This window comes from Myxococcus sp. AB056 (assembly GCF_006547365.1).
GTDB lineage: Bacteria > Myxococcota > Myxococcia > Myxococcales > Myxococcaceae > Myxococcus > Myxococcus virescens.
Window position 1 is genome coordinate 1 of record NZ_VHLB01000066.1, and the last position, 49,726, is coordinate 49,726.

Genomic DNA, 49,726 nt, shown 5'->3' on the forward strand with positions numbered 1-49,726 from the left:
AGCCCCGACAACCCCCTGCCCCTCAACCGGAGAACCTCTTGTGCAAGGGCATTGCCAGACGCCGTGGCGGGGCGGCTCCCCTCTGGAGACGGACGGAACATTGCCCTCGGGGCAGAGGCGGGTGTCGGGTGCGCTGAAAAAACTCCCTGTCCGACAGGGAACGTCAGGGGAAAAACGACGGACTGCCCGGCCTTGGGGCAGGTGTGTGCCGGGTGCACCAACGCAAACGCCCGCCAGGTGGCCTGAGGGCCGCTGGCGGGCGCTGAGGTGCTTCCACCTGCTTCAGGGGCGAATCAGAGCACCTTGACCTGAATCTCCTTCAACACCTGGTCCCCGCGCAGCACCGACACCGTCCAGGCACCAGGCTTGTTCAGCCGCAGGCCCGTCCACTGCCGCGCGCGCCAGCCCTCGCCCTTGATCTTCACGTCCTTCGTCTCACGGACGACGGTGCCCTGCTTCGACTGCACCATGATGTCCTCGACGGAGTCGCCCTGCGGCACCAGGTAGGCCTGCCACAGCATCACGCTGGTGCCGGCCTTGATGCCTTCCGGGCCGACTTCCGCGGTGCACTCGTACTTGTTGGGGCCTTCCTTGGCGACCTCGGTGCAGACCTTGGCCTCCACCAGCACGGGGCCCTGGCCCTGGCCCTTGTAGAAGTAGTTCCAGGTGTCACGCACCGCGTTCGCGTCCGGCGCCTTCACCTGTGCGGCGGCGGGCTCCGCGTCCTGCGCCATGGCCACCGGCGACATTCCCAGCACCGCGCACAGCAGGCCCCGTGTCAGCATCTTCGCCATCTCAAGTCCCCTCGTTCTCGTGATGTGACAGGCCCCCAGGCCCGCCTTGCCATGCTGGGTCTACCACAGCCCGCGTCGCCGCTCAGCCGAAGAGGAAGAAGGCCAGCGTCACCAGCGGCAGGTACACGAGGAAGGCCACCAGCAGGAATCCCAGGAGCTCTTTGAACTCCAAGCGCGCCACGGCCAGCAGCGGCAGCGCCCAGAAGGGTTGGATGAGGTCGGTGGCCATGTCGCCCCACGCATACGCCAGCACCACCTTCTCTGGCGCCACGCCCAGCCGCGTCGCGGCGTCCAGGAGGTAGGGCGCTTCAATGGCCCACTTCGAGCCGCCGGAGGGGACGAAGTAGTTCACCACGCCGCTGTACAGGTAGACGATGGCGGGGAACGTCTCGCGCGTGGACAGCGACACGAACAGCTCGCCGATGCGCTCCGTCAGGCCGGTGGCCTTGAAGATGCCGTAGATGCCCGCGTACAGCGGGAACTGGAGGACGATGCCGTGCAGCACGGTGCCGGCCTCCTCGCTGGCCTTGAGCAGCCGCGCGGGGGTGCCGTGCAGCAGCACCGCCAGCACCAGGAAGGTGAAGTTCACCACGTTGAGGTTGAGCGCGCGCCAGCCGCCATTCATCCACAGGTGCCGCGCCAGCCACACGAGCCCCAGGATGCCGATGACGGTGTTGAGCAGCCGCGAGTGGTCCAGCCACGAGGCGAAGCTGCGCTCGGCGGAGCGCGGGGGCGGGGTGAAGTCACCCAGGGACTCCAGCACCGCCGGGTCCACGCGGACGGTGTTCTCCGGCTTCGGATGCAGCACCCACGCCAGCAGCGTCAGCCCCGCCACCACGGCCAGCGTGAGGCCGATGTTGAAGGGCGAGAAGAGCGTCCTGTCGATGGGCAGCACGCCCAGGCTCTTCTCCAGGAAGTGGCCCGGCGTGGCCACCAGCAGCGGCGCGGAGGCGGACAGGCCCGAGTGCCAGGTGGCGCCCAGGCCGAAGTACGCGCACGCCACCAGCAGCCGGTAGTCCACGTCCGGCCGGCGCTTCACCATGAAGCGCACGAGCATGGCGCTGGCCACCAGGGACAGCCCCCAGTTGACGTAGGCCAGGGCCATGGAGACGAAGGCCATCCACGCCGCCGCGCCCCGGGGCGTGCGTGGCACCCGCGCCGCGCGCTCCAGCAAGGCGCGCACGGGGCCGGTGAGGGCCAGCAGGTAGCCGGTGAACATCACCAGCGCCATCTGCATGGAGAAGCCGAGCAGCTCCCAGAAACCGCCGCCCCAGGCGTCCAGCACGGCGGGCGGCGCGGCGCCGGCCCAGCCGGTGGCCAGCGCCATGGTGAGCAGCGTGAGCAGGACGGCGATGGCGAACGCGCTGGGGACGAAGCGCGAAGAGAAGTGGCCGAGGCTCTCCGCGATTCGGACAAGGGTCTCCACGAGGTGTCGCTCCTTGGCAGGGCCGGCACGTTACGGCATGTGCGGCGCGCCGGCGGCGCAATCCCGTCGCGGGCCCTGTCCGCACGAGCCCGGGCACGCAGGCTCCCCTGGCCGCAGGGGTGCCCGGAGAGGGAGGGCGGAGGTTCCTTCCGCGCCGCACGGTGTCAACGCTCCAGGATGCGCCGACTGCTGAGACACCTGCGCTCCGTCCTCCGCGTCCGGCCAGGAAAGCCCGCCATTGGCGCGGGCTTGCGGACCGCGCTGGCCACCTCCGTCCCCCTGGTCCTCGCGTTCCTGCTGGGTGTGAAGGACGCGGGCTGGGGGGGCTTGACCGGTCTCCTGGTGTCATTGGCCGACAAGGGCGGCTCGTACCGGACGCGTGCGAAGGAGCTGGGCGCGGTGACGCTGCTGGGGGCCCTGGTGGGCGCGCTGGGCGCGCCGGGTGGGTCCATGCCGTGGCTGGACGTATCCCTGATGTGGCTGGGGGTGACGGCGGCGGCCTTCGCGCGGAGCTACGGAGAGACGGCGGGCTCTGTCGGCGGGCAGCTCGCGGTCATCTTCGTCGTATCGCTGGGCGCGCCCGCGGTGGGGATGGATGCCGCGCTGGCCCGTGCCTTCTGGCTGCTCTTCGGCGGCCTGTGGGCCATGACGCTGTCCCTGGTGCTGTGGCCCTTGCGGCCCTACCGCCCGGCGCGGAGGGCCATCGCGCGCGTGTACGGGGAGCTGGCGGAGGCGTGCTGGGATTTGGGGCGCCTGTCGCGCGAGGGCGCCAGCTCCCAGGAGTGGGTGGAGGCCGCGGAGCGGCACATGAGCGTGCGGCCCCTCATGGAGCAGGCGCGCGCCACGCTGGGGGCCATGCGCGGCACCCACCTGGGCAGGTCCCGGCGCGGCGAGCACCTGCTCGTGTTGCTCGAGACGTGCGAGCCGATGTCCTCCCAGCTCATCGCCCTGGCCGAGGCCATGGAGGCGGCCGTGCGCGAGCCCCGCTTCCTGCCGCTGCGCGCGCGCGTGGACTCGCTGTGTGACGCCTACGCGGCCATGGCGAGCTGGGTGGAGCAGGTGCTGGTGCGCGAGCGAAATGAAGGCGTCCCGCGCGCGCCCCGGCTGGTGCCTCGCTCGCGCAGGCGGCGCTACCGGCCCGCTCCAGACATCCGGAACCGCGAGGACCCGCTGTCCCTCCATGTGGAGGCGCTCTTCGGGAAGCTTCGGGAGTTGGCAGGAGTGGCGCACGAGACGGCCGCGGGCCTGCTCCATGGCGACCCGGTGTCCGACCGGGGGCGGAGCGTGGTGGGCCAGGAGCCGCGGCACGCGCGCTCGTGGCTGGCCCCGCTTCGCGACCACCTCCGCTCCGACTCGCTCGTCTTCCGGCACGCGCTGCGCGTGGGGCTGGTGGCGACGGCGGCGCTGGTGGTGACGCGGGCGCTGGGCATCCGCGACGCCCACTGGGTGAGCCTCACCGTCATCGCCATCCTCCAACCGTATTCGGCCATCACCGAGGAGCGCGCGCTCCAGCGCGTCGGCGGGACGCTGCTGGGCGCATGTCTGGCGGCGGTGATTGCCACGCGCGTGCATTCTCCCTCCGCGCTGCTCGCCGTCATCGTCCTGCTCACGGCGGTGTCGGTGTCCCTCCTGCCCATCAACTTCGGTGCCTTCCAGGTCCTGCTCACGCCGGACTACCTGCTGCTGGCCACGTTGGGCTCGGGGGACTGGAGCCTCGCCGGCCAGCGCGCGCTGGGCGTGCTGGTGGCCTGCGCGCTGGCGCTGACGGGCGCGTGGCTGCTGTGGCCCATGCCGGAGCGCCGCCGCTTCCCGGAAGCCGCGGCGACCGCGTTACGCGCGGATGGTGAATACCTGCGCGAGGTCATCTCCCGGCGCAGCGGCACCCGGCCCGAGGTGGGCGCCGCGCGGCGCACCTTCAGTCTGGCGCTGCTGGACGCGGAGGCCTCCTTCGAGCGGCTCACCGCCGAGTACCACGGCCCGCCCCAGCAGCTCGAGTCAGGCATGGCCGTCATCACCTATGCGCGCCGCTTCGCCACCGTGGTGACGGCCCTGGGCATGGAGCGGCCGGAGGCGGAGGTTCCCGACCAGTTGAAGCAGTTGGCGCACCAGGCGGGGCGCGCGCTCGATGAGCTCGCGGACGCGCTCAGGGACCGGCGCGTGCCGCCGCCCCTGCCGCCGTTGAAGGTGTCGTGCAAGACGGATGACCCCGTCTTCGGCGCGTTGCTCGAACGGGTGCCCCGCCAGCTGGGCATGTTGCACGGCGCCGTGTCGCGGCTCAGCAGTGGCTCGGTCCTGCGGTGAGCCGCGTCAGGGCCGGGCCTCCCGTTGCGCCGTCGCGGCCAGCAGGGGCAGCGAGACATGGAACGTGGAGCCTCGGCCCAGCTCGCTGTCCACCCAGATGTGACCGCCGTGCCGTTCGATGATGTCCCGGCAGATGTAGAGCCCCAGGCCCAGGCCCCCGAAGCCGGATACGGGCGCGTTGCTCGCGCGGAAGAAGCGGCCGAAGAGGTGCGCCTGCTCCTCCCGGGAGATGCCGATGCCACCGTCCGCCACGCTGAGCACGGCGTTGCCGTCCACGTGAGACAGGGAGACGCGCACGGTGCCGCCCAGCGGGCTGTATTTGACGGCGTTCTCCAGGAGGTTGGCCAGCACCTGCGACAGCCGGCCCCGGTCGCCCATGACCAGGAGGTCCTCCTGGGGGAACTCGCACATGAAGGCATGCTCCGCGCTGATGCCGCGGAACTCCGAGCACGCCTCGTTCGCCACCTCCAGGAGCGACACGGGCTTGCGATGCAGCTTCAGCCGGCCTGCCTCCACGTTGGTGGCATCCACCAAATCATTGACCAGCGCGGACAGGCGGTCCACTTGCGCCATGGCCTTGTCCACGCGCTCGGGCGCGATGGGCTCCCTGGCCGCCAGCGTCCGCTTCAGCAGCTCCAGGTGGAGGCGCAGCGGCGTCAGGGGCGTCTTGAGCTCGTGGGCGGCGATGGAGAGGAAGTCGTCGCGCACGCGAATGGCCTCGTGCGCCTCGGCCAGCAGCCGCTCCTGCGTGCGCTGTGCGTGCACGCGCTCGGTGATGTCGCGGAAGCTCCAGACGCGGCCGGTGATGAGCCCGCGCCGCCGCTGGGGCAGGGAGTAGCGCTCCAGGATGCGGCCGTCGCGCAGCTCGATGATGTCGAAGCTCTCCCGGCCTGGCTCCTCGTACAGGGACTGGACCCGCGAGAAGAAGGCGTCCGGGGTCTTCAACTTCTCGCGCACGGCCGCGAGCAGCGTCGCGTCGTGCGTACAGGCCGCCAGTCCCGACAGCCCCCAGAGCTGCTCGAACTGGCGGTTGCAAGCGGTGATGTGTCCGTCCCGGTCGACCACCAGCAGTCCGTCCGCCGTCGAGTCGAGCGTGGCCTCCAGCAGGGACACCGTCTGCTCCAGCCGCTCCTGGGCCTGATGCTGCTCGGTGACGTCCACCATGACGCCTTGAAGCCGGTGAGCGCGGCCGTTCTTGGACAGCACGGTGACGATGTCACGCAGCCAGACGACGCGGCCGTCCGCGGCCAGCATCCGGTATTCGAATTCGTGGGGAAGGCACTGCTCCACCGCGGAGTGGCAGTAGGTGGAGGCCCAGTCCCGGTCGTCTGGATGCAGGTGCTCTATCCAGAAGTGAGGCTCCGTGAGCCACTGCTCCACCGGATAGCCGAGCAGCCGCTCCGCCTGCTTGCTCACGAAGATGAAGCGGACGCAGGGGTCTGCCTCCCAGACGATGCCGTCGACATTGTCGACCAGCGCGTCATGTCCACCCCGGGCAGGCGGGCTGATGTCCCCGGCTGCGTCGAGGCCCGGCTCCCTCTCCTCCATGGCGCGCTCCCTCCCCTGGAGCGGGGGCTCTCCCGTGTCTCGGACCTTCTTCAATCAATACACCCGGGAAGCCGGGCGCCACCGGCCCCTTACGGCCAGGGGTGCATCGTCCGCCGAATCTCCGGAACCGGGCAGGCCGGGGCGCCCCGGGGCAGGGCCTTGCTTCCTCGCGGGGAATGCGCAGGCGGAGACATGCGAGGATGGCGCACCGAGCCCGCCCCATGACGCCTCCTCGCCCCGCCCGCGCCCGTGTGCCGTCTTTCCGTGAGGACCGGTGGCTGGGGCGCGTCTTCTTCGGCCCCCGGCGCTTGATGTACGTGGGGCCGCTCGCTCCAACGGACCCGCACGCCCACCCCACCTTTCAGGTCCTGCTGTCCCTGGACGCGCCGGTGCGTCTGCGCGACGCCCGTCAGCAGGAGGTCGAATGTCAGGCGGCCGTCGTTCCTCCGGACGCCGAGCACGCCATCGTTGAAGGCGCCCTGGCCACGGTGCTGCTCCACGTCCCCGCGGAGGACCTGGTGGGCCGCCGGCTGGCGACGCTGGGCATTGGCGCGGACGCGGCCGCGTGGGGCGCAGCGGGCGAGCGTTTGAGGGCCTGTGGCATCGACCGGTTGCCGGTGCGCTGGGCGGAGGCCGAGGCGCAGACGCAGCTCCTGCTGCGTGAGCTCCAAGCCGAAGCGGGCGTCGCGAAGCCCACCCACCCCGCGGTGAAGAAGCTGCTGCGGCTGCTGCCAGAGTCGCTGGAGGAAGACGTGCGTCTGGCCACGCTCGCTCCGCGCGTGGGCTTGTCGGTGGGCCGGCTGTCGCATCTGTTCAGCGCGCAGGTGGGCTTCCCCTTGCGGCCCTACATCCTCTGGCTGCGCCTGCACCGGGCCGCCGAGCACCTGCAACAAGGCGCGTCCCTCACCGAGGCCGCGCACGCCGCGGGCTTCACCGACAGCGCGCACCTGAACCACGCCTTCCGCCGCACCTTCGGCCTCAAGCCCTCGGAGATTGCCGGGGTGGTGGAGTGGGTGCGCCCGCCCTCGCGATAGCGCGTTCTTACAAGCCGGCGGGAGCTTCGTGGCGCGAAGGTGGCGACATGACCGGGGAGAAACCATGTCGATGAAGGCGAAGCTGCGCGCCGCTTTCGAAGCGGAGCTGCGCGAGGCCCATGCAGCGGAGTCGCGTGCGGAGCATGTGCGTGCCTGGCGGCACCTCGAGCGGGCCCACGTCCTCAGCCAGGCCCACGCGGGCCCTCACGTGCGGGTGCACTGGCGCATGCTGGGGTTCGGGTGGCGCCGGCGGAACGCCGCGGAGTGGGTGGGGCAGGTGGTGCGGCTGTTGGTCGCCGCGCCAGGCTCATGGCTCGGGCGGGCACCACTGGGAAACACCGGCGGCGCGAACGTGGGCATCCTCACGCCCATGCCCATTCCCGACGACCTGCGCGCCCTGCTGGACGCCGACCGCTGAGGCCCTTTCGCTGTTCACGGCTCGCGCGGTTCTCTTCTCACATTCCGAGGCGCGCGCTGGGGCGAATTACGGTATGGAATGGACATCATGTCCTCTTCCGAGCAACCGGCGCGGCAGGACGCACGCGTATCGACTGGCGTGCCTGGGCTTGACGCCGTGCTGGGCGGCGGTCTCGTGTCGTCGGGTGTCTACATCTTCGTGGGGGAGCCGGGCGCGGGGAAGACCCTCTTCGCCAACCAGCTCTGCTACCACCAGGGGCGCGCCGGCGCGCGGTGCCTGTATGTCACGCTGCTGGCGGAGTCCCACGCTCGCATGCTGGCCAACATGCGGGACATGGCCTTCTTCGACTCGGCGCTGCTGCCCGAGGGCGTCTACTACGTCAGCGGCTTCCGCACGCTGGAGGAGCACGGGCTGCCGGGGTTGCTGGAGCTCTTGCGGCGCGAGGTGCGCAACCACAACGCCAGCATCCTGGTGCTGGATGGCCTGGTGCAGGCGCAGGAGGCGGCCGGCAGCAGCCGCGACTTCAAGAAGTTCATCCACGAGCTCCAGGTCGCCGCCGGGCTGACGCGCTTCACGGCGCTGCTGCTCACCAGCGCCAACGGCCCCGCCGTCCATCCGGAATACACCATGGTGGATGGCATCCTGGAGCTGCGCGAGCGCACCCAGGGCGTGCGCTCCTGGCGCGAGCTGCAAGTGCGCAAGTTCCGGGGGAGCCCCACGCTGCACGGCGTCCACGCCTTCCGCATCACCAGCGACGGGTTGGAGGTCTTCCCCCGGTTGGAGTCGCGGGTGCAGCGCACGCCGCCGCCGGACCCGGGCGCCCATCGCCTCCACTTCGGCGTTCCGTCCCTGGACGCGCTCTTCCCGGAGGGGCTGGCGGCGGGGTCCACCTCCCTGCTGCTCGGTCCGCCTGGCGCGGGCAAGACGCTGCTGGGCAGCAGCTTTCTGGCGGAGGGCCTGAAGCAGGGCGAGCACTGCCTGTACATGGGCTTCTACGAGCCGCCCAACCGGCTGTTGGGCAAGGTGGCATCCGCGGGCATCGACCTGGGCGGCGCCATGGCGGATGGACGGCTCAACCTCATCTGGCAGCCGCCTTCCGAATGCATTCTCGACGTGCTGGCGGACCAGCTCTTGTCGGACGTGCGGCGGCGCAACGTGAAGCGCGTGTTCGTAGACGGGCTCAGCGCCATGCAACAGTCCTCGCCCGAGCCCGCGCGCATCAATTCGTTCTTCGCGGCCCTCACCCAGGAGCTGCGTTGCACGGGGACCACCACTCTCTTCGGCATGGAGACACCGCGGCTCTTCGGTCCGGTGCTGGACGTCCCGATGGAGGTCGGTCCTTCCGCTGTGGCGGAGAACCTCTTTTTCTTGAGACATGTCGAGCTCGAAGGCCGCCTGCGCAGGCTGCTGAGCATCTTCAAGATGCGTGACACCCACTATGACCCCACCCTGAGGGAGTTCGTCATCACCCCCCAGGGAATCGAGGTGCTGCCCCCCTTCAGTGTCGCTGTGGATACCCTGCTCACGGGACTTGCCCGGCACCCGGGCACTGGCCATTTCTGAACGAACCTCGAGGAGTAGTACCACCCGTATGGAGACAGTCCTGGTGGTGGATGACGAGCAGGGCATCCTGGAAGCCCTGGCGGACCTCCTTCGAGAGGAGGGCTACCGCGTTCTGACGGCCTCTCACGGCCGTGAGGCGCTGGAGCGGATGGCGGAGCTCCGGCCGGACCTGGTCCTCACTGACTGGATGATGCCCGTCCTGGACGGACCGGCACTCATCGAGCGCATCCGGGCTGAGCCGGCCTACAAGGATGTGTCACTCATGGGGATGAGCGCAGTGGACGTGTCCGCGCTGCGGCATCGGTATCCTGGCATGCCGTTCCTCCAGAAGCCCTTCGACATCCACGCGCTGATGCGACAGGTCCGCAAGGCCCTCGACGGAAAGCAAGGCTGAGCCCCATGTTCTACCTGCTCAAGCTGGGCCCCGTGCCACTCAGTCAGGGCAACACGCAGGTCCAGGTGTATCTGCGTATCTCCGACGCCGGAGAGCCCGCCGCGCCCGTCTTCGAATCGGACGACGGAGCGGGGCTGCGGGCCCTGCTGGAAGGGGTGGACGCGGCGGAGGTGCGCTGCGTGCCGGCGCTGGCCGCCGCGGGCGCGGAGCTGGGGCTCGCCGTGGCGGAGCCTTCACCGCAAGCGCTGTCTTCCTGCGCGGCCATCGCGACCTTCGTGGCGTGGGGGCAGCGAGGCTTGTCCGGGCTTGGCTCGGACAAGGCGCTGCTCTTCGTGCAGGCGTCGACGGAGTACTGGGATGCGCGGCCCTGGACGCATTGGGATGACAGCCAGCCCTTCGAGGTGGCCGTCACCGGGCCGATGAACCACACCTTCGAGGGGTGCGTCTTCCACATGGGGGACGGGCGCGCGGGGCTGGCGCTGTACTTCAAGCCGGGCGCGCTGCAGATGCTGATGGAGATGCAGGCGCGTGGCCAGGGTGACGCCGCCACCAGCCTGCCCGCGATTGCCGTCACGCTGGACACGTCCCCTTCGTATGCCGTGGATGCGCTCACCGCCGCGGGGCGCGCGCCGCGCCTGCCGCTGCCCCTGAAGACGGGGCCGGACGGCATCAGCGTGCCGTCTCCGCTGGAGTCCCTGGTGCTGGTGGCGTCGTTGCGCGCGGTGGCCCGGCTGTCACCGGAGCAGCGCGAGGTGCTCAGCAGCGTCGTGGCCGGAGACGAGCAGATGCAGGTGCGCGTCCGCGCGCCCGCGCCCCGCGTCCGGCACTGAGCCCGCCTGCTCCGTCAGCGAGCGCACCGGCTTTCACACCGAGTAGCGCCGCGTCCGAGCCAGTGTTGGCTGCCGGACGAAGTCCTCCTGGAATGTCGCCTGATGGCCAGCCGGGCGTCCCGGGGGGACTGGTCCAAGTATGCGAAAGCGCGAGAAAACACGCTCCAGCTGCGAGATTCCCGCAGGACGGCAGCCCGTGCTTCGCCGTCCCGGGACCGACCAGGAACTCATATGGCCACGAAGAAGGTTTCCTCCCGCCGTGCAGTTGTCGCGGCTCCCCCTCCATCGCGAATCCGGGAGGATGATTCGCAGTCGCTCGACTCGCGCCAGTTGCTGCGGGTCCTCACCGCCGTCCGCAAGGGCGACTTCTCCGTGCGCATGCCGGTGGACAAGGTGGGCAGCGCCGGCAAGGTGGCGGACACGCTGAACGAAATCATCGAACTCAGCGAGCGCATGGCCCGTGAGTTCGAGCGCATCGGCAACGTGGTGGGCAAGGAAGGCCGCATCACCCAGCGCGGCAACGTGGTGGGCGCGCTGGGCTCGTGGGGCGACTGCGTCGAGTCGGTGAACACACTGGTGGCCGACTTGGTGCAACCGACGACGGAGATGGGCCGCGTCATCGGCGCCGTGGCCAAGGGTGACCTGTCGCAGACCATGGCCCTGGAAGTGGATGGACGTCCCCTCCGAGGCGAGTTCCTTCGCACCGCCCGGCTGGTGAACGGGATGGTGGAGCAGCTCGGCGCCTTCGCTTCCGAGGTGACGCGCGTGGCCCGCGAGGTGGGCACCGACGGAAAGCTGGGCGGTCAGGCCAAGGTGAAGGGCGTGGCCGGCACGTGGAAGGACCTCACGGACAACGTGAACTCCATGGCCTCCAACCTCACCGCGCAGGTGCGCAGCATCGCCGAGGTGACGACGGCCGTCGCCAAGGGCGACCTCTCCAAGAAAATCACCGTCGATGTGCGCGGCGAAATCCTGGAGCTGAAGAACACCATCAACACGATGGTGGACCAGCTGTCGTCCTTCGCTTCGGAAGTGACGCGCGTGGCCCGCGAGGTGGGCACCGAGGGCAAGCTGGGTGGTCAGGCCGAAGTGAAGGGCGTGGCCGGCACGTGGAAGGACCTCACGGACAACGTGAACTCCATGGCCTCCAACCTGACGTCCCAGGTGCGAAACATCGCCGAGGTGACGACGGCCGTCGCCAAGGGCGACCTGTCCAAGAAGATTACGGTTGATGCCAAGGGCGAGGTGTTGGAGCTGAAGAACACCATCAACACGATGGTGGACCAGCTCAACTCGTTCGCGTCGGAAGTGACGCGCGTGGCCCGTGAGGTGGGCACGGAGGGCAAGCTGGGTGGTCAGGCCGAAGTGAAGGGCGTGGCCGGCACGTGGAAGGACCTCACGGACAACGTGAACTCCATGGCCTCCAACCTCACGTCGCAGGTGCGAAACATCGCGGATGTCACCACCGCCGTGGCCAACGGTGACCTGTCGAAGAAAATCACCGTCGATGTGCGCGGCGAAATTCTGGAGCTGAAGAACACCATCAACACGATGGTGGACCAGTTGTCGTCGTTCGCCTCGGAAGTGACGCGCGTGGCCCGCGAGGTGGGCACCGAAGGCAAGTTGGGCGGTCAGGCCGTGGTGAAGGGCGTGGGCGGCACGTGGAAGGACCTCACGGACAACGTGAACTCCATGGCGTCCAACCTCACGTCCCAGGTGCGCAACATCGCCGAGGTGACGACGGCCGTCGCCAAGGGCGACCTGTCCAAGAAGATTACGGTCGATGCCAAGGGCGAGGTGCTGGAGCTGAAGAACACCATCAACACGATGGTGGACCAGCTCAACTCGTTCGCGTCGGAAGTGACGCGTGTGGCGCGCGAGGTGGGCACCGACGGCAAGCTGGGCGGTCAGGCCGATGTGAAGGGCGTGGCCGGCGTGTGGAAGGACCTCACGGACAACGTGAACAGCATGGCGTCCAACCTCACGTCGCAGGTGCGAAACATCGCCGAGGTGACGACGGCCGTGGCGAACGGCGACCTGTCGAAGAAAATCACCGTCGACGTGCAGGGCGAAATCCTGGAGCTGAAGAACACCATCAACACGATGGTGGACCAGCTCAACTCGTTCGCCTCGGAAGTGACGCGCGTGGCGCGTGAGGTGGGTACGGAGGGCAAGCTGGGCGGACAGGCCGTCGTGCGCGGTGTCGGTGGCACGTGGAAGGACCTCACCGACAACGTGAACTCCATGGCCTCCAACCTGACGTCCCAGGTGCGCAACATCGCCGAGGTGACGACGGCCGTCGCCAAGGGCGACCTGTCGAAGAAAATCACGGTCGACGCCAAGGGCGAGGTGCTGGAGCTGAAGAACACCATCAACACGATGGTGGACCAGTTGTCGTCCTTCGCCTCGGAAGTGACGCGCGTTGCGAAGGAAGTCGGTACAGAAGGAAAGCTCGGTGGTCAGGCCATCGTGCGCGGCGTCGGTGGCACGTGGAAGGACCTCACCGACAACGTGAACAGCATGGCGTCCAACCTGACGTCCCAGGTGCGAAACATCGCCGAGGTGACGATGGCGGTGGCGCGCGGTGACCTCTCCAAGAAGATCACCGTGGACGTGCGCGGCGAGATTCTGGAGCTGAAGAACACCATCAACACGATGGTGGACCAGTTGTCGTCCTTCGCCTCGGAAGTGACGCGCGTGGCGCGCGAAGTGGGTACGGAAGGAAAGCTCGGTGGTCAGGCCATCGTGCGCGGCGTCGGTGGCACGTGGAAGGACCTCACCGACAACGTGAACTCCATGGCGTCGAACCTGACGTCTCAGGTGCGAAACATCGCGGAAGTCACCACGGCTGTGGCCAACGGTGACCTCTCCAAGAAGATCACCGTGGACGTGCGCGGCGAAATCCTGGAGCTGAAGAACACCATCAACACGATGGTGGACCAGCTCAACTCGTTCGCCTCGGAAGTGACGCGTGTGGCGCGTGAGGTGGGCACCGAAGGCAAGCTGGGCGGCCAGGCCGTGGTGAAGGGCGTGGCCGGCACGTGGAAGGACCTCACGGACAACGTGAACTCCATGGCGTCGAACCTGACGTCCCAGGTGCGCAACATCGCGGAAGTCACCACGGCCGTCGCCAAGGGCGACCTGTCGAAGAAAATCACCGTCGACGTGCAGGGCGAAATCCTGGAGCTGAAGAACACCATCAACACGATGGTGGACCAGCTCAACTCGTTCGCGTCGGAAGTGACGCGCGTGGCGCGTGAAGTGGGCACGGAGGGCAAGCTGGGCGGTCAGGCCGAGGTGAAGGGCGTGGCCGGCACGTGGAAGGACCTCACGGACAACGTGAACTCCATGGCCTCCAACCTCACCACGCAGGTGCGCGGCATCGCCAAGGTCGTGACGTCGGTGGCCAACGGTGACCTGAAGCGCAAGCTGGTGGTGGACGCGAAGGGCGAAATCGCGGAGCTGGCGGACACCATCAACGGCATGATTGACACCCTAGCGGTGTTCGCAGACCAGGTGACGACGGTGGCCCGCGAGGTGGGCATCGAAGGGAAGCTGGGCGGTCAGGCCCGTGTGCCCGGTACGGCGGGCATCTGGCGCGACCTCACGGACAACGTGAACCAGCTGGCCGCCAACCTCACCACGCAGGTGCGCGCCATCGCCGAGGTGGCCACCGCCGTGACGAAGGGTGACCTCACGCGGTTCATCACCGTGTCCGCGCAGGGCGAAGTGGCCGCCCTGAAGGACAACATCAATGAGATGATCCGCAACCTGAAGGACACCACGCGGAAGAACACGGAGCAGGACTGGCTCAAGACGAACCTGGCCAAGTTCACTCGCGTCCTCCAGGGGCAGCGGGATTTGCTCACGGTGTCCAAGGTCATCCTGTCGGAGCTGGCGCCGCTGGTGGATGCCCAGCACGGCGTCTTCTACATCTCCGAGCGCGCCGACGGCGGCGACCAGATGCTCAAGCTGCTGGCGTCCTACGCGTACCGCCAGCGCAAGGGACTGGCGAACACCTTCAAGTACGGCGAGGGACTGGTGGGCCAGTGCGCCCTGGAGAAGGAGCCCATCCTCCTGTCGGACGTGCCGGACAGCTACATCCGCATCGCGTCCGGCCTGGGCGAAGAGGTGCCACGCAACATCGTGGTGCTGCCGGTGCTCTTCGAAGGGGAAGTCAAAGCCGTCATCGAGCTGGCCTCCTTCCACACCTTCAGTGAGGTCCACATGGGCTTCCTGGAGCAGCTCACGGAGTCCATCGGCATCGTGCTCAACACGATTGCCGCCAACATGCGCACCGAGGCGCTGCTGAAGCAGTCGCAGGCGCTGACGGACGAGCTCCGCAAGCAGCAGGAGGAGCTGACGGAGACGAACAAGCGCCTGGAGCAGCAGGCCACCTCGCTCCAGCAGTCGGAGGAGCTGCTCAAGCGTCAGCAGGAGGAGCTGCGCAGCACCAACGAGGAGCTCCAGGAGAAGGCGAAGCTGCTCTCCGAGCAGAAGACGGAGGTGGAGCGCAAGAATGGCGAGGTGGAGCAGGCCAAGCTCGCCCTGGAGGAGAAGGCCGAACAGCTCAGCCTCACGTCCAAGTACAAGTCCGAGTTCCTGGCCAACATGAGCCACGAGCTGCGTACGCCGCTCAACTCGCTGCTCATCCTCAGCCAGACGCTCAGTGACAACGTGGATGGCAACCTCACGTCGCGGCAGGTGGAGTTCGCCAAGACGATTCACGCGTCCGGCGCGGACCTGCTGGAGCTCATCAACGACATCCTCGACCTGTCGAAGATTGAATCCGGCACCATGGCCGTGGACGTGGGGCCGCTGCGCTTCGGCGACCTGCGCGAGTTCGTGGACCGCACCTTCCGGCAGGTGGCGGACAAGAAGGGGTTGGAGTTCCACATCGGCCTGGGGGATTCGCTGCCCGGCGAGCTGGAGACGGACGCGAAGCGCCTGCAACAGGTGCTCAAGAACCTGCTGTCCAACGCCTTCAAGTTCACCGAGTCCGGCTCGGTGTCGCTGCACATCGGTCTGGCGAAGGGCGGCTGGTCTCCGGACCACGCCATGTTGTCCTCCGCGCCCTCGGTGGTCGCCTTCACCGTGGTGGACACGGGCATCGGCATCCCGAAGGACAAGCATCAAATCATCTTCGAGGCCTTCCAGCAGGCGGATGGCTCCACCGCCCGCAAGTACGGGGGCACCGGCCTGGGCCTGTCCATCAGCCGTGAAATCGCGCGACTGCTCGGCGGCGAAATCCGGCTGGAGAGCGACGTGGGCAGGGGCAGCGCCTTCACCCTCTACCTGCCGCTGGCCTTCATGGCGGAGCGTCCGCAGGAGGAGCACGCGCGCTGGGACTACCACGCGCTGGCCACCACGGTGCTCCCCGTGCCCATCGCGGAGCCAGTCTCCGAGTCGCGGGTGTCTTCGCTGAGCCGGATGGACATCGATGATGACCGGAACTCCATCCTGCCTGGAGACAAGGTGCTGCTGGCCGTGACGCACCTGGCGGACCATGCCGCGCGCCTTCGGGCCGCGGCGCAGGACACGGGCTTCAAGGTGCTGGTGTCCACCGAGGTGGAGGACGCGCTGGACGCTGTCCGCAACACGCGGCCAGCGGCCGTGGCGGTGGACCTGGACCTGCCGGAGATGGCGGGCTGGGTGGTGCTGGACCGGCTGAAGCACGACGCGTCCACGCGCGCGCTGCCGGTGTACACGGTGTCGGTGGAGGACCACCGCGAGCGCTCGCTCAACCTGGGCGCCATTGGCCACCTGCGCGCGGCGGCCGACCCGGAGGCGGCGGTGGCCGCGCTGGAGTCCCTCAAGCGCTTCGTGGAGCGCAAGGGCCGCGGACTGCTCGTGGTGGAGGACGACCCCGTCCACCGCCAGACGCTGACGGAGCTCCTGGGCAGTGATGACGTGCAGACGGTGGCGGTGGGGACCGCGGCGGAGGCCCTGGCCGCGCTGGCCGAGCGCCGCTTCGACTGCATGGTGCTGGACCTGGGCCTGCCGGACATGCCCGGCACGGAGCTCATCCGCCGCATCCATGAGGCGCACGGCGCGGGCGGGCCGCCGCTCATCGTCTACACGGGCCGCGAGCTGACGCGCGCCCAGGAGACGGAGCTGCGGCGCGTGGCCGAGGCCATTGTGGTGAAGGATGCGCAGAGCCCGGAGCGGCTGCTGGAGGAGACGAGCCTGTTCCTCCACCGCTCACCCTCGGAGCTGACCGAGCCCAAGCGCCGCATGCTGGAGAAGGCGCGCGAGAAGGACCCCTTGCTGGTGAACCGCAAGGTGCTGGTGGTGGACGACGACGTGCGCAACATCTTCGCCCTCAACACCGTGCTGGAGCGCTACGGCATGAAGGTGGCCTTCGCGGAGAGCGCGCGCGAGGGCCTGGACCAACTGGAGAAGGACGCCGACATCGAGCTGGTGCTGATGGACGTGATGATGCCGGAGATGGACGGCTACCAGGCCATGCGCGCCATCCGCCGCATGGAGCGCTTCGTCCATCTGCCCATCCTGGCCCTCACCGCCAAGGCCATGAAGGGGGACCGGGAGAAGTGCCTGGAGGCCGGTGCGTCCGACTACATCACCAAGCCGGTGGACATCGAGAAGCTGCTCAGCCTGCTGCGCGTGTGGCTGCACGCGCCGCGGGGCATGCCGCCGCGCGGTTCACGCACGGAGGTCTCCGGATGACGGGGCCCGGCGCGCGCGGCGCGGAGCTGGAGGCGCTGGAGGTGGACCTGCTGCTGGAGGGCGTGGCCCGGCAATGGGGCTTCGACCTGCGCAACCGCTCCCGGCCGCAGCTCTTGCGGCGGCTGCGGCACCACCTCCGCGAGGAGCGGCTGGACAGCTTCTCCGCACTCCAGGCCCGCGTGCTGCACGACGCCGAGGCGCTGGACGCGCTGCTGCGCACGCTGTCCTGCACACCGCCCGCCCTGTTCGCGGAGGCCGCCTTCTTCCGCGACTTCCGCACCCGGGTGGTGCCGGTGCTTCGCACGTGGCCCTCCGTGCGTGTGTGGCACGCGGGCTGTGGCACCGGCGAGGACACATACGCGCTGGCCATCCTCCTCCACGAGGAAGGGCTGTGGGGCAAGTGCCGGCTGTATGCGTCCGACGCGAGTGAAGGGCTGCTGGCGGACGCGCGCACCGGCGTGCTGCCGCTGCCCACGCAGGAGGACGCGCAGCGCTACCTGGAGGCGGGAGGGAAGGGCGCGCTCTCCGACTACTACACGCGCGACGGCAACTGGGCGCTGCTCCAGCCCCGGCTGCGCGACGGCATCTTCTTCACCCAGCACCACCTGGCCACGGATGGCTCGTTCAACGAGTTCCACGTCATCGTGTGCCGGGACACGTTGCTGACCTTCAACCGGGCACTGCACGACCACATCCACGGCCTCCTCTTCGAGAGCCTCGCCCGCTTCGGCTTCTTGTGCCTGGGGCGCAAGGAGTCGCTGGCGCGCACGCCGCACGCGGGGGCCTACGAGATGCTGGAGGACTGCGGTCGCATCTTCAGGAGGGTGGCATGAATCCCTTGGGCCTGCTGGTGGTGGGGGCGCCGCGCAGCGCGGCGGCGGACGTGGAGTCGGTGCTGGCGCTGTTGCCTCCGCACCTGCCCGTGCCGGTGGTGTTGGCGCTGCACCGGGGCCCTCTGGACGCGCTGGCCGCGCCGCTGGGCCGCCGCTGCGCGCTGCCGGTGGTGGAGCCGGACGACAAGGACCCGCTGCTGCCCGGCGCCGTGTACCTGGCGCCCGCGGGCTACCACTTGCTGGTGGACCGGGGCTGCGTGTCCCTGTCCGTGGAGCCGCCCGAGCATGGGCAGCGGCCCGGCCTGGACGCGCTCTTCGAATCTGCGGCGGACAGCCATGGCCCCAGGGCCGCGGGGCTGCTCTTCGCGGGGCACGAGGATGGGGGGGCGGGCTTGCAGGTGCTCCATGCGAGAGGCGCCCGGGTGGCCGTGGTGAGCCCGCTCCAGACGGGCGGAGATGGTGGTGAGGAGGGAGAGATGGCGCAATTGACGTTGGGTTCCGTGGGAGGGTGGCTCGCGCGGCTGGCCTATGTGCCGCGTTCCAAGGTGCTGCCTTGAGCGGCGCGCCCACGCGCGAGCGCCTGCCGGCGATTCCGGCGGAGCCCGTCTGCCTGCTGCTGGTGGATGACCAGCCGGAGAACCTGCTGGCGCTGGAGGCGACGCTTGCGCCCTTGGGGCAGCGGCTGGTCACCGCGAGCAGCGGCCGCGAGGCGCTGCGTCACCTGCTGACGCAGGACTTCGCCGTCATCCTCCTGGACGTCGTCATGCCGGACATGGACGGCTTCGAGACGGCCCAGCTCATCCGCGAACGAGAGCGCAGCCGCGGCACGCCCCTCATCTTCCTCACCGGGCTGTCGCGCGGGCCCCATCCGGAGCTGCGCGGCTATGCCATGGGCGCGGTGGACTTCCTGCTCAAGCCCTTCGAGCCGACCATCCTGCGCTCCAAGGTGAGCGTCTTCGTGGAGCTGTACCGCAAGACGGAGCTGGTGCGGCGGCAGGCGGAGGCGCTGCGCGAGGCCCAGCAGCGCGAGCACGCGCGGGAATTGTTGGAGGCGCAGCGGCGCGTGGAGGCCGAGCGGCTTCGTTCAGAAACCAACCGAAACCAGCAGCGCTGGCTGGAGGCGGCAATCGCCGCGCTCCCCATGCCGCTGGCGTTGGTGGAGCCGGAAAGCGGCCACACCCTGCTGGCCAACCGGGCGGCGCAAGGGCTGGCGGGGGGCTGCCTGGCCTACCGTGAGGCGCGCGCGCTGCATGCGGACGCATGCTTCCGCGGCGCGGATGGCCGGCTGCTCGCGGATGAAGACCTGCCGCTGATGCGCGCCGCGCGTGGTGAGGTGTTCCAGGCGTTCCCCGTGGAGTGGAGCGTGGGCGGCCAGCGCGGTTCGGTGCTCGCTTCCAGCGAGCGGCTGCCTCGCATGCATGGACGCCCGGAGACCATGGTGCTGGGCCTCTTGGACGTCACGGCGCTTCGAGCCGCCGCTCGCCACGACTGGCTCCCCCTGCCGCTGACGGAGCACATCGCTACACTGGAGGCACAGGGGGAGGACACAGGCCCGCTCACTCGGCTCATCGAGGTGCTGCGGAACCTTCCGGGCTTGAGCACCGGGAGCCCCGGACAGGAGCGCGAGGAGGGCTCCTTGCCAGCGGAGGAGAGCAGCCAGGCGGGCAATCCTCCTCGGTCGGCGCGCTGAACATCGCCGGTCGAGAAATGGTTGACGCACAAAATAACATGGGCAAGGTGGCCGTGTGAGTGACGCCGGAATCCCACAGCGGGTCCAGCGCTTCATCTCGACGCACATCGACTCCCTGGAGAAGCTGGAGGTGCTCCTCCTGCTTCGGGCGCGGGCGGACAGGGAGTGGACGGCATCGGCGGTGAGTCTGGAACTGCGCATTACAGATGCTTCCGCCGCCTCCAGGCTGGAGGACCTGACGAACCGACGCATGTTGGTGAGCGATGGTGCCTCACCTCCGTCGTATCGCTACAGTCCTGAGTCGTCGGAGGATGTGCAGGCGGTGACAGAGCTGGCGGCGGTGTACGGCGCGAAGCGCGTCAGCGTCATCACGTTCATCTTCTCGAGGCCGCTGGACAAGGTGCGGGGCTTTGCCGAGGCATTCATCCTGAAGAAGGACAAGGACGGCCATGGCTGAAGCAGTCTACATCCTGTGTGCGTTGACGAGCGTGGCGTGCGCGGTGCTTCTGCTCCGGGCCTACAAGCGCACGGGCATGCGGCTGCTCCTGTGGAGTGGGCTGTGCTTCGTGGGCCTGGTGGTCAGCAACGTGCTCCTCTTCGTGGACCTGGTGCTGCTGCCCGCCACCATCGACCTTTACATGCCGCGTGCCATCGCCACGTTGTCCAGTGCCTCTGTCCTGCTCTATGGCCTCATCTGGGACGCGTCCTGAGGTGCCGTGATGCTCAAGCCCATGCTCAACGGTGCGGTGGCGATGGCGTGGCTGGCGAGCGCGCTGTTCTTCCTGCGCTTCTGGGTCCAGTCGAAGGACCGGCTCTTCGCCTTCTTCGCGCTGGCCTTCACGATGCTGGCGGGCAACTCGGTGGTGGCGGCGCTGCTGGACGCGGATGACGAGCGGCGCCACTACATCTATGTGGTGCGGCTCTTCGCCTTCCTGCTCATCCTCTACGCCATCTGGGACAAGAACCGCGCGAACCGCCACGGCCCCGGGTAGGGCCGCGCCGTTGTCTGGCAGGTCATCTGGCTGACAGTTGCCTCGTACCTGCGGCCAGGCACCGTTGTCGCAGGTGGAGGGGCGTCATTATCTCCGACACCCCATGTCGCGCCGCCCTTCTTCATCCTCGCGGCCCGCGTCCGTGGACGAGCGCGAACCCGAGCGGTCCGTCTCCACGGAATCGGACGTGGTGTGTCCGCCGCGAGGGCTGGAGTCCCAGGTGGGTGGGGCCGGGAAGGCCGTCCGCTTGCGCGGCAGTGACGACGCGGAGGAGCGCCTCGCGTTCCTGGCCAGCGCGGGCGAGCTGCTGTCGTCGTCCCTGGATTCGGGCACGGTGCTCCAGCGACTGGCGGAGCTGGCCGTGCCGCTGCTGGCGGACTGGTGCGCGGTGGACGTGCTCACGGCGGACGGGCGGGTGGAGCGGGTGGCCGCGGCGCACCGCCTGGCGGAGCAGGTGCCGCTGGTGCACGAGCTGGCACGCCTCCAGCCCCTGGACCTGACGGCCGAGGGCGGCATCCCGGAGGTGCTGCGCACCGGCAAGGCCGCCCTCCTGCCCGAAGTCCTGGACGCGCTGTTGCCGGGCGTGGTGCTCACGGAGGCGCAACTGGAGGTGGCGCGGCGCCTGGGCATCCGAGCGGGCCTCATCGTGCCGCTGCTGGCGCGAGGCCGCGTGCTCGGCGCGCTGTCGCTGGTCCGGGGCGACTCGGACGAGGGGCCCGGCGCGTCCGACCTGGAGCTGGCGCTGGAGCTGGCCCGGCGCGCCGGCCTGTCCCTGGACAACGCGCTGCTGTACGCGGAGGCGCGCGGCGCACAGCTGCGCACCGAGCGCCTCCAGGCCGTCACCGCGGCCCTGTCCCGCGCGGCCACCGCCGAGGACGTGGCCGAAGCGCTGATGCGCGAGGAGCTGCGGCCCGCGGGCCCGGCGCGCGGCGCGGTGCTCGGCATGCTGGAGGATGGCCGGCTGCACGTGCTGGGCTCCTTCGGCTACGCGCCGGCGGTGCTGGATACCCTGCGAGGGCTGTGGGCGGACCAGGTGCCCGGCGTGGACCGGGCACTGGAGCAGCTGGAGCCGCAGTGGTTCTCCAACCCCGCGGCGGTGCCGCGCGCCGTGCCCGAGTGGGCGCGGGACCTCGTCCAGGGCGTGGGGACCGGGGCCTGGGCGGTGCTGCCCTTGAAGGTGGAGCACCGCATCCGGGGCTTCCTGCTGTTCGCGTGGGACGGGCCGCAGGTGTTCCTCGCGGAGGAGCGCGGCTTCCTGTCCTCGCTGGCGCAGCAGTGCGCGCAGGCGCTGGAGCGCGCGGCGCTGTACGAGGCGCTGCGTGAGCGCGGCGGCAAGCTGCACCTGGCGCTGGAGGCGGGCAAGGAGGCCGAGGAGCGGCTCTTCTTCCTGCTGGAGGCGAGCCGCGCGCTGGCCGAGCACCTGGACGACGTGGAGTGGACGCTGGAGCACCTGGCGCGAGTGGCCGCGCGAAACGTGGCCACGTACTGCCTGGTGGAGCTGATGGGGGCGGACGGCGTGCCGCGCGGCGTGGCCGCGTCCCACCGGGAGCCGGAGCGGGACGGGGCGGTGCTGGCCTCGCTGTCCCTTCCCTGGGGGGACGGCACGCTGCATCCAGCGCGCGAGTGCTTCCTGTCGGGGGAGACGCGCTTCCTGCCCGAGGTGGGGCCGGAGTTGCGCGAGCGCATGTGCCAGGGGCCCGAGCACCGCGCGCTCCTGGAGGCGCTGAATCCACACTCGCTGCTCGCGGTGGCGGTGCGCATGCGGGGACGCACGCTGGGCGTCATCACGCTGGGCACCGCGGCTCCCTGTCGCCGGCTGGTCACCGCCGACGTGGCCATGGCGGAGGAGCTGGCGCGGCGCGTGGCGGTGGCGCTGGAGAACGCGTCGCTGTACCGGGACGCGCAGGCCGCGGTGCGTCTGCGCGACGAGTTCCTCTCCGTGGCCAGCCATGAGCTGAAGACGCCGCTCACCAGCTTGAAGCTCCAGCACGGTCTCATCGACCGCGCCGCCCTCGGAGACGTGGGGGACAAGGTGCGGCCCCGGCTGGCCACGGCCGTGCGGCAGGTGCAGCGGCTGAGCGCGCTGGTGGACAGCCTGCTGGACGTCAGCCGGATTTCGCTGGGGCGACTGATGCTGGAGCCGTCCGACGTGGACCTGGGCCAGGCGGTGCGCGACGCGGTGGACCGCATGGAGGAGGTGTTCTCCCTGGCGGGCTGTCCGGTGCGGGTGGAGGTGCCGGGCCCGCTGCCGGGGAAGTGGGACTCGCTGCGGCTGGACCAGGTGCTGGTGAACCTGCTCACCAACGCGGCCAAGTACGGCGCGGGCCGGCCTGTCCTGGTGGAGGCGGCCTTCGAGGGCGAGGAGATGGTGCGGGTGTCGGTGCGTGACGAGGGCATCGGCATCGCCGCGGAGGACCTGCCGCGCCTGTTCGGCCGCTTCGAGCGCGCGGTGTCCGACCGGCACTATGGCGGCCTGGGGCTGGGGCTCTACATCAGCCGGCAAATCGTGGACGCCATGGGGGGCCGCATCGAGGTGGAGAGCCGGCCCGGGCTGGGTTCCATCTTCACCGTGCGCCTGCCCCGGTCCACGGCACAATGCGCGCCATGGTGACCGTGGGAAGGGCGGACGTGCCCAAGGTGTTGTCGGTGGCGAAGCTGCGGAAGGAGTACGGCGGCAAGGCCGCGGTGGAGGGTGTCTCCTTCGAGGTGGGACGCGGAGAGATTGTCGGGCTGCTGGGCCCCAACGGCGCGGGGAAGACGACCACCATCAACATGGTGCTCGGCGTGCTGCAGCCCACGTCCGGCACCATCCACATCCAGGACCTGGACCTGGCGGCGCAGCGCTCCGCCGCGCTGGCGCTGACGAACTTCGCCGCCGTCTACTCGCCACTGCCGGGCAACCTCTCCGTGTACCAGAACCTGCGCGTCTTCGGCCTCATCTACGGGGTGAAGTCCCTGGGGGCGCGCATCGCGGAGTTGCTGGAGCAGTTCGACCTGGTGAAGTACCGCGACGTGAAGTGCGGCGTGCTGTCCTCCGGAGAGCAGACCCGCGTGGCGCTGGCGAAGGCGATGCTCAACCGTCCGCACCTGCTGCTCCTGGACGAGCCCACCGCGTCGCTGGACCCCGCGACGGCCCGGGACATCCGCGCCCGGATTCGCGAGTTCGCCGCGCGGGACACCGGCGGCGTGCTGTGGACGTCCCACAACATGTACGAAGTGGAGGAGGTCTGCGACCGGGTGCTGTTCCTGGCGCGCGGCCGGGTGCTCCTGGAAGGCAACCCGCGGACGCTGCCCGGCGAGCACGGCCAGGCCTCGCTGGAAGAGCTCTTCATCGCCGTGGCGCGCGAGCCGCTCGCGCTGGAGCGGAGCTGACCATGCACCTGCACCGGGCCGCCGCCGTCGCGCTTCGCCACTACTACCTCCTGCGCGGGAGCCTCGCGCGCTTCCTGCCACTCTTCGCGTGGGTGGCCATCGACATGGTGCTGTGGGGCTTCATGAGCCGCTACCTCAACACCGTCACCGCTCAGGAATACAACTTCGTCCCGGTGCTGCTGGGCGCCGTCCTGCTGTGGGACTTCTTCATCCGCGTCATGCAGGGCGTGACGATGGTGTTCTTCGAGGACGTGTGGTCGCGCAACTTCCTCAACATGTTCGCGTCCCCGCTCACCATCTCCGAATACCTGGGCGGGCTGGTGCTCTCCAGCATCGCCACCAGCACCCTGGGCTTGTTGGTGATGCTGGTGCTGGCCAGCACCGTCTTCGGCCTGTCCTTCGCCGCCTACGGCGTGCTCTTCGTGCCCTTCCTGCTGGTGCTGTTCCTGTTCGGCATCGCGCTGGGCATCTTCGGCTGCGCGCTGGTGCTGCGCCTGGGCCCGGCGTCGGAGTGGTTCGTCTGGCCCATCCCCGCGCTGCTGTCGCCCTTCGCCGGCGTGTTCTACCCGCTGTCCACGCTGCCCGCGTGGATGCAGGCGGTGTCCCATCTGCTACCACCCTCGTACGTGTTCGAGGGCATGCGCACGCTCGCGGCGGGGGGCGCGTTCCAGGTGTCCACGCTGCTGTGGGGGGCTGGCCTCGCCGTGGTGGAAATCCTGCTCGCGTGTGCCTTCTTCACGCGGGTACACCGACAGGCCGTGCGCACGGGACTCATCGCGCGATACAGCGCTGAGAGCGTGAGCTGATTCAGGACGTTTTCAGTCGTGCTGTCAACACGGGGAGGGCGTGCGCAAAGGCGTGGCCGATGGGGCCGTGGCCGAGTCTAATCTCCGTGGTTGCTGTATCCGCGGGGGGCCGAGTCCTGGACGAACCGCGCTTGTGACTCCAGAAGCCGCGCCCCTGCCCGCGGACTGGTGTCGACATGTGCAAGGTGGTGGCTGAGGTCGTCGTGGATGAGGCCCGGCGTGGGTGGCAGCAATCGTACACCCGTACCTGGAGCATACCGATGCGAAGCCTCAAGCCTGTTTTCTCGTCCGCGGTGGTGATGGCCCTGTGCTCACTGCTCGCGGGCGGTTGTGGCGGTTCACCGTCGGACGGTGAGCCGGACACGCAGACCCCTCAGAGCGGCGGGCTGGGCGGCAAGGCCGGCGAAGGAGGCCCTGGCTTCGGCGACGAGCCGACGTACCCCGGGGACGATGACGCCACGCCGGGCAAGGTCACCATCTGCCACATTCCCCCGGGCAACCCCGCCAACGCGCACACCATCTCGGTGTCCACGTCGGCCTGGCCGGCGCATGAGCGGCATGGAGACACGCTGGGCGCCTGCGAAGGCGGCGGCGAGGAGCCGGATGCCGGCAGTGGCGAGGAGCCGGATGCCGGCAGCGGCGAGGAGCCGGATGCCGGCGGTGGCGAGGAGCCGGACGCGGGCACGGGCGGCGAGGAGCCGGACGCGGGTGCTCCGGTGTGCGCCCCCATTGGCGAGGCCTGTGGTGAGGCCGCCGAGTGCTGCCTGGGGCTGATGTGCGGCGAGGACAACACCTGCGATCCCGTCATCGGCTGACGTGGATGAACGCACCTCCCCGTCCGCAACAAACGGGCGGGGAGGTCCGCCGCGCTCGGCTCACGGGCGCGGACGCGCGTTGAGCGCAGCACACTTGCCGAGGCTCCAGACGGTGGCGCGACGTCCACCCTGGAGGTCCCGCGAGGCGTGCGTGCTCCGCCCAACAGAGCGGTCGTTGCGCGTTCGACGCACGCTCCGAAGTGCGTCGCGAAACGCGCCGTGACGGCGTTAGGGTTTCAGCTCAAGGAGGGGGACATCGGAGCGCCAGGACGCGCATTCCGAACGGGCGCTGTCACCTCTTCCGAAACCCATTTCGCGCTGGCTCGTGCGTGGGCCCACTGGCTGCTGGCCGGAGCGGGGCGCCTGTCGCGCGAAGGACGTTGGCATCATGTCCCGGTCGGACGTCACCACCTCCGTTCCCGTGTTCACCCAGACCTTCCGGTCCCCGTGTGGCTGTGTCCCCGCGCACGGGGTGGCCTGCGAGTGTCCGGCCCGGGCGGGCGCGCGTCGTGTGTCCATGGGGTGTCCGCCATCCTTCCTGGTGCCGCCCGCGAGGGAGGCCCCGCTCCCGTCCTCGGCGGCCTCGCTGGTGGGACAGCAGGTGGGCCACTTCCGGCTGCTGCGCGAGCTGGGCCGGGGGAGCCTGGGCGTCGTGCTGCTCGCGGAGCACGCGCTCATCCAGAAGCGCGTGGCCATCCAGGTGCTTCACACGCACGCGACGCAGGACCCGGCGCAGGTCGCTCGATTCCTTCAGGCGGCGCGCACGCTGACGCTCATCCAGCACGCGCACATCGTCTCGCTCTACGACCTGGGCATTCGCGACGGGCGTCCCTACCTCGTCCGGGAGTACCTGGAGGGACAGAGCCTGAGCGCCTTCGCGAACGGGCCGCTGGCGTCCGCGCTGGTGGTGGACCTGCTCACCCAGGTGTGTGACGCGCTGGGCGCCGCGCATGCGCACGGCATTGCCCACGGCAGCCTCAATCCCACCAGCATCTTTCTCATCCCCGATGCGAATGGCCGCCAGCACGTGAAGCTGCTGGACTTCGGCATCGCCGGGTTGCTCCCTCCCTCCGACGGCGCCGCCGACCCGCCGGTGGCCGCGGACCTCTTCGCCGTGGGCGTGCTGGGCGCGCTGCTCGTCTCGGGCCGGCTGTCCTCGCGCGGGCACGCGGCGGAGGAGCCGCCTCATGGCCACGCTCGGGAGGTGCCACCGCTGCCGGCGGGCACCCCGTCGGCGCTGTCACGCGTGCTGCTCAAGGCCATGGCGCGCCGCCCGGGGGACCGTTATGCCAGTGCGGCCGAGCTGCGCGCGGCCTTGCAGGCATCGGTGGCGCTCGACGGCGGCGTGGCGCCTCCAGTGGCCCTGGAGCTGGAGCGGCTTCCCAGTTGGTACACGCTCCGGGGGCCGCCGGGGGCCGCGCCCGCCTCCAGGTAGGGCGGCCTGGCTGTCTCGGCGGGGCGTCATGCCTTGCGTCTGGCGGGGCCCTCCTCGTTAATCCACTTCAGTTCCCATGGCCTCCGACCCCGACGACAAGCTTCCTCCCCAGGGCCGCTTCAACCGCCTGCGCAAGCTGGCAGGCCTCTCCGTGCAGGTGGGCACGGATGTGCTCAAGAGCGGCGCGAAGCGCCTGTCCGGGAGCACGCCCGACCTGCTCAGCAAGGAGGCCGCGGAGAAGCTGGTCTCCACCCTGGGCGAGCTCAAGGGGGCCGCCATGAAGATGGGACAGGCCATCTCCATGGACCCGGACCTGCTCACCCCCGAGGTGCGGCAGGTGCTGGCGCGGCTGCAGAACCAGGCGCCCTCCATGTCCTACGCGCAGGTGTCGCGCGTGGTCGAGGCGGAGCTGGGCGCGCCGCCGGAGTCGCTCTTCCGCGAGTTCAGCGAGGAGCCGTTGGCGGCCGCGTCGCTGGGGCAGGTGCACCGCGCGGTGCTGGAGGACGGCCGGGCGGTGGCGGTGAAGGTGCAATACCCCGGCATCGACGTGTCCCTGGCCAACGACATGGCGAACCTGGGCATCGTGGCGAAGACGGCGTCGACAGTGCTGCGCGTGTCCGATGCAGGCGCCTACTTCCAGGAGTTCCGCGACGAGATGCTCCTGGAGTTGGACTACCGCCGCGAGGCCGAGTTGGCCGAGGGCTTCGCGCGCAGCGTGGCGAAGCTGCCGGAGCTGTGTGTGCCCGCCGTCATCTCCAGCCACAGCGCGAAGCGGGTGCTGACGCTGGAGCTGCTGGAGGGGCTCACCCTCAAGGACTGGCTGCCGACGAATCCCTCCAACGAGGCGCGCTTCCGCGTGGCGCGCCAGCTCATCCTCGCCACCTACGGGCCCTTCTTCGGCGCGGGCGAAATCCACGCGGACCCGCACCCGGGCAACTTCATGGTGATGCCGGACGGGCGGCTGGGCTTGCTGGACTTCGGCTCCATCAAGCGCTTCTCCCCGCGCTTCGTGGACGTCAACCAGCGCATGCTCCGGCAGACGATGCGCATGGAGCCGTTGGACATCCTGAGCCTGAGCCGGGAGGTGGGCTTCACCGTGGAGCTTCCGGACGAGGAGGCCGAGGACCTCATCACCGAGGTGCTGCGCATCGCCGGACGGCCCATGCGCCTGCCGGACTACGACTACGCGGTCTGCGAAATCAACCGCGACATGCGCCACCACTTCTCGCGCAACGCGCCGCGCTTCCTGAAAATCAGGCCGCCACCGGAGGCGATGATGTTCTTCCGCTCCACCGGCGGGCTGGCGCAGAACCTGAGGCTCATCGGCGCGCGGGGGGACTTCCGCGCGGTCTTCCTGGAAGTGACGGACCTGCCCGCGTGAGGCCGGCGCCGCGCTAACGCGCGGCCTGCACGGCTTCCGAAGCCGCGGGCTTGAGGTGGAGCGCTTCCAGCCGCTGGGCCAGCTCCTCGCCCTGCACGCTCTTGCAGATGTAGCCGTCCGCGCCCGAGGCGCGCGCCAGGGCGCGCAGCTGGGATTCGTCCGACGCGGAGTAGAGGATGAACTTCGTGCCCTTGGGCGCCTGACCGCGCGCGAGCGTGAGCACCTTGTCGCCGCTGAGCGCGGGGATGTTCACGTCCAGCAGCACCAGGTCCGGCTGGGTGGTGCGCACCAGGTTGGACACGCCCAGCGAGGAGCGGTGGGTGCGGACGTCGAAGCCGAAGGCGGAGAGGGTGCGCTCCACGAGGGAGAGCTGGTCCTGGTCATCGTCCACGATGAGGACGCGAATCTTCGTCTCCGGCATGGCTTCCCCCTTCAGCGTGCGGATGGCACTGCGGGTGTTTCCTGACGGGGGAAGTATCCTCCAGACGTCATTCCCTGTCGCCCCCCACATGAGGGAATCCCCTTAGCGGGGTTGAATCGCAGGGGGCGAACAGGGGAGGGTGGAAGGGCCATGGAATCGGAACGCATCCGGGTGGCCATCCTGGAGGACCAGCAGGTCTTCCGGGAGGCCCTGGTGGCTGTGCTGGAAGGCGCGGGCATGGACGTGGTGGCGGACTTCGGGGAGCCCGCGCCGTTCTTCGCGCGCGTGCGCGAGACGCTGCCCCATGTCGCGCTGGTGGACCTGCGCCTGGAGCTGCCGGGGTGGGAGGCGTCCACCAGCGGGATGTCGGCGCTCCAGTGTCTGCATGACTTCTTCCCGGCGGTGAAGCCGCTGGTGCTGTCGGGCCACCGCGAGGCGGAGGTGGTGGAGCAATGCCTCCAGGCGGGCGCGGCCGGCTACCTGTGGAAGCAGAACGTGGGCTGCGCGGAGGTGGTGGAGGCGGTGGAGCGGGTGGTGCGTGGCGAGCGGCTGCTGCCCGCGGGGCTGGCGTGGCCGCGGCCGGAGGCGTCGCCTCGGGGCGAGCTGGACCGGCTGACGCCGCGTGAGCGCGAGGTGCTGGGCTACATCGCCGCGGGCGCGGACAACCTGCGGATCGCCGCACGCCTGGGCATCACCGAGCGCACGGTGAAGGCGCACATCACCGCCATCTACAAGAAGGTGGGCTCGGAGAACCGCACGCAGCTGGCGGTCCTCGGGTGCCAGTTGGGTGTGCAGCGCCCGGCAAGCGTCTGAGCCCGGAGGGCTTGCGCGTCAGACCGCTGGCCACTGGGAGCGCGCCACGACTGGTGGCACCGTCGAGGTGCCTGGGCGTCAGGCGCGCTCGCGCCTTCCCCCCCACGCCAGGGCGTCCGCTGGGGGCCAGGGCAGCGCTGCTGGCTGCCCTGGCCCACCGTGTGGAAAGCGGGTGCTTCAGCTCCCGGCGGCGCGCGGCGCGGGCAGGGAATCCCAGCGCGGCGCGCCCAGGTGCTGGAGGAACCAGATGCACGCCAGGTCCACCATCTGCGTCAGCGTGCCGGGCTCCTCGAAGCGGTGCGTGGCGCCGGGGATGACCTCCAGGCGCTTCTCCGTCGTCAGCGCAGCGTAGGTGCGGCGGTGGGGCTCCTGCGCGGACGTGTCCTCCGCGCCGACGATGAGCAGGGTGGGCGCGCGCACGCGGGCCAGCGCCGCCCCCGGCTGCGCCAGGCGTCCGCCCCGGCACACCACCGCGTCCACCGCCTCCGGCCGCATCGCCGCGGCGGCCAGGGCCGCGGCCGCGCCCGTGTACGCCCCGAAGTAGCCGATGCGCAGGGCGCTGGTGCGAGGCGCGCGCCGCAGCCAGCGCGCCACGCCCGCCAGGCGTCCGCCGAAGAGGCCCAGGTTGAAGCGCAGGTCCCGCTCGCGGCAGGCCTCCTCTTCCGCCGCCGTCAGCAGGTCCACCGCCAGGGTGGCCAGCCCCTCGTTCTGCAGCATCCGGGCGACTTCCTGGTCCATGGCGCCGCGGCGGCTGCTGCCGTGGCCCCGGACCATCACCACCACGCCGGTGGCGCCCGGTGGAACCTGGAGCAGGCCCCTCAGCTCCACCCCTTCCTCCACGGGGATGCGGACCTCTCCGTCCGCGGCGGGCGGCGTCCAGCCTCCCGTGCCTTGCGGCTGGGTCACCAGCCCGCGGACCGCCTTCTCCGAGCCTTCATCCGACCTGCGTGAACCCTGCTTCTTCATGCGGAGTCCCTCCTCTTCGTCGGACTGCGTCGCTGCCGTGCTACACGCGCTACGGACTGGAAGATTGCAGAAGCCGTGCCAGGGTTTCACCGGACACGGGGTGCTCCCATTCTACCAGCGCTTCTCTGGCGCGGTGCGGTGGGGCCGGTGACACGTGGCGGACAAGCAGGTGACCCCACCTGTGGGGTCCTGTCGTTTTTACCGGTGGGCCAGGATGAGCTCAAAGGGGCCGGGCAGGACTTCGGCGTCCTTGAAACCCGTCTCGTCCAGGACGCGCAGGTAGTGCTCCACCTCGCGCAGGCGGCTCACGCAGGTGTCCACGCCCATGAGGAAGTAGGACCAGAAGAACTGGGCCGCCAGCCGCTCCGGGGTGCGGAACTCCTCGCAGATGAGGACGCGGCCACCGGGCGGGAGCGCGTCGCGCGCGGCCACGAGCAGCGCGCGCGCCGTGTCCGCGGGCCAGTCATGCAGCACCCGCACGAAGCAGAGCGTGTCGTAGCCGCCGGGCAGCGGCTCCCGGAGGAAGTCTCCGCCCTGGAAGCCCAGGCGCTCGGGGGAGAGCCCAAAGCGCTCGCGGGTGCGCGCCACCAGCGGCTCGGTGGCGGGCAGATTGAACACGTCCACGTGAAGGCCCGGGTGCTCGCTCGCCAGGTGGGCGGCCAGCGTGCCGTCGCCCCCGCCCACGTCGAGCACGCGGCCGCCGCGCTCCCAGAGACGGTCGCGGTGGGCGCGGAGCGTCTCCAGGATGGGGGGCAGGCCCGCGGCCATGCTGGCCTCGAAGCCCGCCACCTGCTCGGCGGTGCGCGGAGGCCAGTCGAAGGCGGCGGGGGGCATGGAGCGCTCACCGCGCAGCACCTGCGGAAGCCGCCCGTGCAGCTCGTGCCAGGCGTAGCGCTCCCGGTCCTTCTCCAGGGACTGCGGGCCCAGCACGGCCTGGGCGGCGGCGCGCAGGCCCGGGACGGCCTGGTAGCGCGCGGATTCCAGCGCGTCGGTGGGCTGCTCGCGCCGCACCAGCCCCAGGCTCTCCAGGCAGTCGAGCAGCTTGTAGAGCCGCGCGGGCACCAGCCGGTGCCGCGCCGCCAGCTCGCCCAGGGTGACGGGGCCCGGCTCCAGGGCGTCCAGCAGCCCCAGGTCCAGGGAAGCCTCCAGGACGTCCACGGCGCGGGCGCCGTTGTACAGCAGGTGGAGCAGTGCGCGAGGGGTGGAAGCCAGGGCCGTGGCCTCCTCCTTCATGGCTGTTCCACCTGCATCCTGGCGGCGTGCGCCATGGGGCAGCCGCCGCCGGGAGGGGCCCGGTTGGCACCCGGGGCGATGCCGCCCTCGCGCTGCCATCCGGACGTCAGCTCCAGCCGCACGTCCCAGAGCTGGCGGAACAGCGGCAGCATCATCCGCCCCGCGAGCACCTGCGTGGGCAGGCCGTCCAGGGCCTTCACGGTGCGGTCCACGCCAATGGTGCGGCGCACCAGCTGGAAGTGGGCATGGAGCCAGCCCTGGAAGGCCTCGTCCATGTCCACCAACTGCTCGCAGATGCGCTTCAAGTCGTCCGGGCCACCCGAGGTGTACACGGACGCCAGCGCCAGCCCGCGCCGCACGAGCAGCCGGTCCAGGGCGCCTTCCAGTCCCTGCGCCACCCGCCGCAGCATGTTGTAGCCGGGGGACTCCTGGCCGCTGCCGTTGCCCAGGCTGCGCCGGATGACCTGGTAGGTGTCCGGCGTCATCGTCTCCAGGATGGCCAGCTCCTGCTTCACCGCCTGGAGCACCCGGCAGATGCGCTCCAGCCGCGACGAGGCGGCCCACAGCGCGTCCCGGTCCAGCTCGGCCACGACTTCCACCGCTTCGCGCGAGGCCAGCTTCAGCCAGAGCTCCTGCGCCTGGTGCACCACCTGGAACATCAGCTCGTCGTGGGCGACGCGCTCGCCGTCCGGCGCCTGCAGCGACAGCAGCGTGGGTGTCTTGAGGTAGACCTCGTAATCGAGCTCGCCCTTGCCCACCCACTTCTTCAAGAGGGGGTTGAAGAGAGGCTCTGCCAGCTCGAGTCGTAGTTTTTCGGCGTGACTGTAATCGATGGACGCGCTCATACGGCCCTCCTGAGTAGGGGGAGCTCGGAAGGTGTGGAATCGCGGGCCCCGTCCCAACGGGACCCGCGGGCATGTCATCCGGCGTTCAGGTGGTGGGAGCGGGCGTCGGGGTGGGCGGCCGGGGCTTCAGGTGGAAGGCGCGCAGGCGCTGTGCCAGCTCCTCGCCCTGCACGCTTTTAGAGATATATCCGTCCGCACCGGACGCGAGCGCCAGTGAGCGCAGCTTCGATTCGTCGGATGCTGAATAGAGGATGAACTTCGTCTTCGGCAGCGCGTACTGGCGCGCCAGGTTGACGACCTTGTCGCCCTTGAGCGCGGGGAAGTTCACGTCGATGAGGACGAAGTCCGGCTCCACCGAGCGGACGAGGTTGGAGACACCCAGCGCGGAGGTGTGCGTGAGCACCTCGAAGCCGTAGGCGCTCAGCGAGCGCTGTACGAGGTCGAGCAGGTCCGGGTCGTCGTCCACCACCAGGACGCGCGCTTTTTCTTCAGACATGGGTTCTCCCTAGATGCTTTCGAATCATCTCGAGCAACTGGTCACGATCAAGGGGCTTGGTGAGGTACGCGGTGCAACCGGCCGCGTGCGCCTTGTCCTGGTACTCCCGCCCCGCGTGTGCCGTCACCGCGATGACGGGTACATTGGCCGCGGCGGGTAGGGCTCGCAACCTGCGGGTGACTTCCCAGCCGTCCAGGCGGGGAAGCGACAGGTCCATCAGGATGAGGTCCGGGGCGTCGCGGATGGCGCGCTCCAAGCCGTGCTCGCCGTCCTCCGCTTCAATGACTTCGAAGTGGCCGTTGAGGTAGCGGCGGACGATGTCGCGGTTCTGCGCGCTGTCCTCCACATAGAGGATGCGGGCCAGCTTGCCGGCGCTGGCGGCGCGCTGGGACAGCAGCAGGCCCTTGGCCTGGGCGATGACATCCTCCAGCGCGTGGCCGCCCTTCTTCACGAAGCCGGCGAAGCCGTCACGCAAGAGGGCCTCTTCCTCCGCGGAGAGCGTCTTGCCGGTGAGCACCACCACGGGCACCTGGAGCTTCTCCGCGCGCAGCCGGCGCAGGACCTCGAAGCCGTCCAGGTTGGGCATCATCAAATCCAGCACCACCAGGGCGGGCGGGGACACGCGCGCTTTGAGCAGGGCGTCCTCGCCGCTGCGGGCCTCGGAGGTGGAGAAGCCGGCGCGGCGCAGGTTGCGGCTGACCAGCTCGCGGGTGGCCGAGTCGTCGTCCACCACCAGCACCTCACCCACGCTGGTGGAGGTGCCGGAGGACTGATGGAGGCTGCGCTGCACCACCTCCACCAAGCGGTCCGGCTCCACCGGCTTGACGAGGTACTCGCACGCGCCCAGGGAGAAGCCGCGCGCGCGCTGCTCCTCCACGGAGATGAGGATGACGGGGATGCCGGCCAGCGAGGGCTCGCTCTTGAGCTGGCTGAGCACCGACCAGCCGTCCAGCTTGGGCAGGTGGATGTCCAGGAGGATGGCCTGGGGCCGCAGCTCGCGGGCCCGCTTGAGGGCGGCGATGCCGTCCTCGGCCACCACCACCTTGAAGCCCGCGGGCTCCAGTTGTCCGGCCACCAGCTGCTGGATGAGCGGGTCGTCGTCCACCACCAGCACCGTGCTGCCCGGCTGGGCCATGGTGCCCACGTGCTGGGCCACTTCCGACACGGGCACGCCGCGCTCCAGGTGCGGCCCGCCGCCGTTGTCCGGCGTCTCCAGCGTGGTGGGCAGGCGCACCGTGAAGGTGGTGCCGCGGCCCAGCGTGGACGTCACGGTGACATTGCCGCCCAGCACGCGGGACAGCTCCCGGACGATGGCCAGCCCCAGGCCGGTGCCGCCCACCTTGCGCGTGGTGGAGCCGTCCACCTGGCGGAACTTCTCGAAGATGAAGGGCAGCTCGTCGGACGGGATTCCGACGCCGGTGTCCTCCACCGTCATGATGACTTCGCTGCCCGCGGGCACCAGGCTCAGCGCCACCTCGCCCGCGTCGGTGAACTTGGCGGCGTTGCTGAGCAGGTTGAGCATGATCTGCCGCAGCTTCAGCGCGTCCGAGCGGAGCATGCGGGCGGACGGGTCGATGTTGGTGGTGAGGGCCACGTCCTTGCCCTTGAGGTACTCCTTCACCGTGGCCAGGCACTCCTCGGCCAGCTCCTGCACGTCCACCTGCTCGGTGACGACCTCCACGCGGCCGGACTCAATCTTGGACAGGTCCAGGATGTCGTTGATGAGCGCCAGCAGCGTCTTGGCGTTCGTCTTCACGACGTTGAGGTCGCGGCGGCCGTGCGCCGTCAGCCGTTGGCCCTCCTCGCGCATCAGCAGGTCGCAGTAGCCGATGATGCCGTTGAGCGGGGTGCGGATTTCGTGGCTGAAGTTGGCCAGGAACTCGCTCTTGAGGCGGGCGGCGGCTTCGGCTTCCCGGGCGCGCTCCTCCTCGTTGCGCTTGGCCACCGCCAGCTCCTGGGCCAGCCGGTCCAGGTCCTCGTTCTGCTGACGGATGATTTCCATCTGCAGCGCGCGCTGCTGGTAGGACGCCAGCGAGCGGGCGGACACGGCGCGGGTGCGCTTGATTTCCTCCAGGCTGGCGGCGAGCTGCTTGTTGGCCGCCTCCAGCTCCGCCTTGGACGCGCGCAGCATCTCTTCGTGATGCTTGCGCTCGGTGATGTCCTCGGTGACGCCCATCACGTAGCGGGCCACGCCGTGCTCGTCGAGCAGGGGCAGCTTGCGCGTGGCGAAGATGCGGTCCACGCCGTCGGCGCGGGCCACCTCCTCGAAGGACTTCATCTGCTTGGTTTCGAGAATCTCCGTGTCGATGGCGATGAACGACTCGGCCTGCTCCTTGGGGAAGTAGTCGTGGTCCAGCTTCCCCAGCAGCCATTCCTTGGTGACGCGGAAGGCGTCCGCGAACGTCTTGTTCGCCACCACCAACCGGCGCGTCTGTGCGTCCTTCACGAAGAGGACGAACGGAATCGCGTCGATGATGTTCTCCATCAGGTAGTTGGTGCGCTCCAACTGCACCGCGGTGGCGGTGTGGCGGCGGCGGTCCGCCGTCATCCGCAGCTCGCGCTGCACCACGGGCGCCAGGCGGCTGAAGCGGTCCTCGGTGATGTAGTCGAGCGCTCCGGCGCGCACGCTGGCCTCCAGCGTGGCCTCGCACCAGTCGCGCGACAGCACCACGAAGGGCAGCTCCTTGCCGTGCTTGCTCCACAGCGCCTGGACCTCGGCGAAGCCCATGTCGGGGACTTCCGAGCCGCACAGCACCAGGCCCCACGTGCGTGACAGCGCGGCCTCCGCCGCGGCCGCCGTGGTGGCGCGCTCCGTCACCACCGCCACGCCCGCGTGCTGGAGGGCTTCCTCCACGCGTTGGCACTCACGCTCGCTGGCCACGAGCAGGAGCGATGCATTGTCCGCCGGAGAGTCAGAGGGAGGCTGCGAGGAGGCCATGGCTCAGTTCGCCCCGAAGACCAGCGCGGTCAGCGTGGTGTTGATGTGGAACCCCGAATAGATTTCGAAGTGCACGTTCATCCCAGCGGCGGTTGGCGCGGCCTTCAGCGTTTCCGCCAGTTGCTGCGCGGTGTTGGTGGCGCTGGCGTACCACATGCGTCCACCACAGTGAAAAAGCAGGGCGGCCTGGGGGTTCTGGACCCTGCGGGGTACCTCGTCGGTGAAGAAGCTGCGCGTCATGCCAGCCATGTCCCCCAGCTTCATCAGCTCCAGCTCGGTGCCTTCCTCCAGCAGGTTGGCGAAGAGGATGGAGCCATCCTCCTGCGGGCTCCAGGCGGCGCGGATGAAGTACTCCCGGCCCACGCGCAGCGCGGTGGGGCGCACGGCGAAGCCCCGGGGCGTGCCGAACTCCAGCTCCTCCACGCCCACGCCCAGGATTTCCGCGTAGCGCTTGGCCGCCGGGTGCCCGTCGATTTCGAGCGCGCGGGTGTGGCTTTCATCCACCTTGGTGATGGTGAGCTTCTCACCGGTGGGCACGTACCAGTGGGAGCGGAGCGCGGCCCAGGGCGCGCTCGTCTTGAAGAGGGCCACCAGCACCGCGTCGGTGGCGACCTCGCCATCCACGTGCACCATGGCGGACTGCTTGGCCGGGTCGCGGTTGGCGTCGCTGGCGCCGCCGCCCACCAGCACCAGCGTCTGGCACTTCTCCAGGATGCCGAGCAGCAGCTCTTCCTTCTTGTAGCGGAAGCCGTCGTCAATCACGAGGCCGACGAACCGGCGCGGGTCCAGGTCCTGCTGCCGCACGCCCAGGTCCTCGCACGCGCGCTTGATGGCGGCCGCGCCCGCGCTGATGGCGTCCACGGACAGGCCGGTGCCCAGGCCCAGGCCCACCTCGAAGTCACCGAAGAGGGCGCTCATCACCACGCTGCCCTCGTGGATGCCAGTGTTGTCCAGTTCGCCCGCGGTGGTGGCGCCAATCAGGCGCGTGTCCGCCGGCAGCCGCTGACGCACGGCGCGGTTGAGCGCGAGCTGGTCACGCTCCCGCGAGGCGAACATCGTCACCAGGCGGGGCGTGTCGCTGCCCAGTTGACTCAGGAGGTCCTCCGCGGCGGCATCTGGCTCCCTCAGCGTGGTGCGAGCCGTCTGCATCTTGACCTGAGCCATGGAGGAACTCCGAGGTGCGCGAGCGGGGGTTAGAGGCCGCTGCCGGGGTGCCGAGTATGACAGGCGCCGGTGCACTGCTGGAAAGACTCGGCGCCGCCCCCCACATACATGCTCTCGATGGGGCCGAATTGTGCCACGTGACTGTCAGGATAGCTCTTATGGCAGGACAGGCAGGCGGCCTTGCTGGTGCGCTGGATGCTCTCCTTCGTCAGGTGGCATGACGAGCACTGTTGGAGCGGTGCGTCAAAGCGGTTGGACCGCGAGTGGATGAAGTGGGTGCGCACGAAGATGGGGCCCTCCAGCTCGAAGGCGAGCGGGGCGTGGCACCCGGCGCATGCGGCGCGGTTGTCGTTGGCGTGCAGCACCACGCCCAGCTCACCGCCCTTGCTGTGGCAGGAGGTGCAGGGGCCGGTGGTGTGCTTGGGCTGGGTGCGCTGCGGGGTCCCCACCTGGATTTCAATGGTCGTCGACCCGGGGAGGTCCTCGCCCAGGTACACGCGGCGGCCCTTCACCGTCACCAGGTAGGTGCCGGGGGCCGCGTTGTCCGGCAGCTTGAACTGCCAGGTGTCCGTGTTGGGTTGGTTCCAGAGGTTCGGGTCGATGAACGCGCCGCCGAAGAGGACGTTGGCGAAGGGCAGGGTGGCGAACTGTGAGAAGACGCCGTCGCGCTCGGGCGTGGCGACGACCTGCTCATCCACTTCGGGGTCCAGGAACGCCTCCAGCGCGACGATGGAGCGGATGGGCTGGATGTTCTGCGCCGGCCCGATGATTTGCGTCATCAGCATCCGCTCGCGGTGCTTGCGCCGGTAGTAGGTGGTCGTCGCGTCGAAGAAGGCCCGGTAGTACTGCAGCCCGGATTCGGTGCCGTCGGGGGCCACTTCGTTGTAGGGCGGCAGGTATCCCTTGTCGTGGAGCCGGTTGCCCGCACCGTCCCGCAGGGTGAGCTGGAAGCTGATTTCCGTGCCGGGGGCATAGGTGCCGTCCGGGCGAGGCGGGGTGAGGGCCTCCACGCCAATGCGGAAGCCGTAGGAGTAGCGCGCGTCGCGCACCTGCTCGACCGGGATTTCGTAGGGCGCGGCCGGACGCAGGCTCCAGCGCAGGCGCAGCGTGCGGGTGTCGGAGCGCAGCGTGAGCGTCTGACGCTGGGCGTGCTCGTACGCGTTGCGCAGCTCCAGGATGGCCTCTTCCTCGAACTGGGTGGAGGCCGAGCAGTCGTCGGGCGTGGCGCAGCCGGAGGCCGTCTGGATGCCGCGGAAGCGGCGGATGAAGAAGTCATCCATGCCCGCACGGCGCTGATGCTCGGTGCCCGCGTTGAGCAGGATGGGGACGCCGGTGAGCCGGCCGCGCGAGTCCACCGGCTCCACGATGAAGTGGCTGGGCAGGTCCATCCACGCCGCGTTCCGGAAGAAGCGGCGGCGGGTGTAGGGCCCCGGGGCGCCGATGGACTCCTGGTCCACCTGACGCACGCCCCACCAGCCCAGGCCGCCGAAGTCGCTCTGGGCGATGAGGTTGCGCAGGCCCTCGTCCTTGGTGGACGTGACGAAGGTGCGGATATCAATCTGGTTGATGAAGAAGGTGGAGCCCTCGCGCACGCGCAGCGGCTGTCCCACGCCGTTCTTCACCTCGAGCGCTAGCGCCACCGCGGGCGTCTTGTTGCCGGGCCAGGGCCAGCCACCGAGCAGCGACTGGGGATCCGCGTCCAGCAGCGTCTTCTCCGCGGACCCCGTGTCCAGCGAGCGTGTCTCCAGTGCGCGTGTCTCCAGCGAGACCGCGTCCGGCGCCTGCGTGTCCAGCGAGGCTGCGTCCGGGGTGTCCTGTCCGCCGCAGGCGAGCATCAGCCCTGCGAGCGACGCGAGCAGGGCCCGGGGGGCTCCAAGTCCACCCATGGTGCAACTCCTCGTACGTGTAAAAGCCGACGCCGCCATGGCGTCTGGGGCCAGTGGGCCGTGTTACCCGTCGCCTGTGGGGCGGTGTGGGCCGGGCCTCTCCCGTTTCCGGGTTTCCCCGGTTCAGGTCTTTTTAGCCGTACGAAGATTATCTGCAACGAACAGATTTGTTCAACTTCTGGGAAAACAATCCGCCTGGGGTCAAACCTGCTGTGTTTTCAAGGAGATGAATGCCTGCCCCGCAGGGCTGCCTCACCCACAAGGTCATACCTGCACTTCATTCACTGAGCAGGATTCCTTGTTTGTCCTGCGGGGAAGCTCAATCGTGAATTCCGAACCTTCCCCGGTTCGGCTCTGGACGTGGATGGTGCCCCCGTGGGCCTCGACGAGCTGGCGGACGATGTAGAGCCCCAGGCCGGTGCCGGGGTGCTGCCCGCCGGCATGGACGCGCTGGAATCGGCGGAACAGGCGCTGCTGTGCTTCCACGCCAATGCCGATGCCGCCGTCCCGGATGGCCAGGCGGACGCAGCGGGTGTCGGCCTGGACGCGAAGCTCCACGGGGTGGCCGCGGCCGAACTTGAGGGCGTTGCTCAGCAGGTTGGTGACGACGCGGTCCAGGCGCTGCCGGTCCCACTGGCCGGTGGCGCCTTCCTCCACGCGGATGCTGAGGGCGCAGCCCGCGGCGCTGGCCTGGTCGCGGTGGCGCTCCACCACCTCGCGCACCAGGTGCGCCAGGTCCAGCGGCTCCGTGTCCAGCACCATGCGGCCCGCTGACAGGCGGGACAGGTCCAGGAGGTTGTGCACCAGCCGGCCCAGGCGCCGCGTTTCGCCCTCGGCTCCGGCCAGGCCGTCGCGCAGCCGCGTGTCGGAGGTGCCGGCGCTCTGCATGGACAGGCGCCGCAGCCGTAGCTGGAGCGAGCTGAGTGGGTTGCCCAGGTCATGCGCGGCGATGCCGATGAGCTCCAACGCGTCCTGCGCTTGCCCCAGCAGCCGGGCGTTGTCGAGCGCGAGCGCGGCGCGCGCCGCCAGCTCCTCCATGAAGGCCCGGTCCACCTGGCCGAAGCGGCGGTGCGTGCCGGTGGACAGCAGGCACAGCGCGCCCAGCACGCGGGAGCCCACCGCCAGCGGCACCGTGAGGGCGGACGTCACGCCCAGCGCGCACAGCAGCTCGCCGTGTGCGCTGCCTTCCAGCGCCGGCGGGAGGCGGGCGCCGTCCAGCTCCGGGAGCAGCTCGCTGCGGCCCGTGCGCACCACGCGGGAGGGGCCCACCTCGCCATCCTCCGGACAGCGCAGCAGCGGCTCCCACATGCGGTGGGTGGCGGCGATGTCCTCGCAGGCCACCGCGTGCGGACGCACCGTGCCGTCCTCGGAGGAGAGGAAGAGGATGCAGGCGTCGGCCACCTCGGGCACGCACAGCCGGGTGAGGGCCTCGCCCACTTCGCGCGCGCCAGACAGCGGCTGGAGCACGCGGCCGGCTTCCGCGAAGAGCGCCTGGGCCCGCTCCATCCGGCGGCGCTCGGTGATGTCGCGTGTCACCTTCACGAAGCCGCGCAGCCGCCCGTGCGCGTCGTACAGCGCGGTGAGCAGCGTCTCCGCCCAGAAGCGGCTGCCGTCGCGGCGCACCCGCCAGCCCTCCGCAAGCAGGCGCCCCTCGCGCGCGGCCCGCTCACGGTGCGCGCGGGGTACGCCCGCGGCCACCTCGTCCACCGGGTAGATGCGGTCCGCGTCGCGTCCGGCAAGCTCCACCTCGGACCAGCCCGTGAGGCGCTCGGCGCCCGCGTTCCACGCCGTCACCCGGCCGTGCTGGTCCAGGAAGCACAGCGCATAGTCCGTCACCCCGTCCATGAGGAGCTGCAGGTGCTGCTCGCTGGATTGGTGGCGCGCATGCAGCGGCGCCAGCGCGCGGTGGAGCACGAAGCCCAGCGCCGCCACGCAGGCCAGACCCAGCAGCCCCGCCAGGACGGCCTGGGGCTGGGCGCCGTGGCCCGGGGGCATGCTGGCTTGCGCGTAGACGGCGGACAGCAGCGTCGCGAGCAGCAGCAACCCGGCGAACAGGCAGGCGGACAGGCCGGCGCTCACTCGCTGGGCGAACGTCCAACGGCGCATCATGTGGTGACTCCCCCCCAAGGCACCCTTCCAGGCGTGCCGTCGGTGAGGAAAGCATCACCCAGACTGCCTGCTGGAAGACATCGTCCTGGTGGACGGGGTGGGTCCACCCCAGGGGCGCTCGGACGGTGCGGTGCGGGCCTCCGGAGGGCGCTCCGTCCGACGAAAGGCCGTCACGGGAAGCCGTCATGGAATGGCCTTCGTCCGGACAGGGGGTTATGAGCGGACGCTCCATGTCTCTAGTCGAAGGTTCGAAGGTCCGTTACCTCCCGCAGCCCGAATGGGGTGTGGGGCATCTGTTGTCGCTGCAGGAGGAGGGCGCCAAGGCGCTCGTCGCCTTCCCCGCTCGGGAAGACGCCCCGGTGCTGGTGTCCACCAAGGGTGGAGCCCTGGTGCAGTACCCGCTGCCTCCAGGCGAGCCGGTCATCACCTACAAGGGCCGCCTGGCGCTGGTGGTGCGCGAGGAGCCGGGGGCGCGCGGCCTGCGCCGCTACGTGCTGCGCTACGTGGAAAACGACGAGGAGGACGAGCTCCCCGAGTCCTCGCTGCGCGCGCTGCCGCCCCGCTCCGACCTGCTGTCCACCCTGCGCGAGGGCCGCGTGGGCGAGGCTCGGGCCTTCACGCTGCGCAAGCAGGCGCTGGTGCTGGACGACGAGCGCCGCTGCGACGCGCTGGGCGCGCTGCTGGCCAGCCGCATCATGGTGAAGCCGCACCAGGTGGGCGTGGTGCAGCGCGTGTTGTCCGCCAGCCGTCCGCGCTTCGTGCTGGCGGACGAGGTGGGCCTGGGCAAGACGATTGAGGCGGGCATGGTGTTCAGCGCGCTGCGCCTGTCCGGACTGGCGCGCCGCTGTCTGGTGGTGGCGCCCAGTCACCTCACCGTGCAGTGGCTGGTGGAGCTGTTCCACAAGTTCAACCAGCTCTTCACGCTGATGGATTCGGACCGCTACGCGCAGTCCCTGAAGGAAGCGCCGGAGGTGTCTCCCTGGGCACGCTTCCCCCTGGTGGTGACCAGCCTGGAGATGCTCCAGCGCAGCGAGGAGCACCGCCGCGCGCTGGCCGGTGAGGACGCCTTCTGGGATTTGGTCATCATCGACGAGGCGCACCACCTCAAGGGCGAGCGCGCCTTCGAGGCCGCGCAGGTGCTGGCGAAGAACACGTGGGGCCTGTTGCTGCTCACCGCCACGCCCATGCAGTTGGACCCGGCCGAGTACCACGGCCTGCTCACCCTCATCGACGCGGCCACGGCGCCCTCCGTCGCGGGCTTCGAGGAGCGCCTCAAGCGTCAGGAGGAGCTGTCCGCCGCGGTGCGCGCGCTGATGGAGGGCGGCAAGCCGTCCGCCGCGGTGCAGGCGCTGGCGAAGCGCTTCCCCGAGGACGCGAAGCTGTCCTCGCTGAAGGACCGGGACGCGCTGCTGCAACACCTGTCGGAGACGTACAGCCTCAGTGACCGGCTGGTGCGCAACCGCCGCGCGGTGGTGGGCGGCTTCTCCACGCGCCGGCTGCACCGCCACCCGGTGACGCTGCCCGCCGAGGAGCTGAAGGTCCGCGACGCCGCGCTGGCGGTGCTCGCCGGGGCCAGCCTGCGCGGCGCGCCGCTGGGCAACGTGCTGCGCCGGCTGGAGTCCAGCCCCGCGGCCTTCGCGGGCGCGGTGCGCGCCAACCCCGTGTTCAAGGGCCACGTGGACGCGCTGCGGCTGCCCTCGCGCGACGCGAAGTTCAGCGCCTTCCTGGGCGTGCTGCGCGGCGTCTGGAAGTCGGAGCCGGCGGCGAAGGTGCTCGTCTTCACGGAGAGCCGCGACACGCTGGACGCGCTCCAGTCCGAGCTGGGCCGCGAGGGCGTGGAGGCGCTGGGCTATCACGGTGACTTGCCCCTGGTGGAGCGCGACCGGCAGGTGGCGCGCTTCCGTGACCCGGAAGGGCCCAAGGTGCTGCTGTGCACGGAGGTGGGCGGCGAGGGCCGCAACTTCCAGTTCGCGCACCACCTGGTGCACTACGACCTGCCTTGGAGCCCGGCCACGGTGGAGCAGCGCATTGGTCGGCTGGACCGCATTGGCCAGACGCACCCGGTGGAGATTCACGTCTTCGACCCGGCGGGCACGCTGGCCTCCGACGTGCTGATGCTGCTGGCGGACGCCGTGGGCGTCTTCGGCGAGACGGTGGGCGGCCTGGACGCGGTGTTGGAAGAGGTGGAGGCGCGGCTCGCCGAGCTGGCGCTGATGCCGCGCGAGGCCCGCATGGCCTACGCGCAGGAGCTGAAGGCCCGCGTGGAGGCGGCGCGCGCGCAGGTGAAGCGCGCCTATGACCCGCTCCTGGACGTGCGCAGCTTCGACCGGCCCGCGGTGGAGCGCCTGGTGAAGCGTGCCCAGGAGCGCATGGGCATCGAGGCCGACGAGGAGGACGAGGACGGCGAGGCGGAGGCGTCCGGCGTGGAGGATGGCCTGTGGGGCATCGCGCGCGACCTGGACGAGCGGCTGGAGGAGACGGTGACGGAGCTGGCGCGCCGGGTGGGCATCGGCGTGGACACCGACGAGCAGGTGGAGGCTTTCCAGGTGGCCTTCCAGTTCGGCCACGCGCTGAAGGTGGACGGACTGCCGGGCATCGACGTGATGGAGGACCGCACGCAACTGGGCACCTTCTGGCGCGACACCGCGGTGGAGGCGGAGGAGCTGGAGTACTTCGCCACCGGCCACCCGCTGGTGGAGGCGCTCTTCGGCTTCCTGCGTGACGGCCCCTACGGGCGCAGCGCCTTCCGCTTCATCGAGCGGCGTGGACCCCAGAAGGGACGCGGCGTGGAGCTGCTCTTCCACGTCCAGTTGCCGGAGCCGGAGGACACGTCCCCGGGAGCCCGCGTGCCCAGCCGCCAACTGGCGCGCTTCCTGGAGCGCACGTTGGTGCACGTCGCGGTGGTGGATGCGGGCGGCAAGCCCAAGTCCGACCCCACGCTGCTTCCCGCGCTGGAGAAGGAAGGGAAGTCGCTCAAGGGTGACGAGGTGTCGCTTGCCTTCCCCGGCTTCGCGGACTTCGTGGACGCGGCGGTGCCCGTGGGCCAGAAGGCCGCCGAAGCGGAGCTGGCGAAGCTGGCCACCCGGGCGCGCAAGGCCATTGAAGCCGAGCGCGACGCCGCCGTGGCCCGCATGCACCTGTCCCTGGGGCACCAGGGCCTCTCCACCGAGGCCGTGGAGGCGCAACTGGACGCGGAGCGCACCCACTACGCCCGGCTGCTGGACGCCCTGGCGGGTGCCAAGGTGGTGCTCGACTCCGCCTGCGGCTTCGTCCTCAACCGCTGAAGGCGCCTCGCCCAAGGTCCGCCTGTTGACGCGCTGCGCTGTATTGCTGGGACTTCAAGAATTGCTGATTTTGTTCTCCTAGTGAAATCGCGCGTCTTCAGGACAACGGGCCATTTGACCGATTCCTCAATCAACGAGAAATAGGATGGTGGAGGCTCGTATGATCCACCGAGGCACCCCACGCACACGACGTCAGTCGGGACAGGCCGCGGTGGAAGCGGCGCTGACCCTTCCGCTGGTGGTGTTCCTTGTCCTGGGGACACTGCAGCTCTTCATGATGCTCCAGGCCCGCATCCTGGCGCAGGTGGCGGCATACCGGGCGGTGCGCGCGGGCAGCATCAACCACGGCAACTGCCTGCCGATGATGCACGCGGCGCTGGTGACCATGCTGCCCACGGTGGCGCGCACGGACAGCTCGGCAACCCTGGCGGCGGCCTTTTCCCCCCGCCGTCACAACCAATTCCGGGTGCGCAACTCCTACGGGCGCGACTTCAACGAGCCATTGATTGAAATCGTCCGGGAGTCGCCGGATGCCGGCTGGGCGCAGGAGCTGACGGGGGGCGAGGACCTGCTCTTTGATCAGCCCACGGACAACGCGGCGGCGCTGCGGGCCCGCACGTTGGAGATACGCATGGTGGCCTGGTACTACATGCGCGTCCCCTTCGCGAACTGGGTGATGAGCCGCATGCTGCTGGCCCACTTCCGGCTCCGGCGCTACACGGCGGCCAACCCGCTGATGCCGGTGCAGCGCCGCTCCGCGTGGTGGGGCGAGACGAGCGCCACGCTGGGGCGCGACGGATGGCCCGGCGGTGATTTGGGCACGCGCATGGTGCGCTGGAGCGACCAGGGACACTTCGTGTTCCCCATCCAGGTCAACGCGGCCATGCGAATGATGACGCCCGTCATGTCCGAGTACTTCATGGGAGGTCCCGCGTGCAATCTCCACGGCTCGTGAGGCACTCGCGGCGAGGTCAGGCGCTGGTGCTGTTCGCGCTGACGCTGCTGCTGCTGACGTTGATGGTGCTGATGACGCTGGGCTTCGGCATGCGCGCCAAGGAGCGCGTCGAAATCCAGATGGCCGCCGACGCGGCCGCCTACAGCCAGGCGGTGGCCACGGCGCGCGCCTTCAACGCCATCGCGGTGATGAACCGCGCCCAGGTGGCGCACATGGTGGCCATGGCCGGCACCCAGTCGCTCATCAGCCACAGCAGCCAGGAATACGCGGCGCACGACGTGGCCTGCCCCGGCTCCATCCCGCCGCCGGTGTGGTTCGCCGCGGACGCGGCCGCCGCCGTGCAGGTGCAGCAACTCCAGGGGCGGGCCGGCAACCTGTTCCAGGCCGGGCTCAACATCTACGGCAAGCTCCTGAGCGAGCACATCGCGGAGCAGGAGCTCACCCGGCGTGTCGCGCAGGCGGTCAACTCGGAGCTCCGCGCGCCGTCCGCTGGCGCGGCCAAGAGCTTCTCCGAACTCAATGGTGGCAACGACGTCCCGGAGCGCGACGCCGTCATCCAGTCCATCAAGGCGGGCACCTATGGCTGCGGCGTGGGGGACGGCGCGCTCTGCCCTTCGGGCGGCGGCACCCCCGCGCTCAACGCCACCATGGGGAGCATGGGGTGGACGTGGGTCCACAACCGTCCGGGAGGCACCGCCGGCTTCGGCACCGGCGGCGCCGCCATCTCCACCAGCTTTCGCCGCTACGGCTCGGTGTCGCAGATGGACCCCGCGACGTATGACACCGTGTCGGGCCGCAACTCGACGGCGCATGACCACGGGCGCGTCGTCATCCCCACGCGCTGCACCCGAGCGCCGACGCTTCCGCCCATCGCGACGGATGCGTGGGTGATGTCCGACGAGGAGCAGACGCACGAGGACCAGCACGTCTACGGCGCGCGCATGCCCCCGGGCCAGGCGCCGGAGGACGGCAAGCCAACCTACGAGACGCACACGCTGGGCGCGTGCGTGGTATGCCCCGGCATCTGGCCCTACTCCGTTGGCTACAACGTGGACGAACTGCACGCGGGCGCGTCCAACCACTACGGCCAGCCCAAGCTGTACAGCATGCTGTACCGGGACTACGCGAGCGCGGAGCGCCGGGCCCGCCCGGACCCGTGGAACCTCTTCTTCCGCTTCCGCTTCGCGGGGACCGAAACAGAGTTCGACAACAGCAGCCCGCTGGGCCGCATCCGCCCCACGGGCCGCGAGGACGTGCACCGCAACCAGGTGGCCCTCTCCGCCGGCATGGTCTACTACCACCGGCCCCGGCCCGCGGCGCAGGGCGGCGGCTGGCGCGAGCCCCCCAACTTCCTCAACCCCTTCTGGCGCGCCACGCTGGTGAGCGCGGAGGGCGCCCGGGATGACCGGCCCGCGGACAGCCTGTCCGCCGCTGGCTTCTCCGGGCACGCGCGGGCGCTGCGAGAGCTGCACTCCGTGGGCTACCGGGGCGGTGGCCCCGGCGACAGGGGCTACTGACATGCGGGTTCGCCATGCACGAGGCCAGTCGCTGGTGGAGACGGCGCTGGGGGTGATGGTGTTCGTCACCATCCTGCTGTTCGGCATCTACTTCGCCGAGGTGGGCGCGCTGACGCTCAAGGTGCAGGAGGCCGCCAACTTCGCGATGTGGAACGCCACCGGTCGGGTGATGCACGACCCGCAGGACAACGAGTGGGGCCGACGGGGCACGGTGCTCGCCGCCGAGGCGGAGGCCAATGGCCGCTACGCGGACTTCGACGGACGTCAGCGCATGGGCCGCACGGGCGTGGCCGTCCAGCAGGCCATTGCCCGCGCGCAGCCCATCCAGGTGGATTGCCGCCCGGAGCTGCCGGGCACCGTGCGCGGCCTTTCCATGGCGGACGCCGACCCGGACCTGGCCGGCACCATCGCCATGGGGACGCAGGGCATGGGGTGCACCGCGTCCTCGAGCATTCGCGGCGTCCGGATTGGCCGCTATCTGGAGAATGGCCGGGAGGGGTTCTTCAAGGTGTCCCAGCGCCGGGCCGCTGATGCCTTCACGGTGTGCGCCGCCGGGCGCGCCTCGGGCGGCCGCTGCACGGCGCGCTTCGGCATGCTGCTGGATGACTGGGGGCTGGGCGGCGTGGAGGAGGGCCGGGCCTGCGCGCTCAACGTCAACGGCGCGCGCCGGTGCGCCAACCCGGACTACTACGAGTGGGCGCAGCGCGTGTACCGGGCCAACGGTGCGGGGGGGAACGCCGGATCTATGCTCGCGGCAATCACCGGCGCGGCCGGCGTCAACGAGGACCAGTTCTTCATGAGCTTCCGCGGCGAGGAGGACAACTACGAGGAGAACCTCGGCTCCACGCACGCCGGCGGCCAGACGCGCTGGGAGGTGACGCCTTTCGACGCGCCCAACATCCGCTCGTACAAGGTGGGCCGCGCGAACCACTGGCTCGGGGTGCCGCGGTGACGTGGCGCCGGGGGCTGCTCGTCACGGCGTGCCTGCTCGGCGCGGCGCCGGTGGTGGCCCAGGGCACGGCGGCGAAGGTACCCGTGGCCGCACAGGGCCCGGCGGGCAAGGCACCCGCCGCGTCCCCGGCACAGCCCGAGGCTCCCGCGCGGCCGCGCTTCGCCTGGCCCCGCGTGCAGGTCATCGACACCGTTGAGTCGAACGAAATCGTCGAGGCAAGGGGCATCCCTGTCGCGCTGCGCGCCGTGCACGCGAAGGAGCGGATGGATGCCCTGGTGCAGCGCTTCGCGGACGCCTTCATCCAGGCGGGCCTGCACCTGCCACCGGGCCATGAGCAGCCGCAGCTCGCCAGCGGCGCGGTGATGCTCACCGCCATCGACGGCCACCGGGGCATCACCTACACCGTCATCTTCCAGCCGCAGCCGGACCGCACCACGATGATGTACCTCGGTGAGGCCAATCACGCCCTGCGCAGGGACCCGGCGGCGGCGGGGGACTTCGCGCCCATGCCGCCCCAGGCCAGTCAGGTGCTGCGCGTCAACAGCGAGAGCTCACGCACGCTCGCCTTCCACGTCCCATTGTCTGGCGAGGCCGTGGACGCCTTCTACGCCCAGACGCTCACACGCGCGGGCTGGAGGCTGGAGGAAGGGGAGACGTCCTTCTACGTGCGCACGGGCGAGGAGCTGCGCGTGGTGCACGAGCCGGGCGAGGGGAATCAGCGGGCCGTGGTGCTGGTGTACCGCGGCGGGCGGAGCGTGCCACCGCCGCCGCCTGGGCCCGCCGCCGTCGTGCGCTGAAGCTCAGGCGCGCAGCTTCTCGCGCAGCGCCTTGGCGCGGCCCTGCATGTCTGGGTCCATGCTCGTCAGCTCGACGGACTTCAGGCGCTGGTCCAGGCTCTGCGGCACCTTGGTCTTCAGCTTGCCTTCCTCCCCAAGCACCTCCAGCTTCGCCAGCGCCTTGTCGACGATGCGCTCGCGCGGGTGGTCCAGCAGGCTGTCGAGGAAGTACGCGTCCTCGGGCAGCTCCGGATACTTCTCCAGGTAGTCCACCACGGCCTTCACCCAGTCGGCGCGCGTCTCCGACTCGGTGACCTTCTGCATGGCCTGCTTCTGGGCCTTGCGCTTGCCCTCGGGGTCGAACGTCTTCGCCAGCCCCTCCGGCAGCTCGCCGCCGGTGAAGAGCGCGTCCGCGGCGGCCTTGTACTTCTGGTAGCTCGCGCTGCGCTCCAGCTTCTGCTGCGCGGGGTCGTCCTGGCGGGAGGCGTACTTGCTGCCCTTGCCGCGCCCCGCGTCGATTTCGCGCCAGCTCTTGTTGCGCTTGCCGGAGAAGCCGCCGCCGCCGTTGTCGTCCCTGTCCTTGGCCATCCTTCATCTCTCCTTGCGAGCGCCCCACAGCGCCGCCAGTCCGCGATGGACGAGGCGCCGCACCACCTCCAGTTCCTGGGAGGACAGGGGCTGCTCCTCGTCCTGCTCCGCCTCGAAGAGCGCCTCGTCCGCGTAGTCCTTCAGCGGCTGAGGCACTGGCGGGGCATCCGTGTCCGCCTCCAGCACCGCCGGCTTGATGGACGTGAGTCCCGGCGGCCAGCCCAGCTCCAGCATGGCGTACAGCTCGAGGAGCAGGTGGCGAGCGACGCCATATCCTTCGTCCGTGAGCGCCGCCGCGTCAAGCGCGCCCAGCAGCGCGTCCTGCCGGTTTTCGAAGGCATGGGTGAAGCGCGTGCGCGTCTTCTCGTCGTCCTCCAAATAACGCCAGGCGGCCTCCACGAATTCGCCCGTGGGCGTCCCCGGGTGGAAGGGCGCGGGCGCGGGGGCCTTCACCTTCTTCGGGC

38 protein-coding genes and 1 pseudogene are annotated in these 49,726 nt (G+C 70.0%); 25 read left to right on the forward strand and 14 right to left on the reverse strand.

From position 1 onward, the window contains the following. Window positions 1-293 precede the first annotated feature (293 nt). A complete protein-coding gene (locus FMP39_RS25415) occupies window positions 294-794 on the reverse strand; it encodes a hypothetical protein (RefSeq protein WP_141592777.1) in 501 nt (166 codons plus the stop codon). Window positions 795-876: 82 nt separating this feature from the next. Further along, window positions 877-2,220 (reverse strand): short-chain fatty acid transporter, encoded by a 1,344-nt coding sequence (locus FMP39_RS25420; RefSeq protein WP_141592778.1) that lies wholly within the window; start codon window positions 2,218-2,220, stop codon window positions 877-879. A gap of 177 nt (window positions 2,221-2,397) precedes the next feature. Here FMP39_RS25420 and FMP39_RS25425 point away from each other — a divergent pair, with 177 nt between their 5' ends. Then, on the forward strand, window positions 2,398-4,521 hold the full coding sequence (locus FMP39_RS25425; RefSeq protein ID WP_141592779.1) for an FUSC family protein: 2,124 nt from the start codon (window positions 2,398-2,400) through the stop codon (window positions 4,519-4,521). Window positions 4,522-4,527: 6 nt separating this feature from the next. Here the strand turns inward: FMP39_RS25425 and FMP39_RS25430 are convergent, their stop codons facing one another. Next, window positions 4,528-6,069: a PAS domain-containing sensor histidine kinase gene (locus tag FMP39_RS25430; RefSeq protein WP_141592780.1), complete on the reverse strand. Its 1,542-nt coding sequence runs from the start codon at window positions 6,067-6,069 to the stop codon at window positions 4,528-4,530. 221 nt (window positions 6,070-6,290) lie between these two features. On the opposite strand from FMP39_RS25430, the gene FMP39_RS25435 reads away from it, so the two are divergent. The 18 genes from FMP39_RS25435 to FMP39_RS25520 all read left to right on the forward strand — a co-directional run bounded on the left by FMP39_RS25435 (window position 6,291) and on the right by FMP39_RS25520 (window position 28,319). Continuing rightward, a complete protein-coding gene (locus FMP39_RS25435) occupies window positions 6,291-7,103 on the forward strand; it encodes an AraC family transcriptional regulator (RefSeq protein WP_228558325.1) in 813 nt (270 codons plus the stop codon). 64 nt (window positions 7,104-7,167) lie between these two features. Next, window positions 7,168-7,521 (forward strand): DUF3703 domain-containing protein, encoded by a 354-nt coding sequence (locus FMP39_RS25440; RefSeq protein WP_228558326.1) that lies wholly within the window; start codon window positions 7,168-7,170, stop codon window positions 7,519-7,521. A gap of 87 nt (window positions 7,522-7,608) precedes the next feature. Then, complete coding sequence (locus FMP39_RS25445) at window positions 7,609-9,084, forward strand: ATPase domain-containing protein (protein ID WP_141592782.1); 1,476 nt, start codon at window positions 7,609-7,611, stop codon at window positions 9,082-9,084. Window positions 9,085-9,112: 28 nt separating this feature from the next. Beyond that, the gene (locus FMP39_RS25450) at window positions 9,113-9,478 is read left to right on the forward strand and encodes a response regulator (RefSeq protein ID WP_011550838.1); all 366 of its coding nucleotides are present in this window, start codon (window positions 9,113-9,115) and stop codon (window positions 9,476-9,478) included. A 5-nt stretch (window positions 9,479-9,483) separates the two neighbouring features. Then, window positions 9,484-10,308 carry a hypothetical protein gene (locus FMP39_RS25455; protein WP_141592783.1) on the forward strand — a complete coding sequence of 275 codons (825 nt, stop codon included), beginning with the start codon at window positions 9,484-9,486 and terminating at the stop codon, window positions 10,306-10,308. Window positions 10,309-10,539: 231 nt separating this feature from the next. Then, window positions 10,540-16,995, forward strand: coding sequence for a HAMP domain-containing protein (locus tag FMP39_RS25460; RefSeq protein ID WP_194858558.1), 6,456 nt, complete (start codon window positions 10,540-10,542; stop codon window positions 16,993-16,995). Then, a complete protein-coding gene (locus FMP39_RS25465) occupies window positions 16,992-17,828 on the forward strand; it encodes a protein-glutamate O-methyltransferase CheR (protein ID WP_141592784.1) in 837 nt (278 codons plus the stop codon). Before FMP39_RS25460 ends, FMP39_RS25465 begins: the two co-directional genes overlap by 4 nt. Then, a complete protein-coding gene (locus FMP39_RS25470; protein ID WP_141592785.1) occupies window positions 17,825-18,385 on the forward strand; it encodes a chemotaxis protein CheB in 561 nt (186 codons plus the stop codon). Before FMP39_RS25465 ends, FMP39_RS25470 begins: the two co-directional genes overlap by 4 nt. After that, entirely contained in the window at window positions 18,382-19,518 is a 1,137-nt protein-coding gene (locus FMP39_RS25475) for a two-component system response regulator (protein WP_141592786.1), read from the forward strand. Before FMP39_RS25470 ends, FMP39_RS25475 begins: the two co-directional genes overlap by 4 nt. A 55-nt stretch (window positions 19,519-19,573) precedes the next feature. Next, window positions 19,574-19,975 carry a hypothetical protein gene (locus FMP39_RS25480; protein ID WP_141592787.1) on the forward strand — a complete coding sequence of 134 codons (402 nt, stop codon included), beginning with the start codon at window positions 19,574-19,576 and terminating at the stop codon, window positions 19,973-19,975. After that, window positions 19,968-20,228, forward strand: coding sequence for a DUF5985 family protein (locus FMP39_RS25485; RefSeq protein WP_011550845.1), 261 nt, complete (start codon window positions 19,968-19,970; stop codon window positions 20,226-20,228). The genes FMP39_RS25480 and FMP39_RS25485 overlap by 8 nt, the downstream gene beginning before the upstream one ends. A 9-nt stretch (window positions 20,229-20,237) precedes the next feature. Beyond that, entirely contained in the window at window positions 20,238-20,510 is a 273-nt protein-coding gene (locus FMP39_RS25490; protein WP_194858561.1) for a DUF5985 family protein, read from the forward strand. Between the two features lie 103 nt (window positions 20,511-20,613). After that, window positions 20,614-23,121: an ATP-binding protein gene (locus FMP39_RS25495; RefSeq protein WP_228558327.1), complete on the forward strand. Its 2,508-nt coding sequence runs from the start codon at window positions 20,614-20,616 to the stop codon at window positions 23,119-23,121. Continuing rightward, window positions 23,106-23,882 carry an ABC transporter ATP-binding protein gene (locus tag FMP39_RS25500; protein WP_090485909.1) on the forward strand — a complete coding sequence of 259 codons (777 nt, stop codon included), beginning with the start codon at window positions 23,106-23,108 and terminating at the stop codon, window positions 23,880-23,882. The genes FMP39_RS25495 and FMP39_RS25500 overlap by 16 nt, the downstream gene beginning before the upstream one ends. A gap of 2 nt (window positions 23,883-23,884) precedes the next feature. After that, window positions 23,885-24,688, forward strand: a complete 804-nt coding sequence (locus tag FMP39_RS25505; protein ID WP_141592790.1) for an ABC transporter permease — start codon at window positions 23,885-23,887, stop codon at window positions 24,686-24,688. A gap of 260 nt (window positions 24,689-24,948) precedes the next feature. Then, window positions 24,949-25,503, forward strand: a complete 555-nt coding sequence (locus tag FMP39_RS25510) for a hypothetical protein (RefSeq protein WP_141592791.1) — start codon at window positions 24,949-24,951, stop codon at window positions 25,501-25,503. A gap of 388 nt (window positions 25,504-25,891) precedes the next feature. Further along, entirely contained in the window at window positions 25,892-26,938 is a 1,047-nt protein-coding gene (locus FMP39_RS25515) for a serine/threonine-protein kinase (RefSeq protein ID WP_141592792.1), read from the forward strand. A 76-nt stretch (window positions 26,939-27,014) separates the two neighbouring features. Beyond that, window positions 27,015-28,319: an AarF/ABC1/UbiB kinase family protein gene (locus tag FMP39_RS25520; protein WP_141592793.1), complete on the forward strand. Its 1,305-nt coding sequence runs from the start codon at window positions 27,015-27,017 to the stop codon at window positions 28,317-28,319. Between the two features lie 13 nt (window positions 28,320-28,332). On the opposite strand, the gene FMP39_RS25525 is transcribed toward FMP39_RS25520, so the two are convergent. Then, window positions 28,333-28,740, reverse strand: a complete 408-nt coding sequence (locus FMP39_RS25525) for a response regulator (RefSeq protein WP_026114312.1) — start codon at window positions 28,738-28,740, stop codon at window positions 28,333-28,335. A 150-nt stretch (window positions 28,741-28,890) separates the two neighbouring features. Here FMP39_RS25525 and FMP39_RS25530 point away from each other — a divergent pair, with 150 nt between their 5' ends. Then, window positions 28,891-29,553, forward strand: coding sequence for a response regulator transcription factor (locus FMP39_RS25530; protein WP_141592794.1), 663 nt, complete (start codon window positions 28,891-28,893; stop codon window positions 29,551-29,553). Window positions 29,554-29,730: 177 nt separating this feature from the next. Here FMP39_RS25530 and FMP39_RS25535 read toward each other — a convergent pair whose 3' ends face one another. The 8 genes from FMP39_RS25535 to FMP39_RS25570 all read right to left on the reverse strand — a co-directional run bounded on the left by FMP39_RS25535 (window position 29,731) and on the right by FMP39_RS25570 (window position 41,190). Beyond that, window positions 29,731-30,519 carry a dienelactone hydrolase family protein gene (locus FMP39_RS25535; RefSeq protein ID WP_228558328.1) on the reverse strand — a complete coding sequence of 263 codons (789 nt, stop codon included), beginning with the start codon at window positions 30,517-30,519 and terminating at the stop codon, window positions 29,731-29,733. 198 nt (window positions 30,520-30,717) lie between these two features. Then, window positions 30,718-31,752: a methyltransferase gene (locus FMP39_RS25540; protein WP_141592796.1), complete on the reverse strand. Its 1,035-nt coding sequence runs from the start codon at window positions 31,750-31,752 to the stop codon at window positions 30,718-30,720. Further along, on the reverse strand, window positions 31,749-32,597 hold the full coding sequence (locus FMP39_RS25545; protein ID WP_141592797.1) for a tryptophan 2,3-dioxygenase family protein: 849 nt from the start codon (window positions 32,595-32,597) through the stop codon (window positions 31,749-31,751). Before FMP39_RS25545 ends, FMP39_RS25540 begins: the two co-directional genes overlap by 4 nt. A gap of 85 nt (window positions 32,598-32,682) precedes the next feature. After that, complete coding sequence (locus tag FMP39_RS25550; protein WP_090485883.1) at window positions 32,683-33,093, reverse strand: response regulator; 411 nt, start codon at window positions 33,091-33,093, stop codon at window positions 32,683-32,685. Beyond that, complete coding sequence (locus FMP39_RS25555; protein ID WP_141592798.1) at window positions 33,086-36,031, reverse strand: response regulator; 2,946 nt, start codon at window positions 36,029-36,031, stop codon at window positions 33,086-33,088. The genes FMP39_RS25550 and FMP39_RS25555 overlap by 8 nt, the downstream gene beginning before the upstream one ends. 3 nt (window positions 36,032-36,034) lie before the next feature. After that, complete coding sequence (locus FMP39_RS25560; protein WP_020478996.1) at window positions 36,035-37,195, reverse strand: FIST signal transduction protein; 1,161 nt, start codon at window positions 37,193-37,195, stop codon at window positions 36,035-36,037. Between the two features lie 29 nt (window positions 37,196-37,224). Beyond that, window positions 37,225-39,120 carry a cytochrome C gene (locus FMP39_RS25565; protein ID WP_141592799.1) on the reverse strand — a complete coding sequence of 632 codons (1,896 nt, stop codon included), beginning with the start codon at window positions 39,118-39,120 and terminating at the stop codon, window positions 37,225-37,227. 225 nt (window positions 39,121-39,345) lie between these two features. Continuing rightward, window positions 39,346-41,190 carry an ATP-binding protein gene (locus FMP39_RS25570; RefSeq protein WP_141592800.1) on the reverse strand — a complete coding sequence of 615 codons (1,845 nt, stop codon included), beginning with the start codon at window positions 41,188-41,190 and terminating at the stop codon, window positions 39,346-39,348. 230 nt (window positions 41,191-41,420) lie between these two features. Between FMP39_RS25570 and FMP39_RS25575 the strand changes: the two genes are divergently transcribed. From FMP39_RS25575 to FMP39_RS25595, 5 genes are all read left to right on the forward strand, one after another. Further along, window positions 41,421-44,474, forward strand: a complete 3,054-nt coding sequence (locus FMP39_RS25575) for a helicase-related protein (RefSeq protein ID WP_194858559.1) — start codon at window positions 41,421-41,423, stop codon at window positions 44,472-44,474. 145 nt (window positions 44,475-44,619) lie between these two features. After that, window positions 44,620-45,429 (forward strand): TadE/TadG family type IV pilus assembly protein, encoded by an 810-nt coding sequence (locus FMP39_RS25580; RefSeq protein ID WP_090485864.1) that lies wholly within the window; start codon window positions 44,620-44,622, stop codon window positions 45,427-45,429. Further along, window positions 45,408-46,946, forward strand: coding sequence for a pilus assembly protein (locus FMP39_RS25585; RefSeq protein ID WP_141592802.1), 1,539 nt, complete (start codon window positions 45,408-45,410; stop codon window positions 46,944-46,946). Before FMP39_RS25580 ends, FMP39_RS25585 begins: the two co-directional genes overlap by 22 nt. 1 nt (window position 46,947) lies before the next feature. Continuing rightward, window positions 46,948-47,898, forward strand: coding sequence for a hypothetical protein (locus tag FMP39_RS25590; RefSeq protein WP_194858560.1), 951 nt, complete (start codon window positions 46,948-46,950; stop codon window positions 47,896-47,898). Beyond that, window positions 47,895-48,695 (forward strand): hypothetical protein, encoded by an 801-nt coding sequence (locus FMP39_RS25595; protein ID WP_141592804.1) that lies wholly within the window; start codon window positions 47,895-47,897, stop codon window positions 48,693-48,695. The genes FMP39_RS25590 and FMP39_RS25595 overlap by 4 nt, the downstream gene beginning before the upstream one ends. A gap of 3 nt (window positions 48,696-48,698) precedes the next feature. Here FMP39_RS25595 and FMP39_RS25600 read toward each other — a convergent pair whose 3' ends face one another. Together FMP39_RS25600 and FMP39_RS25605 are read right to left on the reverse strand one after the other, a co-directional pair. After that, a complete protein-coding gene (locus FMP39_RS25600) occupies window positions 48,699-49,262 on the reverse strand; it encodes a hypothetical protein (RefSeq protein ID WP_090485852.1) in 564 nt (187 codons plus the stop codon). 3 nt (window positions 49,263-49,265) lie between these two features. Beyond that, window positions 49,266-49,726, reverse strand: a pseudogene (locus tag FMP39_RS25605) (hypothetical protein); the annotation flags it as partial.

Excerpts from the sequence above, each read along its gene's own strand:
- FMP39_RS25415 (WP_141592777.1), bottom strand. The coding sequence starts at position 794 with ATGGCGAAGATGCTGACACGGGGCCTGCTGTGCGCGGTGCTGGGAATG.
- FMP39_RS25425 (WP_141592779.1), top strand. The coding sequence starts at position 2,398 with ATGCGCCGACTGCTGAGACACCTGCGCTCCGTCCTCCGCGTCCGGCCA.
- FMP39_RS25430 (WP_141592780.1), bottom strand. The coding sequence starts at position 6,069 with ATGGAGGAGAGGGAGCCGGGCCTCGACGCAGCCGGGGACATCAGCCCG.
- FMP39_RS25435 (WP_228558325.1), top strand. The coding sequence starts at position 6,291 with ATGACGCCTCCTCGCCCCGCCCGCGCCCGTGTGCCGTCTTTCCGTGAG.
- FMP39_RS25440 (WP_228558326.1), top strand. The coding sequence starts at position 7,168 with ATGTCGATGAAGGCGAAGCTGCGCGCCGCTTTCGAAGCGGAGCTGCGC.
- FMP39_RS25445 (WP_141592782.1), top strand. The coding sequence starts at position 7,609 with ATGTCCTCTTCCGAGCAACCGGCGCGGCAGGACGCACGCGTATCGACT.
- FMP39_RS25450 (WP_011550838.1), top strand. The coding sequence starts at position 9,113 with ATGGAGACAGTCCTGGTGGTGGATGACGAGCAGGGCATCCTGGAAGCC.
- FMP39_RS25455 (WP_141592783.1), top strand. The coding sequence starts at position 9,484 with ATGTTCTACCTGCTCAAGCTGGGCCCCGTGCCACTCAGTCAGGGCAAC.
- FMP39_RS25460 (WP_194858558.1), top strand. The coding sequence starts at position 10,540 with ATGGCCACGAAGAAGGTTTCCTCCCGCCGTGCAGTTGTCGCGGCTCCC.
- FMP39_RS25465 (WP_141592784.1), top strand. The coding sequence starts at position 16,992 with ATGACGGGGCCCGGCGCGCGCGGCGCGGAGCTGGAGGCGCTGGAGGTG.
- FMP39_RS25470 (WP_141592785.1), top strand. The coding sequence starts at position 17,825 with ATGAATCCCTTGGGCCTGCTGGTGGTGGGGGCGCCGCGCAGCGCGGCG.
- FMP39_RS25485 (WP_011550845.1), top strand. The coding sequence starts at position 19,968 with ATGGCTGAAGCAGTCTACATCCTGTGTGCGTTGACGAGCGTGGCGTGC.
- FMP39_RS25490 (WP_194858561.1), top strand. The coding sequence starts at position 20,238 with ATGCTCAAGCCCATGCTCAACGGTGCGGTGGCGATGGCGTGGCTGGCG.
- FMP39_RS25495 (WP_228558327.1), top strand. The coding sequence starts at position 20,614 with ATGTCGCGCCGCCCTTCTTCATCCTCGCGGCCCGCGTCCGTGGACGAG.
- FMP39_RS25500 (WP_090485909.1), top strand. The coding sequence starts at position 23,106 with ATGCGCGCCATGGTGACCGTGGGAAGGGCGGACGTGCCCAAGGTGTTG.
- FMP39_RS25505 (WP_141592790.1), top strand. The coding sequence starts at position 23,885 with ATGCACCTGCACCGGGCCGCCGCCGTCGCGCTTCGCCACTACTACCTC.
- FMP39_RS25510 (WP_141592791.1), top strand. The coding sequence starts at position 24,949 with ATGCGAAGCCTCAAGCCTGTTTTCTCGTCCGCGGTGGTGATGGCCCTG.
- FMP39_RS25515 (WP_141592792.1), top strand. The coding sequence starts at position 25,892 with ATGTCCCGGTCGGACGTCACCACCTCCGTTCCCGTGTTCACCCAGACC.
- FMP39_RS25520 (WP_141592793.1), top strand. The coding sequence starts at position 27,015 with ATGGCCTCCGACCCCGACGACAAGCTTCCTCCCCAGGGCCGCTTCAAC.
- FMP39_RS25525 (WP_026114312.1), bottom strand. The coding sequence starts at position 28,740 with ATGCCGGAGACGAAGATTCGCGTCCTCATCGTGGACGATGACCAGGAC.
- FMP39_RS25530 (WP_141592794.1), top strand. The coding sequence starts at position 28,891 with ATGGAATCGGAACGCATCCGGGTGGCCATCCTGGAGGACCAGCAGGTC.
- FMP39_RS25535 (WP_228558328.1), bottom strand. The coding sequence starts at position 30,519 with ATGAAGAAGCAGGGTTCACGCAGGTCGGATGAAGGCTCGGAGAAGGCG.
- FMP39_RS25540 (WP_141592796.1), bottom strand. The coding sequence starts at position 31,752 with ATGAAGGAGGAGGCCACGGCCCTGGCTTCCACCCCTCGCGCACTGCTC.
- FMP39_RS25545 (WP_141592797.1), bottom strand. The coding sequence starts at position 32,597 with ATGAGCGCGTCCATCGATTACAGTCACGCCGAAAAACTACGACTCGAG.
- FMP39_RS25550 (WP_090485883.1), bottom strand. The coding sequence starts at position 33,093 with ATGTCTGAAGAAAAAGCGCGCGTCCTGGTGGTGGACGACGACCCGGAC.
- FMP39_RS25555 (WP_141592798.1), bottom strand. The coding sequence starts at position 36,031 with ATGGCCTCCTCGCAGCCTCCCTCTGACTCTCCGGCGGACAATGCATCG.
- FMP39_RS25560 (WP_020478996.1), bottom strand. The coding sequence starts at position 37,195 with ATGGCTCAGGTCAAGATGCAGACGGCTCGCACCACGCTGAGGGAGCCA.
- FMP39_RS25565 (WP_141592799.1), bottom strand. The coding sequence starts at position 39,120 with ATGGCGGCGTCGGCTTTTACACGTACGAGGAGTTGCACCATGGGTGGA.
- FMP39_RS25570 (WP_141592800.1), bottom strand. The coding sequence starts at position 41,190 with ATGATGCGCCGTTGGACGTTCGCCCAGCGAGTGAGCGCCGGCCTGTCC.
- FMP39_RS25575 (WP_194858559.1), top strand. The coding sequence starts at position 41,421 with ATGTCTCTAGTCGAAGGTTCGAAGGTCCGTTACCTCCCGCAGCCCGAA.
- FMP39_RS25580 (WP_090485864.1), top strand. The coding sequence starts at position 44,620 with ATGGTGGAGGCTCGTATGATCCACCGAGGCACCCCACGCACACGACGT.
- FMP39_RS25590 (WP_194858560.1), top strand. The coding sequence starts at position 46,948 with ATGCGGGTTCGCCATGCACGAGGCCAGTCGCTGGTGGAGACGGCGCTG.
- FMP39_RS25600 (WP_090485852.1), bottom strand. The coding sequence starts at position 49,262 with ATGGCCAAGGACAGGGACGACAACGGCGGCGGCGGCTTCTCCGGCAAG.